Source organism: Angustibacter speluncae (genome assembly GCF_054777815.1).
Map to the genome: position 1 here is coordinate 1 of NZ_BAAHAF010000018.1, position 55,017 is coordinate 55,017.

General features: G+C 74.0%; 58 protein-coding genes (1 of these 58 only partly in view). 26 read left to right on the top strand and 32 right to left on the bottom strand.

Features of this window, described 5'->3' with window-relative positions; genetic code table 11:
* Nucleotides 1–60: 60 nt before the first annotated feature.
* Genes ACYVKY_RS01830 through ACYVKY_RS01840 form a run of 3 tightly spaced genes read left to right on the top strand, consistent with a single transcriptional unit; the run spans nucleotide 61 to nucleotide 2,667 of the window.
* Nucleotides 61–936, top strand: a complete 876-nt coding sequence (locus tag ACYVKY_RS01830; RefSeq protein WP_460433349.1) for a phosphatidate cytidylyltransferase — start codon at nucleotides 61–63, stop codon at nucleotides 934–936.
* Entirely contained in the window at nucleotides 933–2,087 is a 1,155-nt protein-coding gene (gene rlmN, locus ACYVKY_RS01835) for a 23S rRNA (adenine(2503)-C(2))-methyltransferase RlmN (protein ID WP_460433284.1), read from the top strand. Before ACYVKY_RS01830 ends, rlmN begins: the two co-directional genes overlap by 4 nt.
* Nucleotides 2,088–2,091: 4 nt before the next feature.
* Complete coding sequence (locus tag ACYVKY_RS01840; RefSeq protein WP_460433285.1) at nucleotides 2,092–2,667, top strand: DivIVA domain-containing protein; 576 nt, start codon at nucleotides 2,092–2,094, stop codon at nucleotides 2,665–2,667.
* 4 nt (nucleotides 2,668–2,671) lie between these two features.
* Here ACYVKY_RS01840 and ACYVKY_RS01845 read toward each other — a convergent pair whose 3' ends face one another.
* From ACYVKY_RS01845 to ACYVKY_RS01855, 3 genes are read right to left on the bottom strand one after another with little or no spacing between them, the layout of a single operon-like run.
* On the bottom strand, nucleotides 2,672–3,766 hold the full coding sequence (locus ACYVKY_RS01845; RefSeq protein WP_460433286.1) for an LOG family protein: 1,095 nt from the start codon (nucleotides 3,764–3,766) through the stop codon (nucleotides 2,672–2,674).
* Between the two features lie 22 nt (nucleotides 3,767–3,788).
* Nucleotides 3,789–4,628, bottom strand: a complete 840-nt coding sequence (locus tag ACYVKY_RS01850) for an exonuclease/endonuclease/phosphatase family protein (protein WP_460433287.1) — start codon at nucleotides 4,626–4,628, stop codon at nucleotides 3,789–3,791.
* The gene (locus ACYVKY_RS01855) at nucleotides 4,625–5,008 is read right to left on the bottom strand and encodes a TIGR03618 family F420-dependent PPOX class oxidoreductase (protein ID WP_460433350.1); all 384 of its coding nucleotides are present in this window, start codon (nucleotides 5,006–5,008) and stop codon (nucleotides 4,625–4,627) included. The genes ACYVKY_RS01850 and ACYVKY_RS01855 overlap by 4 nt, the downstream gene beginning before the upstream one ends.
* Before the next feature lie 104 nt (nucleotides 5,009–5,112).
* Between ACYVKY_RS01855 and ACYVKY_RS01860 the strand changes: the two genes are divergently transcribed.
* Genes ACYVKY_RS01860 through ACYVKY_RS01870 form a run of 3 tightly spaced genes read left to right on the top strand, consistent with a single transcriptional unit; the run spans nucleotide 5,113 to nucleotide 7,847 of the window.
* Nucleotides 5,113–5,262, top strand: a complete 150-nt coding sequence (locus ACYVKY_RS01860) for a hypothetical protein (protein WP_460433288.1) — start codon at nucleotides 5,113–5,115, stop codon at nucleotides 5,260–5,262.
* A gap of 31 nt (nucleotides 5,263–5,293) precedes the next feature.
* Nucleotides 5,294–7,210: an acetate--CoA ligase gene (locus tag ACYVKY_RS01865; RefSeq protein WP_460433289.1), complete on the top strand. Its 1,917-nt coding sequence runs from the start codon at nucleotides 5,294–5,296 to the stop codon at nucleotides 7,208–7,210.
* A 1-nt stretch (nucleotide 7,211) separates the two neighbouring features.
* Nucleotides 7,212–7,847, top strand: a complete 636-nt coding sequence (locus tag ACYVKY_RS01870) for a peptidoglycan DD-metalloendopeptidase family protein (protein ID WP_460433290.1) — start codon at nucleotides 7,212–7,214, stop codon at nucleotides 7,845–7,847.
* Between the two features lie 5 nt (nucleotides 7,848–7,852).
* Here the strand turns inward: ACYVKY_RS01870 and arfA are convergent, their stop codons facing one another.
* From arfA to ACYVKY_RS01905, 7 genes are all read right to left on the bottom strand, one after another.
* Complete coding sequence (gene arfA / locus ACYVKY_RS01875) at nucleotides 7,853–9,373, bottom strand: alpha-N-arabinofuranosidase (RefSeq protein WP_460433291.1); 1,521 nt, start codon at nucleotides 9,371–9,373, stop codon at nucleotides 7,853–7,855.
* A complete protein-coding gene (locus ACYVKY_RS01880; RefSeq protein WP_460433292.1) occupies nucleotides 9,370–10,254 on the bottom strand; it encodes a carbohydrate ABC transporter permease in 885 nt (294 codons plus the stop codon). The genes arfA and ACYVKY_RS01880 overlap by 4 nt, the downstream gene beginning before the upstream one ends.
* Nucleotides 10,251–11,180, bottom strand: a complete 930-nt coding sequence (locus ACYVKY_RS01885) for a carbohydrate ABC transporter permease (protein WP_460433293.1) — start codon at nucleotides 11,178–11,180, stop codon at nucleotides 10,251–10,253. Before ACYVKY_RS01885 ends, ACYVKY_RS01880 begins: the two co-directional genes overlap by 4 nt.
* Nucleotides 11,181–11,190: 10 nt before the next feature.
* On the bottom strand, nucleotides 11,191–12,507 hold the full coding sequence (locus ACYVKY_RS01890) for a type 2 periplasmic-binding domain-containing protein (RefSeq protein ID WP_460433294.1): 1,317 nt from the start codon (nucleotides 12,505–12,507) through the stop codon (nucleotides 11,191–11,193).
* A 271-nt stretch (nucleotides 12,508–12,778) separates the two neighbouring features.
* Entirely contained in the window at nucleotides 12,779–13,054 is a 276-nt protein-coding gene (locus ACYVKY_RS01895) for an HNH endonuclease (RefSeq protein WP_460433351.1), read from the bottom strand.
* A 24-nt stretch (nucleotides 13,055–13,078) separates the two neighbouring features.
* Entirely contained in the window at nucleotides 13,079–14,128 is a 1,050-nt protein-coding gene (locus tag ACYVKY_RS01900; RefSeq protein WP_460433295.1) for a DUF222 domain-containing protein, read from the bottom strand.
* A 97-nt stretch (nucleotides 14,129–14,225) separates the two neighbouring features.
* The gene (locus ACYVKY_RS01905) at nucleotides 14,226–14,783 is read right to left on the bottom strand and encodes a dihydrofolate reductase family protein (protein ID WP_460433296.1); all 558 of its coding nucleotides are present in this window, start codon (nucleotides 14,781–14,783) and stop codon (nucleotides 14,226–14,228) included.
* Between the two features lie 86 nt (nucleotides 14,784–14,869).
* Here ACYVKY_RS01905 and ACYVKY_RS01910 point away from each other — a divergent pair, with 86 nt between their 5' ends.
* Nucleotides 14,870–15,361, top strand: coding sequence for an SRPBCC family protein (locus ACYVKY_RS01910; protein WP_460433297.1), 492 nt, complete (start codon nucleotides 14,870–14,872; stop codon nucleotides 15,359–15,361).
* Nucleotides 15,358–16,083, top strand: coding sequence for a hemerythrin domain-containing protein (locus tag ACYVKY_RS01915; RefSeq protein WP_460433298.1), 726 nt, complete (start codon nucleotides 15,358–15,360; stop codon nucleotides 16,081–16,083). Before ACYVKY_RS01910 ends, ACYVKY_RS01915 begins: the two co-directional genes overlap by 4 nt.
* 17 nt (nucleotides 16,084–16,100) lie before the next feature.
* Here ACYVKY_RS01915 and ACYVKY_RS01920 read toward each other — a convergent pair whose 3' ends face one another.
* From ACYVKY_RS01920 to ACYVKY_RS01940, 5 genes are all read right to left on the bottom strand, one after another.
* Nucleotides 16,101–19,388, bottom strand: coding sequence for a BTAD domain-containing putative transcriptional regulator (locus ACYVKY_RS01920; protein ID WP_460433299.1), 3,288 nt, complete (start codon nucleotides 19,386–19,388; stop codon nucleotides 16,101–16,103).
* Nucleotides 19,389–19,409: 21 nt separating this feature from the next.
* Complete coding sequence (locus ACYVKY_RS01925; protein ID WP_460433300.1) at nucleotides 19,410–20,207, bottom strand: phosphotransferase; 798 nt, start codon at nucleotides 20,205–20,207, stop codon at nucleotides 19,410–19,412.
* Between the two features lie 5 nt (nucleotides 20,208–20,212).
* Entirely contained in the window at nucleotides 20,213–21,241 is a 1,029-nt protein-coding gene (gene rsgA / locus ACYVKY_RS01930) for a ribosome small subunit-dependent GTPase A (RefSeq protein WP_460433301.1), read from the bottom strand.
* Nucleotides 21,241–22,527 (bottom strand): 3-phosphoshikimate 1-carboxyvinyltransferase, encoded by a 1,287-nt coding sequence (aroA, locus tag ACYVKY_RS01935; protein WP_460433302.1) that lies wholly within the window; start codon nucleotides 22,525–22,527, stop codon nucleotides 21,241–21,243. Before aroA ends, rsgA begins: the two co-directional genes overlap by 1 nt.
* A gap of 84 nt (nucleotides 22,528–22,611) precedes the next feature.
* Nucleotides 22,612–23,187, bottom strand: coding sequence for a DoxX family membrane protein (locus tag ACYVKY_RS01940; protein WP_460433303.1), 576 nt, complete (start codon nucleotides 23,185–23,187; stop codon nucleotides 22,612–22,614).
* 99 nt (nucleotides 23,188–23,286) lie between these two features.
* Here ACYVKY_RS01940 and ACYVKY_RS01945 point away from each other — a divergent pair, with 99 nt between their 5' ends.
* On the top strand, nucleotides 23,287–24,114 hold the full coding sequence (locus ACYVKY_RS01945; protein WP_460433304.1) for an SOS response-associated peptidase: 828 nt from the start codon (nucleotides 23,287–23,289) through the stop codon (nucleotides 24,112–24,114).
* A gap of 12 nt (nucleotides 24,115–24,126) precedes the next feature.
* On the opposite strand, the gene ACYVKY_RS01950 is transcribed toward ACYVKY_RS01945, so the two are convergent.
* A complete protein-coding gene (locus ACYVKY_RS01950) occupies nucleotides 24,127–24,675 on the bottom strand; it encodes a ferritin (RefSeq protein ID WP_460433305.1) in 549 nt (182 codons plus the stop codon).
* Nucleotides 24,676–24,743: 68 nt separating this feature from the next.
* On the opposite strand from ACYVKY_RS01950, the gene ACYVKY_RS01955 reads away from it, so the two are divergent.
* Both ACYVKY_RS01955 and rsrA read left to right on the top strand, forming a co-directional pair.
* Entirely contained in the window at nucleotides 24,744–25,511 is a 768-nt protein-coding gene (locus tag ACYVKY_RS01955; RefSeq protein ID WP_460433306.1) for a sigma-70 family RNA polymerase sigma factor, read from the top strand.
* Nucleotides 25,508–25,771, top strand: a complete 264-nt coding sequence (rsrA, locus tag ACYVKY_RS01960) for an anti-sigma factor RshA (RefSeq protein WP_460433307.1) — start codon at nucleotides 25,508–25,510, stop codon at nucleotides 25,769–25,771. The genes ACYVKY_RS01955 and rsrA overlap by 4 nt, the downstream gene beginning before the upstream one ends.
* A gap of 78 nt (nucleotides 25,772–25,849) precedes the next feature.
* Here rsrA and ACYVKY_RS01965 read toward each other — a convergent pair whose 3' ends face one another.
* Together ACYVKY_RS01965 and ACYVKY_RS01970 are read right to left on the bottom strand one after the other, a co-directional pair.
* Nucleotides 25,850–25,924, bottom strand: a complete 75-nt coding sequence (locus ACYVKY_RS01965; protein WP_460433352.1) for a 50S ribosomal protein bL37 — start codon at nucleotides 25,922–25,924, stop codon at nucleotides 25,850–25,852.
* 89 nt (nucleotides 25,925–26,013) lie between these two features.
* Nucleotides 26,014–26,187: a hypothetical protein gene (locus tag ACYVKY_RS01970; protein WP_460433308.1), complete on the bottom strand. Its 174-nt coding sequence runs from the start codon at nucleotides 26,185–26,187 to the stop codon at nucleotides 26,014–26,016.
* 94 nt (nucleotides 26,188–26,281) lie between these two features.
* Here ACYVKY_RS01970 and ACYVKY_RS01975 point away from each other — a divergent pair, with 94 nt between their 5' ends.
* The 3 genes from ACYVKY_RS01975 (at nucleotide 26,282) to ACYVKY_RS01985 (ending at nucleotide 28,799) form a co-directional block, all read left to right on the top strand.
* A complete protein-coding gene (locus tag ACYVKY_RS01975; protein WP_460433309.1) occupies nucleotides 26,282–27,298 on the top strand; it encodes a GlxA family transcriptional regulator in 1,017 nt (338 codons plus the stop codon).
* 65 nt (nucleotides 27,299–27,363) lie between these two features.
* On the top strand, nucleotides 27,364–28,437 hold the full coding sequence (locus ACYVKY_RS01980; RefSeq protein ID WP_460433353.1) for a type IV pilus twitching motility protein PilT: 1,074 nt from the start codon (nucleotides 27,364–27,366) through the stop codon (nucleotides 28,435–28,437).
* 5 nt (nucleotides 28,438–28,442) lie between these two features.
* Nucleotides 28,443–28,799: a thioesterase family protein gene (locus tag ACYVKY_RS01985; protein WP_460433354.1), complete on the top strand. Its 357-nt coding sequence runs from the start codon at nucleotides 28,443–28,445 to the stop codon at nucleotides 28,797–28,799.
* A gap of 83 nt (nucleotides 28,800–28,882) precedes the next feature.
* On the opposite strand, the gene ACYVKY_RS01990 is transcribed toward ACYVKY_RS01985, so the two are convergent.
* The 6 genes from ACYVKY_RS01990 to sodN all read right to left on the bottom strand — a co-directional run bounded on the left by ACYVKY_RS01990 (nucleotide 28,883) and on the right by sodN (nucleotide 34,487).
* Nucleotides 28,883–29,389, bottom strand: coding sequence for a GNAT family N-acetyltransferase (locus ACYVKY_RS01990; RefSeq protein WP_460433310.1), 507 nt, complete (start codon nucleotides 29,387–29,389; stop codon nucleotides 28,883–28,885).
* A gap of 10 nt (nucleotides 29,390–29,399) precedes the next feature.
* Nucleotides 29,400–31,091 (bottom strand): acetolactate synthase, encoded by a 1,692-nt coding sequence (locus ACYVKY_RS01995; RefSeq protein ID WP_460433311.1) that lies wholly within the window; start codon nucleotides 31,089–31,091, stop codon nucleotides 29,400–29,402.
* Nucleotides 31,092–31,100: 9 nt separating this feature from the next.
* The gene (locus ACYVKY_RS02000) at nucleotides 31,101–31,871 is read right to left on the bottom strand and encodes a YqjF family protein (RefSeq protein ID WP_460433312.1); all 771 of its coding nucleotides are present in this window, start codon (nucleotides 31,869–31,871) and stop codon (nucleotides 31,101–31,103) included.
* 94 nt (nucleotides 31,872–31,965) lie between these two features.
* A complete protein-coding gene (mctP, locus tag ACYVKY_RS02005) occupies nucleotides 31,966–33,651 on the bottom strand; it encodes a sodium:solute symporter family protein (protein WP_460433313.1) in 1,686 nt (561 codons plus the stop codon).
* Complete coding sequence (locus tag ACYVKY_RS02010) at nucleotides 33,651–33,926, bottom strand: DUF3311 domain-containing protein (RefSeq protein ID WP_460433314.1); 276 nt, start codon at nucleotides 33,924–33,926, stop codon at nucleotides 33,651–33,653. The genes mctP and ACYVKY_RS02010 overlap by 1 nt, the downstream gene beginning before the upstream one ends.
* A 162-nt stretch (nucleotides 33,927–34,088) precedes the next feature.
* On the bottom strand, nucleotides 34,089–34,487 hold the full coding sequence (gene sodN / locus ACYVKY_RS02015) for a superoxide dismutase, Ni (RefSeq protein ID WP_460433315.1): 399 nt from the start codon (nucleotides 34,485–34,487) through the stop codon (nucleotides 34,089–34,091).
* Between the two features lie 72 nt (nucleotides 34,488–34,559).
* Between sodN and ACYVKY_RS02020 the strand changes: the two genes are divergently transcribed.
* Together ACYVKY_RS02020 and ACYVKY_RS02025 are read left to right on the top strand one after the other, a co-directional pair.
* Nucleotides 34,560–34,961: a S24 family peptidase gene (locus tag ACYVKY_RS02020; protein ID WP_460433316.1), complete on the top strand. Its 402-nt coding sequence runs from the start codon at nucleotides 34,560–34,562 to the stop codon at nucleotides 34,959–34,961.
* Nucleotides 34,962–35,158: 197 nt separating this feature from the next.
* Entirely contained in the window at nucleotides 35,159–36,397 is a 1,239-nt protein-coding gene (locus tag ACYVKY_RS02025; RefSeq protein ID WP_460433317.1) for an NAD(P)-dependent malic enzyme, read from the top strand.
* On the opposite strand, the gene ACYVKY_RS02030 is transcribed toward ACYVKY_RS02025, so the two are convergent.
* Nucleotides 36,381–38,099, bottom strand: a complete 1,719-nt coding sequence (locus ACYVKY_RS02030) for a metallophosphoesterase family protein (protein ID WP_460433318.1) — start codon at nucleotides 38,097–38,099, stop codon at nucleotides 36,381–36,383. The two genes, ACYVKY_RS02025 and ACYVKY_RS02030, sit on opposite strands and share 17 nt — an antisense overlap.
* A gap of 86 nt (nucleotides 38,100–38,185) precedes the next feature.
* Between ACYVKY_RS02030 and ACYVKY_RS02035 the strand changes: the two genes are divergently transcribed.
* Nucleotides 38,186–39,154, top strand: coding sequence for an MDR/zinc-dependent alcohol dehydrogenase-like family protein (locus tag ACYVKY_RS02035; protein WP_460433319.1), 969 nt, complete (start codon nucleotides 38,186–38,188; stop codon nucleotides 39,152–39,154).
* A gap of 13 nt (nucleotides 39,155–39,167) precedes the next feature.
* Nucleotides 39,168–39,659 carry an SRPBCC family protein gene (locus tag ACYVKY_RS02040; protein WP_460433320.1) on the top strand — a complete coding sequence of 164 codons (492 nt, stop codon included), beginning with the start codon at nucleotides 39,168–39,170 and terminating at the stop codon, nucleotides 39,657–39,659.
* A gap of 7 nt (nucleotides 39,660–39,666) precedes the next feature.
* Here the strand turns inward: ACYVKY_RS02040 and ACYVKY_RS02045 are convergent, their stop codons facing one another.
* From ACYVKY_RS02045 to ACYVKY_RS02055, 3 genes are read right to left on the bottom strand one after another with little or no spacing between them, the layout of a single operon-like run.
* The gene (locus ACYVKY_RS02045) at nucleotides 39,667–39,849 is read right to left on the bottom strand and encodes a hypothetical protein (RefSeq protein ID WP_460433321.1); all 183 of its coding nucleotides are present in this window, start codon (nucleotides 39,847–39,849) and stop codon (nucleotides 39,667–39,669) included.
* Between the two features lie 59 nt (nucleotides 39,850–39,908).
* Nucleotides 39,909–40,556 (bottom strand): helix-turn-helix transcriptional regulator, encoded by a 648-nt coding sequence (locus ACYVKY_RS02050; RefSeq protein ID WP_460433322.1) that lies wholly within the window; start codon nucleotides 40,554–40,556, stop codon nucleotides 39,909–39,911.
* Nucleotides 40,553–41,479 carry a DUF4097 family beta strand repeat-containing protein gene (locus tag ACYVKY_RS02055; protein ID WP_460433323.1) on the bottom strand — a complete coding sequence of 309 codons (927 nt, stop codon included), beginning with the start codon at nucleotides 41,477–41,479 and terminating at the stop codon, nucleotides 40,553–40,555. The genes ACYVKY_RS02050 and ACYVKY_RS02055 overlap by 4 nt, the downstream gene beginning before the upstream one ends.
* Before the next feature lie 143 nt (nucleotides 41,480–41,622).
* Between ACYVKY_RS02055 and ACYVKY_RS02060 the strand changes: the two genes are divergently transcribed.
* Entirely contained in the window at nucleotides 41,623–42,063 is a 441-nt protein-coding gene (locus ACYVKY_RS02060; protein ID WP_460433324.1) for a hypothetical protein, read from the top strand.
* 15 nt (nucleotides 42,064–42,078) lie between these two features.
* Here ACYVKY_RS02060 and ACYVKY_RS02065 read toward each other — a convergent pair whose 3' ends face one another.
* The 4 genes from ACYVKY_RS02065 to ACYVKY_RS02080 form a co-directional block, all read right to left on the bottom strand.
* On the bottom strand, nucleotides 42,079–42,693 hold the full coding sequence (locus ACYVKY_RS02065) for an SGNH/GDSL hydrolase family protein (protein WP_460433325.1): 615 nt from the start codon (nucleotides 42,691–42,693) through the stop codon (nucleotides 42,079–42,081).
* Between the two features lie 10 nt (nucleotides 42,694–42,703).
* Entirely contained in the window at nucleotides 42,704–42,889 is a 186-nt protein-coding gene (locus ACYVKY_RS02070; protein WP_460433326.1) for a DUF6104 family protein, read from the bottom strand.
* Nucleotides 42,890–42,915: 26 nt separating this feature from the next.
* The gene (locus tag ACYVKY_RS02075) at nucleotides 42,916–46,908 is read right to left on the bottom strand and encodes a multifunctional oxoglutarate decarboxylase/oxoglutarate dehydrogenase thiamine pyrophosphate-binding subunit/dihydrolipoyllysine-residue succinyltransferase subunit (RefSeq protein WP_460433327.1); all 3,993 of its coding nucleotides are present in this window, start codon (nucleotides 46,906–46,908) and stop codon (nucleotides 42,916–42,918) included.
* Nucleotides 46,909–47,046: 138 nt separating this feature from the next.
* A complete protein-coding gene (locus ACYVKY_RS02080; RefSeq protein WP_460433328.1) occupies nucleotides 47,047–48,297 on the bottom strand; it encodes an ROK family protein in 1,251 nt (416 codons plus the stop codon).
* 175 nt (nucleotides 48,298–48,472) lie between these two features.
* Between ACYVKY_RS02080 and ACYVKY_RS02085 the strand changes: the two genes are divergently transcribed.
* The 7 genes from ACYVKY_RS02085 to ACYVKY_RS02115 all read left to right on the top strand — a co-directional run.
* Nucleotides 48,473–49,693, top strand: a complete 1,221-nt coding sequence (locus tag ACYVKY_RS02085; protein ID WP_460433329.1) for a sugar ABC transporter substrate-binding protein — start codon at nucleotides 48,473–48,475, stop codon at nucleotides 49,691–49,693.
* 164 nt (nucleotides 49,694–49,857) lie between these two features.
* Entirely contained in the window at nucleotides 49,858–50,631 is a 774-nt protein-coding gene (locus ACYVKY_RS02090; RefSeq protein WP_460433330.1) for a carbohydrate ABC transporter permease, read from the top strand.
* Complete coding sequence (locus ACYVKY_RS02095; protein WP_460433331.1) at nucleotides 50,628–51,461, top strand: carbohydrate ABC transporter permease; 834 nt, start codon at nucleotides 50,628–50,630, stop codon at nucleotides 51,459–51,461. Before ACYVKY_RS02090 ends, ACYVKY_RS02095 begins: the two co-directional genes overlap by 4 nt.
* Nucleotides 51,462–51,495: 34 nt before the next feature.
* Nucleotides 51,496–51,804: an EthD family reductase gene (locus tag ACYVKY_RS02100; protein ID WP_460433355.1), complete on the top strand. Its 309-nt coding sequence runs from the start codon at nucleotides 51,496–51,498 to the stop codon at nucleotides 51,802–51,804.
* A complete protein-coding gene (locus tag ACYVKY_RS02105; RefSeq protein WP_460433332.1) occupies nucleotides 51,801–52,955 on the top strand; it encodes a Gfo/Idh/MocA family protein in 1,155 nt (384 codons plus the stop codon). Before ACYVKY_RS02100 ends, ACYVKY_RS02105 begins: the two co-directional genes overlap by 4 nt.
* 27 nt (nucleotides 52,956–52,982) lie before the next feature.
* Nucleotides 52,983–53,843 (top strand): phosphoenolpyruvate hydrolase family protein, encoded by an 861-nt coding sequence (locus tag ACYVKY_RS02110; RefSeq protein WP_460433333.1) that lies wholly within the window; start codon nucleotides 52,983–52,985, stop codon nucleotides 53,841–53,843.
* Nucleotides 53,840–55,017 carry the 5' portion of a Tm-1-like ATP-binding domain-containing protein gene (locus ACYVKY_RS02115; RefSeq protein ID WP_460433334.1) on the top strand. 70 nt of this gene lie beyond the right edge of the window, so 1,178 of the gene's 1,248 nt are visible here — the first part of the coding sequence; the start codon lies at nucleotides 53,840–53,842; its stop codon lies off the right edge, out of view. The genes ACYVKY_RS02110 and ACYVKY_RS02115 overlap by 4 nt, the downstream gene beginning before the upstream one ends.

A 55,017-nucleotide genomic window follows, 5' to 3' on the forward strand; every position in this document is an offset into this window, starting at 1 on the left:
CGAGCGCTGGCCGCCGCGATGCCCGACGCCGACGTCGAGGTGGTGCCGCCGGCGCCCGCGATGCCGGTGCCGTCCGGCGCCGACGCCGCCTACCGCCGGCGGCGCGAGCAGTCCGCCCCCTCGCGGGCGGGGCGCAACCTGCCGGCCGCGATCGGCGTGGGCGTCGGGCTCGGCGCCGTGGTCGTCGCCTCCCTGGCGTTCCGCAAGGAGGCGTTCGTCGCCGTCGTCGTGGTCGCCATCGCGATCGGGGTCTGGGAGCTCACCGGCGCGTTCGCCGCCCGGCGCATCGCGGTCCCCCTGGTGCCCGTGCTCGTCGGGACGGCCGGCATGGCGGTGTCGGCCTACGTCGGCGGCTCGGAGGCGCTGCTGGTCGCGTTCGTGCTCACCACGCTCGCCGTGCTGGTCTGGCGGCTGCTCGACCAGCCGGACGGGGCGGTGCGCGACGTCGCGGCCGGCGTCTTCACGGCGGGGTACGCGCCGTTCCTCGCCGGCTTCGCGGTCCTCATGCTCGCCGAGCCCGACGGCGTGTGGCGCATCGTGACGTTCATCCTGGTCGCGATCTGCAGCGACATCGGCGGGTACGTGTTCGGCGTCCTGTGGGGGAAGCACCCGATGGCGCCGTCGGTCAGCCCGAAGAAGTCGTGGGAGGGCCTGGCCGGCTCGTTCGTCTTCAGCACCGTCGCGGGCGTCGCCGCGGTGCTGCTCTTCCTCGACGGCCCCTGGTACGCCGGGGTGGCCATCGGGCTCGCGGCCGTCGTCACCGCGACGGTCGGGGACCTGTCGGAGTCGCTGCTGAAGCGCGACCTCGGCATCAAGGACATGGGCAGCCTGCTGCCCGGCCACGGAGGCCTGATGGACCGGCTCGACTCCCTGCTCCCCACCGCGCCGGTCATGTACCTGCTGCTGGCGCTGCTCGTCCCGGTGGCTGCGTCGTGAGCGGCGTCCCGACCGCCTCGCGGCCCGAGCCCGAGAGCACCCGGCCCGAGCCGGGCCGCCTGCTGCTGGCCGCGCCGCGGCGCGGCAAGCCGCCGCAGCACCTGGCCGACCTCACCCTCGACGAGCGCGTCGCCGCCGTCGAGGCGCTGGGGGAGCGCGGCTTCCGGGCCAAGCAGGTCTCCACGCACTACTTCGACCACCTGGTCACCGACCCGGCGCAGATGACCGACCTGCCCAAGGCCTCGCGCGACGCGCTGGCCTCCGGGCTGCTGCCGCCGCTGCTCACTCCCGTCACCACCCGGGAGGCCGACCGCGGGGCGACGGTGAAGACGCTGTGGCGGCTGCACGACGGCGCGCTGGTCGAGAGCGTCCTGATGCACTACCGGAACCGGTCGACCGTCTGCATCTCCAGCCAGGCCGGCTGCGGGATGAACTGCCCGTTCTGCGCGACCGGCCAGGCGGGTCTGACGCGCAACATGTCGACCGCCGAGATCGTCGACCAGGTCGTGCGCGGGATGCGCCAGGTCACCGAGCGGCACGACGGCGACCGGCGCGCGCTCAACGTGGTCTTCATGGGCATGGGCGAGGCCCTGGCCAACTACAAGGCGGCCGTGGCGGCGATCCGGCGGATGACCGACGTGGCCCCCGAGGGGCTCGGCATGTCCGCGCGCGGCATCACGATGTCGACCGTCGGGCTGGTGCCCGCGATCGACAAGCTGGCGGCCGAGGGCATCCCGGTCACGCTGGCGCTGAGCCTGCACGCGCCCGACGACGAGCTGCGCGACGAGCTGGTCCCGGTGAACACCCGCTGGAAGGTCGGCGAGGCGCTCGACGCGGCGCGACGGTACTTCGACGCCACCGGGCGCCGGGTCAGCATCGAGTACGCGCTGATCCGCGACGTCAACGACCACGCCTGGCGGGCCGACCTGCTCGGCACGGAGCTGAACCGGCGCGGCCGCGGCTGGGTGCACGTCAACCCGATCCCGCTCAACCCGACCCCGGGTTCGCGCTGGACGGCGTCCGACCCGCAGGTCGAGCGCACCTTCGTCGAGCGGCTGCGGGCCCACGGCATCCCGACGACGGTGCGCGACACGCGGGGGCGCGACATCGACGGGGCGTGCGGCCAGCTCGCCGCCGCAGGGCAGGATTGACCCCGTGGCCCGGTCGCAGGACAAGTTCGCGCGCGTCTCGCGCGCCGCACGCGGCTACCGCGTCGACGAGGTCGACGCCTTCTTCGCCCGCGCCCGGGTCGCGTACGAGCGCGGCACGCGGGTCGGTGCGCTCGCGGCGCTGACGGCCGAGGACGTGCGCACGGTCGCCTTCCGGCTGCGCTGGGGCGGCTACGACGTGCAGGCCGTCGACAGCGCGCTCGACCGGCTGGAGGACGCCGTCGCCGCCCGCGAGCGGGGCCGGCTGGTGCGGGTCGGCGGCGAGGACGCCCTGTTCGACGACCTCGCCCGCCGGGCGTCGTCGCTGCAGGGTCGGCTCGACCGACCCGCGGGCGACCGGTTCGCGGCGCCGCGTCGGCGGTTCGAGCGGGGCTACCGTCCCGACGACGTCGACGCCCTGTGCGACCGCCTCGACTCGTACTTCAACGACGGCGAGGAGATGTCGGCCGACGAGGTGCGTCGGGCGGTGTTCCGTCCGGCCCGCGGTCGCCGGGCGTACCGCGAGCCCGAGGTCGACGCCTTCCTCGACAAGGCGGTCGACATCATGGTCACCGTCGACTGACGCCTCAGGCCGCCAGGTCGCGCAGGGCGCCGAGCACGGGCGCGGGGTCCGCGGCGTCCTCGAGCAGCATCAGCCGCTGTGCCAGGGGCAGGTCGCCGGCGAGCGTGGTGAGCGCGTCCCAGACCGGCACGGTGCGCGACCAGTGCGCGCGGCCGACCAGGACGAGCGGGACGCCGCCGTCCGCTCCGTAGTAGCCGGGGGTCACGGCCTGGAAGAGCTCCTGGACGGTGCCCGCCGCCCCCGGCAGGTACACGAGCCCGTGGGTCGCGCGGGAGAGCAGCGCGTCCTCGCGGACCGCGTTGGAGAAGTACTTGGCCTGCAGGCACGCGAACGCGTTCGGGGGCTCGTGGCCGTAGAACCAGGTCGGGATCCCGATGCTGGCGGGTCGCGCGGGCGCCGGGTGCTCGGCGCGCACCCGCAGCGCGACGTCGGCCCAGGCGGCGACGTCCGGTGCGAACGACGGGACGGCGGCCAGGCGCGCGAGCGCGTCGTCGAGCGCGTCGTCGTCAGCCTGCGCCAGCCGTGCGCCGAGGTTGGCCGCCTCCATCGCGCCGGGGCCGCCGCCGGTGAGCACCAGCAGGTCCTCGCGGGCGAGCGCGCGGCCGAGCACGGCGGCCTCGCGGTACCCCTCGGTGCCGCGCTTCAGGGCGTGTCCGCCCATGACGCCGACGCACCGCCGTCCGGCGACGGCCTCGTCGAGAGCGTCGGTGACGGCGTCGTCGTGCATCGCGCGCAGCAGCGTGGTGAGGGCGTCGTGGCGCAGCGAGCCCTCGCGGCTCCACCGGTAGGCGAGCGCGTCGGGCGTGCACGGGTAGCCCTGGTCGAGCCCGCGGTACAGCTCCTCCGGCGGGTACAGGTGCGGTCGGTAGACGTCGACCGGGCAGCCGGGCACCACCGGGAAGAGCACCGCCCCGCCCTCGCGCAGGTGCTGCTCGAGCCGCGGCGTCAGCGTCCCGCCGAGCACGACCGCGCCGCGCGGGTCGACGCCGAGCAGCGCGGGCTCGCGGCTCGCCAGGTCGAGGCCCTGCAGGCGCGCACCGGCCAGGCCCTTGCCGAGGCCGAGCAGCGCGTCGAGCTGGTCGAGGGTCTCGATCTCCACGGCGGCAACCTACCGAGGCGGGCTACCGACGGGGTGCGGGGTCGAGGTCGACCAGCACACCGGCGTGGTCGGACGGCCACACGCCGTCCGGACCCGCTGCGGCACCGACGAGCCCGAGGTGCTCGACGGCCGTCCCGAGCCCGAGGAGCACGTGGTCGATGCGGGCGTCCGGGTTGCCCGGGCCGAGGTAGGGGTTCTCGCGGCGCCAGGTGTACCCGGCGTCGACCGGGCGTCCGAGCCGCCAGGCGTCCACCAGCACGAGGTCGGGCACGGCCGGTGCGGTGAGATGACCTCCGAGCAGCCGCATCTCGTCGGACTCGGGCTCGGCGTTGAAGTCGCCGGTGACCACCGGGGGCAGCGAGGCGTCGACCTGCTGCCGCAGCCGGTGCACGAGCTGCGCCACGGCACGCACCTGCTCGACCCGCACGGCCGACCCGGCCGGCGACGACGACAGGTGGGTGGTGACGAGGGGGAGCGGTCCGTCCGGGTGGTCGACGACGACGCCGAGCGCGGTGCGTCCCTCGGCCTCGGCGCCGGCGTCGGGCAGGTCGACCTCGGTCACCTCGCCCAGCGGCCACCGGCTCAGCACGGCCACCCCGCCCTCCGCGTGCGCGTCGGCGTCGTGGCCGCGCCGGTGCCAGCGTCCCGGCAGGCGGTTCGGGGACCACGCGAGGTGCGGCAGCCCGAGCGCGCCGGCGAGCGTGGCGAGCTGGTCGGCGTCCTCGCCGCGGTGCACCTCCTGCAGCGTCACCAGGTCGGGGGCCGCGGCGCGCAGCGCGTCCTCGATCGCGGGACCGCGCTCCCGCCACGGGCCGAAGCGCCACCACAGGTTCCAGGTGACCAGCCGCGTGCGGTGGGTCACGCCGGCGACCCGGGCTCGTCGTCGACGCCCGGCCACGACGCGCCCAGCACCCGGTCGACGTCGATGACGACGACCACGCGCAGCGGGTTCTCGCGCGGCTGCCGGTAGCGCTCGGCGTACCGGCGCTCGGCGTCGCGGACGGCCGCCTCGTCGTCGACGACGCGCACCGGACCCTCGAGGGTCAGCCAGCGCCGGCCGTCGACCTGGCTCACGGCGGCACGACCGCCGCGGCGGGCGTTGCGCGCCTTGACCGAGGGCCCGCTGGTGATGACGCGGACGACGCCGGCCTCGGCGTCCCAGGTGAACCCGACCGGCACCAGGTGCGGGCTGCCGTCGCCGCGCTGGGTGGCGAGCACCGACAGGTGGCGCTCGCGCACCATCGCCAGGGCTCCGGGGGGCAGGACGACGGACGGGGTGCTCACCGCTCTAGCCTGGCAGACGCCGTCGAGGTGCCCCTCGGCCGTGGCCGGGTCACGATGTCGCCATGGCGGACAAGCAGGGCAAGGGCAGCGAGACGGCGCAGAAGGCGAACGCGAAGGCCGCGAAGGAGGGGAAGAAGAACCCGCGCGAGTCCTCGGCGGCGCAGTCCGAGCTGGGCAAGAAGGGGGCGAAGGCCAAGAAGGGCGAGGGCTGACACGCGCGCGCCCGGGCGGCAGGATGGCCGGGTGAGCGACGACGTCAGCACCGGTGCCTGGGCCGCGGCCCACCGCGCGTCCCTCGAGGACCCCGACGCGTTCTGGGGCGAGGCGGCGCGCGCCGTCGACTGGATCACCCGGCCGACCCGGGTGCTCGACGACGACCGGCCGCCGTTCTACCGCTGGTACACCGGCGCGACGCTGAACACCTGCTACAACGCGCTCGACCGGCACGTGATCAAGGGGCGTGCCGACCAGACCGCGCTGGTGTGGGACTCGCCGGTGACGGGCTCGACCCGGTCGTGGACGTACGCCGAGCTGCTCGACGAGGTGGCGCGGTTCGGCGGCGTGCTGCGCGCGCTGGGGGTGCAGCAGGGCGACCGCGTCGTGGTCTACATGCCGATGGTGCCGCAGGCGGTGGTCGCCATGCTGGCGTGCGCGCGGATCGGGGCGGTCCACTCCGTGGTGTTCGGCGGGTTCGCGCCGACCGAGCTGGCTGCTCGCCTCGACGACGCGCAGCCGGTGGTGGTCGTGACCGCGTCGTGCGGGATCGAGCCGACGCGGGTCGTGGAGTACAAGCCGCTGCTCGACGCGGCGATCGAGAAGGCCACGCACGCACCGGCTCACGTCGTCGTGCTGCAGCGTCCGCAGGCCGAGGCGTCGATGGTCGACGGCCGCGACCTCGACTGGGACGTGCTGATGCGTCCCGGCACGGTCGAGCCGGCCGAGTGCGTCGCGGTGGGCGCGACCGACCCGCTGTACGTCCTCTACACGTCCGGGACGACGGGGAAGCCCAAGGGCATCGTGCGCGACAACGGCGGCCACGCGGTCGCGCTCGCGTGGTCGGTGCCGAACGTCTTCGGGCTGCAGCCCGGCGAGACCATGTTCACCGCGAGCGACGTGGGGTGGGTCGTCGGCCACTCCTACATCGTCTACGGGCCGCTGATCAACGGCTCGACGACCGTGCTGTACGAGGGCAAACCGATCGGGACGCCGGACGCCGGCGCGTTCTGGCGCGTCGTCGCCGACCACGACGTCTCGGTGCTGTTCACCGCCCCCACCGCGATCCGGGCCATCAAGAAGACCGACCCGGACGGCGAGCTCGCCCGCGACCACGACCTGTCGTCGCTGCGGACGCTGTTCCTCGCGGGCGAGCGGCTCGACCCCGACACCTGGCAGTGGGCGGGCGACCTGCTGCGGCGCTCGACGGGTCGGGAGGTCCCGGTGGTCGACAACTGGTGGCAGACCGAGACCGGCTGGCCGATCGCCGCGAACCCGGTGGGCCTGCAACGGCTCCCGATCAAGCCGGGGTCGCCGTCGGTGCCGGTGCCGGGGTACGACGTCCGGGTCCTCGACCCGTCCGGTGCCGAGGTGCCGCCGGGGACCGAGGGCGCGGTGTGCCTGCGGCTGCCGATGCCGCCGGGCACGCTGCCGACGCTGTGGGGCGACGACGACCGCTACGTCGCCGGGTACCTGTCGGCGTTCGACGGCTACTACCTCACCGGTGACGGCGGCTACGTCGACGACGACGGCTACCTGTTCGTGATGGGCCGCACCGACGACGTCATCAACGTCGCGGGCCACCGGTTGTCGACGGGGTCGATCGAGGCCGCTCTCGCGGGCCACCCGGCGGTCGCCGAGTGCGCGGTGATCGGCGTCGAGGACGCGCTGAAGGGGCAGGTGCCGCGGGCGCTGGTGGTGCTGAAGGGCGGTCAGGACGACTCCGAGGCGCTGCGGGCCGAGCTGGCCGCCCGGGTGCGGTCCGAGGTCGGCGCGATCGCCTCGCTGCAGCGGGTCGACGTGGTGGCGGCGCTGCCGAAGACCCGGTCGGGGAAGATCCTGCGCAAGACGATGCGCGAGCTGGCGGACGGCCGGACGCCGACGGTGCCCTCGACGATCGAGGACGCCTCGGTGCTCGACGCACTGGGCCCCGTGCTGCGCGGCTGAGGTGGTCGACGCCCCGGTCGTGCTGCTGCCGCCGGTGCGCGGCCGGTGGACGGTGCGCAACAGCCCGGCCGACCGGGTCCCGAGCCACGGCACGCACGCCCTCGGGACGACGTACGCGATCGACCTGGTGCCGGTGGACGCGTCCGGGCGCTCCGCGCCGCGCGGGTGGCGGTCGTGGCTCGGAACCGAGCCGCCGGAGGCGTTCGTGGGCTTCGGTCTCGACGTGGTCGCGCCCGCCGACGGGACGGTGGTGTCCGTCCTCGACGGCGTGCCGGACGGCGTCGCGCGCCGGTCGCCCGTCGCGGGGGCGGGGTACGCGCTGACGCAGGCGCGCCGGGTGCGGTCCGGGGTCGCGGCCGTCGCGGGCAACCACGTCGTGCTCGGGCTCGCGGGCGGCGGGCCGTACGTGCTCCTGGCGCACCTGCAGCGGGGATCGGTCGGGATCGTCCCCGGGCAGGCGGTCGCGGCGGGCGAACCGGTCGGCCGGCTGGGCAGCTCGGGCAACAGCACCGAGCCGCACGTGCACGTGCAGGTGACCGACTCGACCGACTGGGACACGGCTCGCGGTGTGCCGCTGGCCTTCTCGGTCGGCGGGCGGACGTGGGTGCCGCGCAGCGGCGAGGTCGTCGAGGGCTGACGCCCTCAGCGCGGACCGGGGTCGTCCTGCAGCCGCAGCACCGTGAACGAGATCGCCGGCAGGGACAGCCGCACCGTGCCACCGTCCACCGTGGTGTCGAGCGGTCGGGGCCGCACCCGGTGCGGGTCGTCGACGGTGTTGACGGCGAACCGGTCCTCGTCGTGGACCGTGGTGCACCACTCGACCCGCTGGGCTCCCAGCGCACGCGTGTCGACCTCGACCTCCGCGCCGTCCTGCGGCGAGCGGTTGACCACCAGCAGGGTGGTGCCGCGGTCGTCGCGCGTGGCGACGGCGTCGAGCGCGACGACCTCGCCGAACCGCGTGGTCGTGACGGTCGGTGCCGTGACGCCCAGCCGCAGGACGTCGCCCGCGCAGTGCGTCGCGGCCTGCGCGAACGGGTGGAAGATGGTCTGGCGCCACGCCGGCCCGCCGGGCTCGGTCATGATCGGGGCGATCACGTTCACCAGCTGCGCGAGGCACGCCACCTGCACGCGGTCGCTGTGACGCAGCAGCGAGACCAGCAGGCCGCCGACGACGACCGCATCGGTGGCGTTGTAGCGGTCCTCGATCAGCCTCGGAGCCTTCGGCCAACCCGGAGGAGGCCCCTCCTCCTCGAAACGGCTCTGGTACCAGACGTTCCACTCGTCGAACGAGATGCCGATGCGCTTGCGGCTGCCGAGCCGGGCGCCGACGTGGTCGGCGGTCGCGACGACGGAGTCGATGAAGTGGTCCATGTCGGCGCCCGAGGCCAGGAAGCTCGCGACGTCACCGTCGACCTCCTGGTAGTACGCGTGCGCCGAGACCATGTCGACCAGGTCGTAGGACTCCTCGAGGACCGTCGCCTCCCAGGCGCCGAACGTCGGCATCTGCGAGCCGGAGCTGCCGCAGGCGACGAGCTGCAGCCGGTCGTCGGCCTGCCGCAGGGCACGGGCGGTCTCGGCGGCGAGCCGTCCGTACTCGCGCGCGGTCTTGTGACCGGTCTGCCAGGGCCCGTCCATCTCGTTGCCCAGGCACCACAGCCGCACGTCGTGCGGCTCGACGGTCCCGTTGGCGATCCGGCGCTCCGACAGCTCGGTCCCCGACGGGTGCGTCGCGTACTCGTGCAGGTCGAGCGCCTCCTGCACGCCGCGCGTGCCCAGGTTCACGGCCATCATGGGCTCGACGCCGGCGCGGCGCGTCCAGGCCATGAACTCGTCGAGGCCGAACTCGTTGGTCTCGGTGCTGCGCCAGGCCAGGTCGCGCCGGACGGGACGCTCCGCGCGCGGGCCGACGCCGTCCTCCCAGCGGTAGCCGGAGACGAAGTTGCCGCCGGGGTAGCGCACCACGCTGACCCCGAGCTCGCGCACCAGGTCGAGCACGTCGGAGCGGAACCCGTGCTCGTCCGCGCTCGGGTGGTCCGGCTCGTAGACGCCGGTGTAGACGCACCGGCCCATGTGCTCGACGAACGAGCCGAAGACCCGGCGGTCGAGCTCGGCCACCCGGCGGTCGGGGTCGACCACGATGCGTGCGGACCGGTCCACGGTCACTGCCCTCCCAGCCCGGTGGTGGCGAACCCGCGGACGATGTGCCGCTGGAACAGGATGAAGACGACCAGCAGGGGCAGCGCGGCCAGGACGGCGGCGGCGTTGTCCTGCGCGTACTGCACGCCGTAGGCGTTCTCGACCGTCGCCAGGCCGACGGGCATCGTCATCAACCCGGGGTCGTTGACGGCGATGAACGGCCACAGGAAGTTGTTCCAGGCGCCGATGAACACGAAGATCGCCACCGCCGACAGCACCGAGCGCGACAGCGGGAGCACCACCGAGACGAAGGTGCGCCAGCGGCTGGCGCCGTCGACCCGCGCGGCGTCCTCGAGCTCGATCGGGATGGCGTCGAAGAAGCGCTTCAGGACGAACACCATCACCGGCGCCACCACCTGCGGCAGGATGATCGCCCAGTAGGTGTCGATCATGTTCAGCAGCAGCATCTCCTGGAACAGCGGGACGATCAGGATCTGCCCGGGCACCATGATCGACGCCAGGGTGGCCGCCATCAGCAGTCGTCGTCCGCGGAACAGCCCGCGCGACAGCGCGTACGCCGCCATCGCCGAGATCACCAGCGTGACCGCGGTGATGACCGTGGCGGTGAACAGGCTGTTCGCCAGCCACCGCACGAGGTCGCCCTGCTCGAGCACCGACCGGTAGGCCGCCAGCGTCCAACCGCCCTCCGGCACGACGCGCACCGGCAGGGCCGCGGCGTCGGCCTCGGACTTGAACGAGGTGACGATGCCCCACAGGAACGGCGCGACCCAGATCAGGCCGACGACGGCCAGCAGCACGACACCGCCGCCCTGCTGGATGAGGCGCAGCCGCGACACGCTCGTGGTGCGCCGCGCCGGTGCGCCGCGACCGGCGTCGACGGCGGTCACGACCGGACCCCCCGTCGTGACAGGAACCAGGCCTGGGCCAGCGAGATCACCACGATCAGCGCGAAGAACACGTACGAGATCGCGGCCGCGTAGCCGAGCCGGTAGTTGGTGAAGCCGGTGTCGTAGACGTACTCGAGGATCGAGCGGGTCGAGTTGTTCGGTCCGCCCATCGTCATCAGGTAGATCTGGTCGAAGACCTTCAGCGAGGCGAGCAGCTGCAGGATCACCACCAGGCTGGTGGTGCGCGCGAGCATCGGCAGGGTCACCGACACCAGGCGGCGCCAGGTGCCGGCGCCGTCGATCGCCGCCGCCTCGTACAGGTGCTGCGGGATGTTCTGCAGCGCGGCGAGGTAGAGCAGGAAGTTGAACCCCAGCGTCCACCAGAGCGTGGTGAGCGCGATCGACCACAGCGCGACGTTCTCGTCGGTGAGCCAGCCGATGCCGTCCGAGCCCAGCGCACCGAGCGAGGCGTTGAACAGCCCGAGGTCGGGCTGGTACATCCAGGTCCACAGGATGGTCACGACCGTGACCGGCAGCAGGAAGGGCGCGAAGAAGGTCAGGCGCCACAGCCACTGGCCCGGGCGCACCGCGTGCACGAGCAGCGCGAGCCCCAGCGACACGAGCACGAGGGGCACCGAGCTGATCACGGTGAACACCACGGTGTTGCGCAGCGTGGCCCAGACCTGCGGGTCCTGCAGGGCCTCGCCGAAGTTGGCGAAGCCCACGAGCGAGCCGCCCGATCCGGTGAGGCTCTGGTCGGTGAAGGCCATCCAGAGCCCGTAGACGACCGGCCCGACGAGGAACAGCGCGAACGCCACGAGGTACGGGACGGTGAACCAGCCGCCACCCGAGGCGAGCGGGCGGCGCGGCGTCGGGGGAGCGGTTGCGGGCGGTACCGCCACCTGTCGCTGCACGGTCGTCGTCATCGTCGCTCCCTCACGCCGGGTTCGGCTGGTCCAGGAGGCGCTGCACCTCGGCCTCGACGTCGGCCAGCGCCTGCTGCACCGACGCGCCGCCGTTCAGCGTGGTCTGCATCGCCTGCCCCACGCGCGTCTGGAACTCCGAGCCCGAGCCGGTGAACCACGCCTCCGGGTCGAGCACCACCTGGTCGGCCGCCACGGCGTAGTGCGCCTGGGGCGTCAGCTCGGCGTACTCCGGGGAGTCGACGATCGGCTGGTAGGCGGGGATGTGGCCGGCCTCGGCCCAGCGCAGCGAGTCCTTGAGGATGGCGGCCACGGCCTCGTGCGTCGCCTGCCGGCGCGCCGGGTCGGGCGAGTCCTGGTGCGGCAGCACGTAGCTGTGCGAGTCGGCGTAGGTGGCCGGTGTGCCGAACAGCGTCGGGATGACCGTGCCGTCGACGGGCACCCCGGCGGCCTGCATGCCGCGCAGCTCCCAGACGCCGGAGCAGAAGAAGCCGCTGCGGCCGCCGGTGAACTCGGCCAGACCCGCGAGGTAGTCGGCGTCCGGGTTGGCCACCGTCCCGTCGAGCATCTGCTTCATCGCGTCGAGGCTGTCGCCCGCGACGTCGCGGTCGATGCCCGACGGTTCGCCGGGACGCAGGGTCATCTCCGCGCCGTGCTGGAAGTAGAAGGTGGCGAACAGGCGCCACATCTGCGCGCCGTCGTTGACGTACCCGTAGGAGATCCCGTGCCCGCCGGCCACCTTCTGCAGCTCGGTGCCGGCGGCGAGCCAGTCGTCGAACGAGGAGATCTCGGTGAGCGTGCCGTCGGACTCGAGGAGCCCGGCCTCCTCGCAGTGCTCGGTGTTGTAGAACAGCACGAACGGGTGGGTGTCGAGCGGGATCGCGAACCGCTCGCCGTCGATCTGCGCGCGCTCCCAGACCGCCGGCGGGAAGTCGTCCTCGGTGACGCCCAGGTCGGCGAGCGCGTCCATGTCCCACGGGTCGAGCAGCCCCCCGGGCGCGTACCCGGCGAGGCGCGACAGGTGCAGCACCGCGAGCTCGGGTGCCCGGCCGCCGGCCGAGGCCATCGCGAGCTTGGTGTAGTACGGCGCCCCCCAGGCGAGCACCACCGGTTCGAGGTCGATGCCCTGCGTCCTCACCTCGGCGATGATCTCGTCCATCAGGGCGCCGTCGCCGCCGGACAGCAGCGACCAGTACCGGACGGTGGCCGCGTCGGGTTCGCCGGTGCCGCACCCGGCGACGCCGGCGGCGCCCAGCCCCGCGGCGGCCGCGGCGGTGAGGAACGAGCGCCGTCCGAAGGCGGGCCCGGTCGAGCGAGCAGGTGGTCTCACGTCGGCTCCTCGGGGCGGCCGTGCCACGTCGTCGTGGCCCTACCGGGCGTGTGAACGATCACATGCCCGTGTTCCCACCTTTCGATATCGATTGCCATGGCGTCAAGACCCCGCGCTCAGGAACAGCCGCGGAGCCGGATCGACGGAGCTGCCGGAGACCCGCGGCCGAGCCGGCACCCGCGGTCGGACCGGGGCGGTGGGCGCAGGCCCCGGGCCGCCGACGGGCGCCGAGGGGCGAGGTGTCGACTGCGGCGGTCGTCGCCCCGGGTGGTCAGGGCGGGTCGGGGTCGGGCGCGCGCCAGTGTCGTCCGGTGGCGCGGGCCGCGCGGACGTCGTCGTGGAAGGTGTTGCGCAGCAGCGTGCCTGGTGGATGGCCGTGGTGCGCGGGTGGGCGGAACACCGGTCGACCGTCACGGACCAGCATCACCCAGCCGTGCTCGGGTTGGGCGTGGATCTTCGTGTGGTGCCGTGAGCACAGCAGCGCCAGGTTCTCGATCGTGGTGGGACCGCCGCGTGACCACCAGATCACGTGGTGGGCCTCGCACAGACTGGGTGGTGCGGTGCAGCCTGGTCACATGCACCCGCCGTCCCGTGCGGCCAGCGCCGCGCGCTGGGCTGGGGTGGCGAGCCGGCCGAGGGTGCTCATCGACACCACCCGGCCGCACGACAGCATCACCTTCTCCAGGATGGCGTCGCAGACCAGCCGCGCCAGCGTGCCGGGCGAGACCCGTTGACCGGTTGTGGTGGTGGCGGTCTGCTGGTCGGCGTCGACGTGCACCACCACCCGCGGCACCGCGGCTCTGATCTGGTCGGCTCCGGGCCCGGCCGTGACGGCGAGCTCGGCCATGGTGACCAGGGCGTCGGCGCGGCGCTGCCCACGCGTCCGGACATCCGGGTCGCCGTCCTCACGAAGGGCGTGCCGAGATCGCTCGGCGATCGCGTCCAGGGTGGCGGTGAACGTCAGCCCACCGGCCGCGTCGAGCTGCCCCGACACCAGCACCATCCCGGTGGTGTCCGTGGTGACCGCGACGTGGCGGCGTTCGTGGGCGAACTCGTCGAACCGGTCGGCACCGCCGGGCAGCAACGCGTCCAGCAGGTGCTGGGCGAGCTTGTCGGCCGTCTGCGGGTCCCACCCGAGCGCCCGCTCCGTCAGCTCGGCGTCGACCTCCTCGCGCCGCTCGCGCACGACCTGCCGGGGCACCCGGTCCAGGCACCGGCGGGCGACGTCGACGTGCTCACGACTCACCGCACCGGCTGCCCACGCCTCACCCAGCCCACGCAGGTCACCGGCCTCCGGGCACGTGACGGCAGCGTTCGCCAGGTCGGCCTGCGCCCGGCCGGCCCGTACCCGGCACCGGTCGGTCAGCACCGCACGCGTCACCGCGCCTCGCCGACCCCGCGCGTCCGGCACCTCCCGCGACACCGACTCCCGCAGCAGCCTCGCCTTCTCGGCGGCCAGCCGCGCCTCCAGCTCGTGCAGGACCACGATCGCCTCGCGCACCTCGGCGTCGGCCAGCCCCCACGCGGGCGCGGCTGCGAGGTCGTCGAGACCGGCGCGGACGGCCGCGACCGCGCCCGTCACACCACCCCGACCCGCCTCACCCGCAGCCCCCACCGACATGCCTCAACAGTAGAGGCGACCACTGACAGTCCCTCTGCCGCAACGTAGATCGACGCGGACGAGCCGACCGGGCGCCGCCGCGAGCGCGTCACCACCTTCACCGGACGGGCGCGTACCGCAGCAGTGCCACCCCGGCTGCGAAGGACCTGGCCTCGAGCAGCTCGAGCTGCGGCACCACGAACCCGTCCGGGAACAACCGTCGTCCGCGTCCCTGGACGGCGGGGTAGACGAACAACCGGTACTCGTCCACCAACCCCGCGGTGACCAGCGCGTGCGAGAGCGTGATGCTGCCGGTCACGACGATCTGGCGGCCCTCGGCCTGCTTGAGCGTGCGGACCTGGTCGACGGGGTCGCCGCGCAGCACGGTCGAGTTCTCCCACCCGGGATCGTCGAGCGTCGAGGAGACGACGTACTTGTGCACCTGGTTCAGGTACGCGGTGACCCCGGTGGTGTCGTCGGTCTGCAGCGGCCAGTAGCCGCGGAAGTCCTCGAAGGTCTGCCGGCCGAGCACGAGCGCGTCCGCCTGCGCGTCGTGCTGGTGCATGACCTCGACCAGGTCGGCGTCGTCCGACCCCTCCTGCGGGCTGAACCAGTCGTCCAGCATCTCGATCGAGCCGTCCAGGGTGCAGTTCTGCGTCATCACGAGCGTCCTCATGCAGGTCCGACCGCCGGCGCGGGACGGACTCATCGGCTCCACCCGCGTCCCAGTGGCGTCCCAGTGGCCACGGGCACGGTGTCGCCATGACCGAGAAGACCACCCGACGCGAGGTCCGGCTGCGGACCACCGTCCTGCTCGAGCACCCGGCCGCGGCCGTGGCGGACGTGCTGCTCGACTGGGACCACGACCACCTCTGGCGGCGGCACGTCCGCTCCTTCACCTGCGAGCCCGCGGGCCGCGCCGTCGCGGGCCAGGTGCTCACCGAGCGCCTCGCCCTCGCGGGCCTGACCTTCACCACGACCACCGAGGTCGTGCGCGCCGACGCGCTGTCGGCCGCGTACGCCGGCGCGTCGGCCTCGGTGCGGGTGCGTGGCTCCCGCACGATCACGCCGCTCGACGCGACGGCGTGCCGCTTCACCAGCGAGACCGTCGTCGAGGCGCTCGGGGCGCTGCGGCTGCTCGCGCCGGTGCTCACCGACACCTACCGCCGGGCGGACGAGGCCGACGTCCTCGGCCTCCCGGCCGTCCTGCCCTCGATCCTCACCACCACGACCCGCAAGGAGATCCGCGCATGACCACGACACCGCTGCTCCCCGGTCAGGCTTCCGCGCCGGAGGGGCCGGCCGACCTGTCGATGATGTACGTGCTCCACCACGGCTTCCGGCGCGACCTCGCCCGGTTCCTCGCCGCCGCCCGGCTCACGCCGGTGCGCGACCGCACGACCTGGCAGGCGCTGGGACGACGGTGGGAGCTGTTCGGGCTGCTGCTGCACGACCACCACCACAAGGAGGACGAGATCCTCTGGCCGCTGCTGCAGAGCCGGGTGTCGGCGGCGGACGACACCGCCGCGGCGGAGGTGCTGGCGGAGATGGAGGCCGAGCACGCCCTCATCGACCCGCTGCTCGAGGAGGTCGGCGCGGGGTTCGCCCGGCTCGCCCAGGTCGAGGACGCCGAGCGTGCAGCGGCGCTCGTCACCGCGCTCGAGCGGACGCGCCAGGTGCTGGGCGACCACCTCGCCCACGAGGAGTCCGACGCGATCGCCGTCATGCAGCGCTACGTCGGGGGTGAGGAGTGGGAGCACCTGGAGCGCACCAGGTTCCGTGGGGGACTCAGCCCGGCGGACGTGATGCGGATGGTGCCGTGGGCGGTGCAGGGCCTCCCGGCGCCGGTGGCCGCGCGGATGCTGCAGGAGGCGGGCGCCGGCTTCCGGCTGATGCTGCGGTTGGGACGGCGCCGCTACGAGCGGCTCGACCGCGCTGCGTTCACCCACGTCCCCGACCACGTCGGCGCCGCCTGAGACCCACTCCCGCGAGGTCAGTCGAGCAGCTCCGCCAGGTGGCGCTCGACGTGCGCGACCAGCCGCGGCAGGTCCCACGCCCGGGCGAGCCCCACCGCTGCCCGGGCGTGCTGGCGTGCCGCGGGCAGGTCGCCCAGGGCGCGGGCGCCCAGCGCGAGGAACAGGTCGACCGGTCCGCTCGGGCAGGCCGTGCCGGCCGAGCACATCCGCCCCGCCCACGGCAGCGCCAGCGGGTAGGCCCGGGCGGCGAGGTCGCGGTCGTCGAGCCCGTCGGCGACCGCGCACGACATGCAGGCGTAGAGCAGGCCCATGTAGTCGGTGCCGTCGAGCGGGACGGGGTGCGCCTCCTGCACCTCACGCGCCACGTCGACGAGCCCGAGCCGCAGCAGCACCGTCACCGCGACGGGCGCCGCGGGGATGCTCGTGCTCTCGACGAGCCCCTCGACCACCGCCGCGAGCGCCTGGGTGTCGTCGCGCAGCAGCGCCGCGCACACGGCGCTCGCCGGGACGGCGTCGACCACGTTCGGCACACGCAGCTCGTCGGCCAGGACGGCGAGGCGGGCGAGCGCCTCGGCGGCCTCCCGGTCCTCGCCCCACAGCGTCCGCCACGGCACCTCCAGCACGCGCAGCAGCGCCTCCGCCGTCCCGAGCCCACGGGCCCGGGCGGCAGCGGCCGTCGTGACCAGACCCGTTCGGAGCGAGGCGGAGTCGCCGAGCTCGCTGGCGACGCTGAGGGCGAGCGTGGCGGCCAGCACCTCGAGCCGCACGTCACCCGCAGCCCGCGCGGCAGCCCGGGCCTCGGCCGCGTACCCGACCCGGTCGACCGCGGCGTCGGGACGCGACCGGGCCGTGAAGGCCGCGACCAGCGCGACGGCCAGCGCGCGGGGCTCGGCCAGCCGGCGTGCGATCGCCAGCGCCTCGGCCACCAGGGCGTCCGTGCGCGCGGTGTCGCCGCCGTAGAAGAGCTCCATCGCCAGCGCGAGCATCGCCTTGCAGCGCAACGGTTCCTGGTCGGCCGGCAGCCGGTCGAGCACCCGCTCGAGCGCCTCGACGATAGGCCGGTGCACGACGCCGTACGGCCGCACCTGCCACAGGGCACCCTCCATCGTCGACACCGCGGCACGAGCCGCGAGGCCCACGTCGTCCGCCCGTTCCGCCACGGCGACGGCCTCGTCGACCGCCTCGGAGACGCCGGCCCAGTCACCGCCCCAGCGGCACGCGTCGGCGAGCAGCATCAGCAGCTCGAACCGCTCCACCTCACCGACGTCCGGGTCGTCGGCCGTCCAGAGCAGGGCCCGGCGCAGGTGACGCGCCTCCTCGGCGTACGCGGACGAGGCACGGGCGGCCTCGGCCGCCGCGAGCACCGACCGCCACGCCTCGGCGCGGTGCGCGGGGCCGGCCTGCTCCCAGTGGTGGGCCAGGGCCGCCCGCACCCGCGGATCGGTGAGCCGCGAGGTCCGCTCGTGCGCTGCCGCGACCGCCGCGTGGGCCCGCGCGCGGATGGCCGGGGACAGCTGCGCGCGCACCGTCTCCCGCACGACCGCGTGCACGAAGTCGTAGGCGCCGGAGTCGTCGTCGACGACCAGCCCCGCCTCGACCGCCGGTCCGAGGACGTCGCCCGTCCTGGCCACGTCACCACCGGTCGCCGCGGCGAGCAGCCGCAGAGGCGCCGGTGCGTCCAGCACGGCGGCCGTGCGCAGCAGCGCCGCCGTCGCCGTGGGCAGCCGGTCGAGCCGGGCGCGCACGACGTCGGCCACCGAGCCGTCGACCCGGCCGCCATCGAGCGCGAGCTGGGTGAGGAAGAACGGGTTGCCCGCCGTGCGCCGCCACAGGTCGTCGGCGAGATCAGCTGCCGCGCCGTCCACCTCGTGCAGCCCGGCGAGCAGCTCGCGCGCCCCGGCGAGGTCGAGGCCGGTGAGCTCCGTCCGGGTCGCACCGGCACGCGCGAGCCGCGAGAGCGTCCCGCGGAGCGCGGCTCCCGACGCCTCGCCCGTCCGCAGCGTCAGCAGGACCGCGAGCCGGCCGTCGAGGTGCTCGACCAGGTGCGCGAGCAGGCCGAGGGAGTCGTCGTCGGCCCAGTGCACGTCCTCGAGCACGAGCAGCAGGGGACGCGTGGCCGCAGCGGCGGCGAGCCGGTCGGTGACGGCGTCCCAGGTGCGCAGGTCGTCCGGTTCGCCGTCACCCACCAGGGCCCCGGCGCCGCCCACGGCGTGCGCGAGGTCGGTCCCGACCCCGAGCCACGGCCACAGCGGCGGCGGCCGGTCGGGGGAGCACCGGCCGGTCGCGACGAGCCACCCCGCGGCAACCGCGTGCGCCGCGACCTCCTCGACCAGCCGGGTCTTCCCGATCCCCGCCTCACCGAGCACCACCGCCGGCGCGGCGCCGTCGGCCTCGAGGAGCAGCGCGGTGAGCCGGCGCAGCTCGTCGGAGCGACCTGCGAGCGGCCGCCGCACCCGGTGCGGGCCGGGTGGAACCGGTGCCGGCGCGGTCGGCAGCGGCGCCTGCCAGGCCAGCGCGGCGTCCTGCCGCAGCACGGCGGTCTGCACCCGCCGCAGGTCCGGCCCGGGGTCGACCCCCAGCTCGTCCGCGAGCGTCGACCGCAACCGGTGCAGCGTGGCGAGCGCCTCGGCCTGCTGGCCGCCGCGCACCAGCCCGACCGCCCGCAGCGCCCAGGCCCGTTCGTGCAGCGGCTCGAGGCCCAGCAGCTCGTCGGCGCGGGCGACCGCCTCGGCGTGCTGGCCCGCCGCGAGCAGCGCGACGGCGGACAGCTCGAGCGCCGTGCCGCGCAAGGACACCAGGCGCGCCCGCTCGGCGACCGCCGCCGGGTCGTCGGCCAGGTCGGTGTAGGGCGCCCCGCGCCAGGTGCCGAGCCCGCGCTCGAGGGCGGCCAGGGCGGCGCGCACGGTGTCGACCGACTCCGGTGCGGCCTGGGGCAGCAGGTGGTCGGGCACCGCCTGCAGCAGCCGACGGGCCTCGGTCACCGCGTCCGCGAGCGCGGTCGCGTCGGCGACCGGCAGGTGCAGGGCGTACCCGTCGTGGACCCGGACCAGCACCTCGCTCGCCGCCCGGGCGGCGCGGTCCGGCTCGAGCGCGCGACGGACCCCCGCGACGTAGCCCTGCAGGGTCGTCACCGCACTCGGCGGAGGGGCGTCGCCCCAGAGCCGCTCGAGCAGCACGTCGGTGCCCACGTGGCGTCCGCCCGCGAGGGCGAGCGCGGCGACCAGGGCGTGCTGGCGGCGGGTGCCGAGGTCGACGACGCGGCCCCCCTCGCGCACCCGGACCGGTCCGAGCACCTCCACCTGCACAGCCCGCAGCCTAGGTCGGGCTCACCACGTCGCGAGCCAGGACGGGAGCGCGTCGACCAGGTGATCCTGCACCGGTGCCAGGGCCGCCGTCGGCGGTCGAGCCAGCAGCTCGACCGCGGTCCAGGCCTTGACGGCGACGAGCGCCTCGACCGGCACGTTCGTCCCAGCGGCGCGCTCGTAGCCCGTCGACACCGCGGCGAAGTCGTCCGGTGCGCCGAGGCCCGGCACCGTCGCCGCGAGATCGACCGCAGGAGAGGCGAACCCGACCCGCTCCCAGTCCAGCAGCACGACGGTCCCGTCCGGTCGCAGGGCCCAGTTCCGCGGGTTGGTGTCGCCCGACACCAGCGAAGGCCCGGCCCACGTCGCGAGCGCGACCTCGCGGGCGTGGTCGAGCGCCGGTCGCGCCGACGCCGGCAGCCGCGCGAGCGCGGGTGCGGTCAGGTCGTCCGGCCACGCGGGGACGAACGGGTCGCCGAGCGCGGGCGGCTCGGCCCGGTGCAGGGCGGCCAGCAGCGCGAGCACGTCGGGATCGGCCGTCCACCGCCCGCGGGGCAGGGGCGCCGGGACGTGCTCGAGCACCAGCCAGCCGTCCCGGGCCCACCACGCGGACGGCACGCGCACCGCGGCAGGGAGGGACGGCGCGACGTCGGCGTAGAACGCCACCTCGCGGGCGACGGCGCGCTTCACCACGACGGCACCCCGGGGTCCGTCGACCCGCTCGACCGCGCTGCCGCTCAGGCCCCCCAGCGCGGTACGCGACCCCGGTCGACCGACCACCTCGGCGACGGCGTCCGAGACGGCGTCCGGCCAGCTCGGCACGCGCGTCAGTCCTCGCCGCCCACCAGCGCCCGCAGCAGCCGGCGGAAGGAGTCGAGCCGTGCGGCGCCGTGGTCGCCGGCCGCGCCGGACGCGACGTACTCGTCGAGGGCGCACTCCTCCTCGTCGTGCGTGCACCCCCGCGGGCACTGCGCCTCACCGGGTTCCAGATCGGGGAAGGCGTCCAGCAGTCCGGCCGGCTGCACGTGCGCCAGACCGAACGAGCGGACGCCGGGGGTGTCGGTGACCCAGCCGACGGTGTCGCCGTCGTCGTCGTGCAGCGGGAAGGCGACGGCCGAAGACGAGGTGTGCCGCCCGCGTCCGGTGACCGCGTTCACGACCCCGGTCGCCCGGTCGGCCGCCGGCACCAGCGCGTTCACCAACGTGGACTTGCCGACCCCGGAGTGCCCGATCAGGACGCTGTCGCGGCCGAGCAGCCGCTCGCGGACGGCCTCGACCCCGTGGAGGTCGCGCGCCTCGTCGCGCCGCGTCACCACCACCGGCACGTCGAGCGCCTCGTACAGCGCGAGGAACGGTGCGGCGTCGACGAGGTCGGCCTTGGTGAGGCACAGCAGCGGCTCGAGGCCGGCGTCGTAGGCGGCGACCAGGCAGCGGTCGACCATCCGGGGGCGCGGCTCGGGGTCGGCCAGCGCGGTCACGATGACGAGCTGGTCGACGCCGGTGACGATCACCCGCTCGACCGGGTCGGTGTCGTCGGCGGTGCGGCGCAGCGTCCCCGTCCGCTCCTCGACGCGCACGACCCGTGCGAGCGACCCCTCGGCCCCCGACACGTCGCCGACCAGGCCGACGCGGTCGCCGACGACGACCCCGGTGCGGCCGAGCTCGCGCGCCTTCATCGCGGTGACGGTGCGCTCGTCGTCGCCGTCGCCCACCAGCACCCCGTACCGGCCGCGGTCGACGGTCAGCACCCGGCCGGGGACGGCGTCGGCGTGCCGTGGACGGTCCTTGGTGCGGGGCCGGGACCCCTTGGGGTTCGGGCGGACCCGGACGTCGTCCTCGCTCCAGCGGCGGGCCATCAGGTCGCAGGCGTCCCGAGCACCTGGTGCCACAGACCCGGGAAGTCGGGCATCGTCTTGGCGGTCGTGGCGACGTCCTCGACGAGCACACCGGGCACGCGCAGACCGACGACCGCGCCGGCGTGCGCCATCCGGTGGTCGTGGTACGTGCGGAACCGCCCGCCCTGCAACGGCTTCGGCACGATACGGAGGCCGTCCTCGGTCTCGGTCACGTCGGCACCGAGCGCCGACAGCTCGGTCGCGAGCGCGGCCAGACGGTCGGTCTCGTGCCCGCGCAGGTGGGCGACGCCGCGCAGCGTCGAGGGCGAGTCGGCCAGCGCGCAGAGGGCGGCGACGACGGGCGTCAGCTCGCCGACGTCGTGCAGGTCGGCGTCGATGCCGTACAGCTCGCCGGTGCCCTCGACGGTGAGACCGTCCTGGTGCAGGGCGACCTCGGCGCCCATCTGGTCGAGCAGGTCGCGCCAGCCGTCGCCGGCCTGGGTCGTGCGCTGCGGCCAGTCGGCCACCGTGACCCTGCCCCCGCACACCAGCGCCGCGGCCAGGAACGGCCCGGCGTTCGACAGGTCGGGCTCGACCTGCACGTCGAGCGCCCCGATCGGGCCCGGCTCGACCCGCCACCGGTTCGGCGTGCTGTCGTCGACCACGACGCCGCAGTCGCGCAGGGTCTCGACGGTCATCTGCAGGTGCGGCTCGCTCGGCACCGCCTTCCCGTCGTTCACCACGGTGACGCCCTCGACGTAGCGCGCGCCCGACAGCAGCAGCCCCGAGACGAACTGGCTCGACGCCGACGCGTCGATGACCGCGCGACCGCCGGGCACACCGGCACCCTGACCGTGCACCGTGAAGGGCAGCGTGCCGCGGCCGCCGTCGTCGACCTCGACGCCGAGCGACCGCAGCGCCGTCAGCACCGGACCCATCGGACGCACCCGCGCCTGCTCGTCGCCGTCGAAGCGCACCGGGCCGTCGGCGAGCGCCGCCACCGGCGGCAGGAACCGCATCACCGTGCCGGCCAGGCCGGTGCGCACCTCGACGTCGCCGGTGAGGTCGCCCGGCACGACGTGCCAGTCGTCGCCCGCGTAGTCGTCCTCGACGGCGACGCCCAGGGTGCGCAGCGCCTCGGCCATCAGCAGCGTGTCGCGCGAGCGCAGCGGCGCTCGCAGCACCGACGGGGCGTCGGCGAGCGCCGCCAGCACCAGGTAGCGGTTGGTGAGCGACTTCGACCCCGGCAGGCGCACGACGGCGTCGAGCGGCGCGGACGGCGTGGGTGCGGGCCAGAGGTCGGTCACGCCCGGCAGCCTAGGACGCGTCCCGCCGCGCCCGCGGGGCCGTCCGGACGACGGGCGGAGTCGAGGGCGCGGCCGGGGGCACGGTCAGGAGACCGCCGCCTCCACCTTCGTGCGGGCCAGCTTCGCCTCGCGGCGCGCGCCCTTGGCCAGCGTGCGCGTCTCGTGCCGGGCCAGGCGGCCGGCGCGCCTGGCATCGCGCTTGGCGAGACCGGCGGCGCGCTTGGCGTCCTTGGCGGCCCGCTCGCTGCGCCAGGCCAGGCCCGGGCGCCCGTCGGTGTCGACGGCCGCGAGCAGCGCGCCGCCGAGCAGACCGAGCGAGGTGAGGAACCGGGTGCGCTGCTGCGCCTTGCGCTCCGGGTCCTTCTCGGACCAGAACTGGTTGTCGACGTAGGTGGCCGGCACGACCGTGGCCGCGAGCACCGCGGCGGCGAGCCGGGGGAGCCGGCCGGTCGCCAGCAGCGAACCGGCGAGCGCCATCGCCGCGCCGTTGGCGCGCACCAGCATCTCGGGGTCGTCGGGCAGCCGCAGCGGCTCGGCCAGGCGGCTCACCACCGGACGCGCGGTGTCGACGCGCGGCCCGGGGTGCCGCACGTGCTCGACGCCCTCCAGCACGAACGGGGCGGCCAGCAGGGGACGGGCGAGACGGCGCACGATGCTCATGGTCCTTTCGTACCGCACGCACGCCCCCCGGGCGACCCCTGGCGGGACCCCCGGCCCGCAGCCCACCGGCCGTCGGTGGCGGGTGCCAGAGTGGGGTCCATGTGCGGACGCTACGCAGCCAGCGCGAACGCCGACGAGCTCGCCGAGGAGTTCGAGGTCGTCGACGACCGCACCGGCGGGCTCGAGCCCGACTGGAACGTCGCCCCGACCAAGAGCGCGCCGGTGGTCCTCGAGCGGCCACGGCGCCCCACCGACGACGACCCCGAGCCCTCGCCCGAGCCGGTGCGCCAGCTGCGCACGCTGGTCTGGGGCCTGGTGCCGTCGTGGTCCAAGGACCGCAAGGGTGGCGCCCGCATGATCAACGCCCGCACCGACTCGCTGTTCACCAAGCCCGCCTTCAAGCGCGCCGCCACGGTCCGCCGGGCGCTCGTGCCGGCCGACGGCTGGTACGAGTGGCAGAAGAGCCCGAGCGCCCTCGACGCCAGGGGACGTCCGCGCAAGCAGCCGTTCCACATGCGCCGGCGCGACGGCGGCCGGGTCGCGCTGGCCGGGCTGTACGAGTTCTGGAAGGACCCGGCGGCCGCGCCCGACGACCCGGACGCCTGGCTCACCACCTTCACCGTGCTCACCACCGACGCCGAGCCGGGGCTCGACCGCATCCACGACCGGATGCCGGTGGTGCTCGACCGCGACCGCTGGGACGACTGGCTCGACCCGTCCGTCACCGACCGCGAGCAGGTGGAGCGGCTGCTCGAGCCCCCGCCCGCCGGCCGGTTCGTGGCCGTACCGGTGTCGCTGCTGGTCAGCAACGCGGCCAACAACGGCCCCGAGCTGGTCGAGCCGGTGCCGGTCGACGAGCTGGTCGGCGTGGTCGACCCGGTCACCGGCGAGCTGCTCGGCGAGCAGCAGGAGGCGCTCGACGTCTGAGGGGCGCCGGCCCTACAGCGCGCCGCCCGCGGCCGCCGGGGCCGAGGCGTCCTGCTGCCCGGCGTCGCCGACCTGCTCGCGGGCCAGGTAGTCCTCGAGGTGGAACAGGTTGTCGCCCGCGCGCTCGGCCACCGCCAGCAGGGTGGTCATCGAGGCGACCTCCTCGACCTGCTCCTTGAGGAACCACAGCATGAACTGCTCGCCGAGGGCGTCGTCCTCCTTGCGCGCGGCGCGGAACAGGCCCTCGATCTGCCGGGTCACCTCCTGCTCCTGCTCCAGCGCGAGCGCGATCGGCTCGGTGACGGAGGCGAAGTCGTTGCGCACCGGGTCGACGCCGGAGATGACCGGCTTCACGTCGCGGTCGAGCAGGTACTGCACGAGCATCATCGCGTGGTTCCGCTCCTCCACCGACTGGCGGTAGAAGTGGGCGGCGAGCTGCGGCAGGTCGTGGTCGTCGAACCACACCGCGAGCGCGACGTACTGCTGGCTCGCGGAGAACTCGTTGCGGACCTGGTCCTGCAGCAGGGACATGAAGCTCGGGGACGACAGACGCGGCGACATGGTCGCCAACCTAGTGGTCGGCCCGGCACCCCGGAATGCGTCCCCGCGACCTGCTGTTGGAGGCGGGTATGCAGGCCACGACGACGACCGGGCGCACGCTCGCGCGCAGCGCGGGCCCGTCCCGCCGGGTGCGCGGCGGCTGCGGGGCGGGACTACCCTCGACGGTGATGAGCGAGAGCACCGACGGCACGTCCGTCCCCGAGGTCGACCTGGGCGAACCGGGCGACACCCGCGCGCCCGAGGACGAGAGCGCCGAGCAGCGGCTCGTCCGGTTCGAGGGCGACGCGCTGCAGTACCTCGACCAGCTGTACTCGGCGGCCCTGCGGATGACCCGCAACCCGGCCGACGCCGAGGACCTGGTGCAGGAGACCTTCACGAAGGCGTTCGCGTCCTTCCACCAGTACCGCCCGGGCACGAACCTCAAGGCCTGGCTGTACCGCATCCTCACCAACACCTACATCAACTCGTATCGCAAGAAGCAGCGCCAGCCGCAGCAGTCCGCGGCCGAGGAGATCGAGGACTGGCAGCTGGCGCGGGCGGAGTCGCACAGCTCGACGGGGCTGCGCTCGGCCGAGCACGAGGCGCTCGACCGGCTGCCCGACTCCGACGTCAAGGACGCCCTCCAGTCGCTCCCCGAGGACTTCCGGATGGCCGTCTACTACGCCGACGTCGAGGGGTTCGCCTACAAGGAGATCGCCGAGATCATGGGCACCCCGATCGGCACCGTCATGTCGCGTCTGCACCGTGGCCGTCGCCAGCTGCGGGCGCTGCTCGAGGACTACGCCCGCGAGCGGGGTCTGGTGCCCGCCGCGGGTGCGCAGGAGGTCAGGTCATGAGCTGCGGCGACCCCCACGACGAGGACTGCCGGGAGGTCCTTGACGAGGTCTGGACCTACCTCGACAAGGAGGTGACCCGGATGGACGTGGAGCGGATCAAGCACCACCTCGCCGAGTGCGCCCCCTGCCTGCAGCAGTACGACCTCGAGGAGGCGCTCAAGGCGCTGGTCCGGCGGTCGTGCCACGAGCCGGCGCCGGAGAACCTCCGGCTCCGGATCATGACCCAGATCACCCAGATCCGCGTTCGGTACGAGGCGTAGCGCAGGGCGCGCACCGCGGACGACGAAGGCCCCGACCGGGATCCGGTCGGGGCCTTCGCACGGGTCCGTGCGGACGGCTCAGGCGTTGGGACGCTTGCCGTGGTTGGCGCCGTTGCCCTTGCGGGAACGGCGCTTGCGCGCGCGCTTGCTCATCTAGTCGCTCCTCGGTCGGGGACTGCCTGCGCCCATCGTCCCACACCGAGAGCGGCCGGACCGGACGGGCCCGGGGGCCGGCCGCGCGGTCAGGCGACGCGGGGGAGGTCGCGGTAGGGGCGCTCGGGGGCCTGGTCCGCCGTCGTCCACTCGTGGACGCGGGCGGAGGGGGACGGGTACCCGCCGGACCGGACGACCTTGACGAGGGCGACCAGCAGGACGGCGGTGGCGAGGACGGCTGCGACGATTACGAGTGCGGTCATGGCAGAAAGTCTGCTCCCGCGGCGATTCTGCCACCAGTGGCAGACGCGACAGCGTTCGTCGAATTCCTGCCAGCACCTGTGGCACACTCGTCGGGTGCTGCGTTCCGCCGTCGCCGTCGCCCTCCCGGGTGTCACGCCGTTCGAGCTCGGGGTGCTCTGCGAGGTGTTCGGCATCGACCGCACCGAGCAGGGCGTGCCGCTGGTCGACTTCGCCGTCGTCACCCCCGACCCCGGCCGGGTGCCCACGTCGGCGGGCTTCGACCTGCACGTCGAGCACGACCTGGAGCGCGCCGAGACCGCCGACCTGGTGGCCGTGCCCGCCCACGGCTACCCGTACCAGGGGCAGGCCGACCGCCGGCACGTCCCGGGGACGGGCGTCGACCCGCGGGTCCGCGACCTGCTGCGCCGGGCGGTCGACCGCGGCGCCTGGGTCCTCAGCGTCTGCTCCGGCGCCTTCACCCTGGCCGAGGCGGGGGTGCTCGACGGCCGGCGCGCCACCACCCACTGGCGCTACACCGACGACCTGGTGCGCCGCTTCCCGGCCGTCCGGGTCGATCCGGACGTGCTCTACGTCCAGGACGGCACCGTCGTCACCAGCGCGGGCACGGCCGCGGGCATCGACGCGTGCCTGCACGTCGTCCGGGAGGAGCAGGGCGCCGCGGTCGCCGGCACCATCGCCCGCCGGATGGTGGTGCCGCCGCACCGCGACGGCGGCCAGGCGCAGTACATCCACCAGCCGGTGCCGGTGTGCGACGACGAGGGCTTCGCACCCGTCGTCGCGTGGGCGCTCGAGCACCTGGAGGAGGACCTGCCGGTCGCCCGGCTGGCGCGGCGCGCGCAGATGTCCGAGCGCACCTTCGCCCGCCGGTTCCGGGCTGCCACCGGGGTCAGCCCGGCGGCCTGGGTCAACGCCCAGCGGCTCGACCGGGCCCGCGAGCTGCTCGAGGGGTCCGACCTGCCGGTCGAGCAGGTCGCCCGCCGCAGCGGGTTCGGCTCCTCCGCGGTGCTGCGGGAGCACTTCGCCCGCATCGGGACGTCGCCGACGGCCTACCGGCGCACCTTCGCCGGGGGCTCAAGGACGGCCGTCGCGGTGCCGACACAGACCGGGTGACCACCGTGAGCGAGCACGTGAGCAGCCAGCCCTCCGCGCCGGCGGCCGAGACCGTGGAGCAGCCGCTGTCCGTCGCGCCGTTCCTGCGCGCGCTGTCCGAGCTCACCGGCTCGGACCTGCACTGCAAGGTGGGCTCCGCCCCCCGCATCCGCATCGACGGCCGGCTGCGCAAGCTCCGCTCGCGCGACCTGACGCCCGCCGACACCCAGGCGATGCTCGACGAGATCATCCGGCCGGACCTCAAGGAGGTCTTCGCCAAGACCAACGAGGCCGACTTCGGCTACTCGATCCCGGGCGTGGGCCGGTTCCGCGTCAACGCCTTCCGCTCCCGCGGCTCCGTCGGCCTGGTCTTCCGCCGGGTCGCCATCGGCGCGCTCTCGCTCGGCGAGCTCGGCATGCCGCCGGCGCTCGCGGCCCTGGCCCTCGAGCCCCGCGGCCTGGTGCTCGTCACCGGCCCCACCGGCTCGGGCAAGACCACCACGCTCGCGGCGATGGTCGACCACATCAACACCAACCGCGAGGTCCACATCGTCACCATCGAGGACCCCATCGAGGTCCTCCACCAGGACAAGACGGCGATGATCAACCAGCGCGAGGTGCGCATCGACACCGAGAACTTCGCGGTGGCGCTGCGGGCCGCGATGCGCCAGGACCCCGATGTCGTCCTGGTCGGCGAGATGCGCGACTCCGAGACCGTCGGCGCGGCGCTGTCCGCGTCCGAGACCGGCCACTTCGTGATGTCGACGCTGCACACCACGGACGCCGCCGAGACGATCACCCGCGTCATCGACTTCTTCCCGCCGCACGAGCAGAAGCAGGTGCGGCTCTCGCTGGCCGCCTCGCTGCGCGGCATCATCTGCCAGCGCCTCGTGCCCCGCGCCGACGGCCAGGGCCGCACGGTCGTGATGGAGATCTGCATCAACACCGGCCGCATCGCCGACGCGATCGCCGACCCGGAGAAGACCTCCTCGATCACCGAGCTGATCTCCGAGGGCGGCTTCTACGGGATGCAGACCTTCGACCAGCACCTGGTGGGCCTGTACCGCGACGGCGTCGTCTCGCTCGAGGACGCCATGGGCGCCTCCTCGAACCCGCACGACCTCACGGTCGAGCTGCGCCGGCTGGGGCTGCTCAGCTGACCACCCTGTCGTTCGCCGTCACCGCCGAGGACACCGCGTCCGCCCTCGGCAGCGGCGACCTGCCCGTCCTCGCCACCCCGCGGCTGCTCGCTTGGTGCGAGGCGGCCACCTGCGCGGTCGAGGTGTCCGGCGCCGACGGCCGCACGTCGGTCGGCACCCGGGTGCGGCTCGAGCACCTCGCCGCCTCGGCCGTCGGCTCAGGCGTGCGCGTGACCGCCGAGCTGGAGCGCCAGGACGGCCGGCTGCTGCACTTCGCCGTCCGCGCCGAGGACGCCGCCGACGACCGCCTGCTCGCGACCGGCGAGGTCACCCGCGTCCTGGTCGACCCCGAGCGCTTCCTGGCCCGCGTCCCGACCCCCTGACCCCTGGTCCGTTTCCTCAGTTCAGTGTCGGACGTGACACCGAAGTGGCCGAACGACACGCGTGACACGCCAGCGAGCCTCGTTCAGTGCTCCGGGGCGGGCGGGGCGGCGTCGAAGCGCAGGCGGTAGGCCAGCAGCTGCACACCCGGCACCGGCTGCCAGTCGCGGTCCGGGTCGCGGACGAACCCCTGCCGCTCGTACAGCCGCTGCGCCGACCGCATCCACTCCTGGGTGCAGAGCACCACGCCCGCCTTGCCCGCGGCTCGCGACCGGTCGAGGCAGGCGCGCACGAGCGCGGCACCCACCCCGCGTCCCTGGGCGGACGCGGTGACGCCGAGCATCCGGAACTCGCCCTCGTCGTCGCGGCCGAGCTCGGCCAGCGGCGACGGCGGCAGCGCGAACGTGACGCTGCCGAGCAGCGTCCCGTCGTCGTCGACGGCCACGAGCACCTCGCCGTCGCGGCTGCGCGCCCGGGCGTCCGCGACCACCTCGAGGTAGGGGTCCGGCGTACCCGTCGGGTCGCCGTCGCGGTAGGCCTGCGCGACCAGGCGCCCGGCCTGGTCGAGCTCGTCGTCGCGGGCGGGCCTCACCAGCACGCCGTCACACCCCCAGCGTCTGGCGCGGGTACGCCGCGGCCGGGTCGGTCGCGACGTTCACCAGGTACGGGACGCCGGACGCGAACGCGCGGTCGAGCGCGGGCCCGATCTGCTCGGGCGAGGTGACGAGCTCGCCGCCGCCGCCGAGCGCGGTGACGACCTGGTCGTACCGCGTCTGCGGGGTGAGGTCGGCGACCACGTCGTAGCCGTAGAGCATGTTCATCGGGCCCTTCTCGAGCCCCCACACGCCGTTGTTGCCCATCACCATGACGACCGGCAGCCCGTGCCGGACGAGGGTGTCGACGTCCATCAGCGAGAAGCCGGACGCGCCGTCGCCGAGCAGCAGCACCACCTGGCTCGTCGGGTGCGAGAGCCGCGCGGCCACCGCGTAGCCGAGACCGGTGCCGAGGCAGCCGAACGGTCCGGGGTCCATCCAGCGTCCCGGCATCCTCGGCTCGACGAAACGGCCTGCGAACGAGACGAAGTCGCCGCCGTCGCCGATCACGACGGCGTCGGGGTCGAGCCGGCGGTTCAGCTCGCCGTAGATGCGGGCCGGGTGCACCGGGTCGGACGCGGACGCGAGCAGGTCGGCGTCCTTCGCGACGGCGGCCGCCGCCGCGTCGGCCAGACCCGTTGCCCAGCGGTCGACCTCGGCGCGGTCGACCTGCTGCGTGCGCTCGGCGAGCAGGTCGAGCACCAGCGCGAGGTCGCCGGCGAGGCCGGCGGCGAGGTCGACGTGCCCGGCCAGCTGGTCCGGGGCGTCGACGACGTGCACGACCGGGGCGTGTGCGGCGCCGTCCCCGCCTCCGAACTGCCCGTACCCGAGCCGGAAGTCGAGTGGCGTGCCGACCACCACGACGAGGTCGGCGCCGCCGAACGCCGCGCCGCGGGCGCGGGTGGCGAGCAGCGGGTGGCTGGCGGGCACGACACCGCGACCCATCCCGTTCGAGACGACGGGCACGCCGAGCCGCTCGGCCAGCCGGCGGGCCGCGTCCTCGGCACCGCACGTCCACACGTCCGACCCGAGCACCAGCACCGGGTGCCGCGCCCCGCCGAGCGCCCGCACCGCCGCGTCGAGCGCCGCGTCGTCCGGCTCGAGCGGGGCCGGCGCGACGACCTCGGGGACGTCGGGCAGCGCGCACCGCGAGAACAGCACGTCCATCGGGACGTCGAGGAACGCCGGTCCGCGGTGCGGCGACACCGCGGCCGAGAACGCGGCCGCCGTCCCCGCGGTGATGTCGTCGACCCGGTCGACGGTGGCCGCGTGCTTGGTGACCGGCGCCAGCAGCGGGACGTGGTCCATCTCCTGCAGGCTCCCGGTGCCCCACCGCCACGCCGGGGCGCGGCCGCCGAGCACGACCACGGGCGAGCCGTTGAAGTGCGCGGTGGTGACCGCCGAGACGGTGTTCGTCACCCCGGGTCCTGCCGTCGCGACGGCGAAGCCGGGACGCCGGGTCAGCTTCGCGACCCCCTCGGCGGCGAACACGGCGGTCTGCTCGTGCCGCACGTCGAGCAGCCGCAGGCCGGGCTCGTGCTTCACCGCGGCGTCGTAGACGGGGAAGACGTGCGCGCCGGACAGCGTGAAGACGGTGTCGACGCCGTGCGCGGCCGCGACCCGGGTGACCTGCTGGCCCCCGTGCCCCTCGGTGCCGGTGGTCGTCGCGGTCTCGTCCGTCCGGGGGGCGTCGTCGCTCATGCCCGGAGACTAGCCACCGGTGCGCGCCGGTCGGTCGACGCGCACCGGCGGGCCGAACCGCGTCGTCACGCCGGGGCTGAACAGCACGTGGTCCGGCGCGCGTCCCGAGGTGCCGACGATGCCGGCGTGCGGCACCAGGTCGTCGGCGACCTCGACCTCGGCGCGGTGGAGCGGCCACGGTTCGTGCTCGTTCGGCAGGAACCAGGTGCGGCCCAGGTGCTGGGCGTGCAGTCCCCAGCGGGCCGTGAGGAACAGCTCGAGCGGGCCCGGCTCCATCGGCTCGAGCACCCGCGTCCGCACCACGCTGCGCACGTGCCGGTACAGCCCGCGCAGGTGTGTGACGTAGCGGTGCTCGTCGGCGCCGTCGCGACCGATCGAGTGCTCGTGCCGCATCGTCGCCCACCGGTAGGGCAGGCCGGTCGTCGCGCGGGTGGCGGTGACGAACGCGAGCCGCTCTGCGTCGAGGCTGACGAAGACCACGCCCCGCCGGCCGCTCGCGTCGACCGAGTAGAGCCGGACGTTGGTCTCGAGGAACGTGCCGATGCCGCCCGGCAGGGCCGGGCCGGCGACCGCGACGTCGACCATCCGGAACGGCACCAGACCGACGAAGGTGCGGCCCTGCCAGACGTCCGGCTCGACCCCGGGCGGCATGAACCGCCGCACCGCGGACGGGTCGACCGCCCAGTGCACCATCGTGAGGTCGCGCCAGGACTGGTGCGTGAACGGCTGGCCGGTCAGGGGTCGGGCGACGGCGGTCAGCGGCTCGGGCTCGGTGGGCACGTCCCGATGCTGCCAGCCCGGGACACGGGAACGGGGAAGGTCCGGCACCGTGGCGGTGCCGGACCTTCCCCGGTCGGTCGTGCGGACGGACGGGTCAGGCGTCGGGCGGGGAGCCCGGACCGCCGGCGTGCTCGAGGTCGAGGTCCTTGACCCGCGGGTCGCCGGCGTCGGCGGTGTAGTCGTTCGTGCGGGTGCGGTCGGTGCCCTCGGCCACCTTCATCGCCCGCAGCACCAGCGTGGCGACCGCTGCCACCAGCAGGTTGAGCGCCACGGCGATGAACCCGGCGTAGACGATCAGGTCGGTGTCGAGCCCGAGGTTCTTCAGCGGGAACGCCGAGCCGCCGAAGTGCGGGCGGATGACCGCACCCCACTCACCGGTCGCCGGGTCGACCCCGACCTGCTTGATCGTGTACAGCATCCAGAACCCGGAGACCATGCCGGCGACCCAGCCGGCGATCAGGCCGCCGCGGTGGAACCAGCTGGTGTACAGGCCGAGTGCCAGCGCGGGCAGCGTCTGCAGGATGATGACGCCGCCGATGAGCTGCAGGTCGATGGAGAACTGCGGGTCGAGCATCACGATGACCAGCAGCGCGCCGACCTTGACCACCAGCGAGGTGAGCTTGGAGACCTTGGCCTCCTGCGCCGGGGTGGCGTCCTTCTTCAGGTACTCCTTGTAGATGTTGCGGGTGAACAGGTTCGCCGCGGCGATGGACATGATCGCGGCCGGCACCAGGGCGCCGATGGCGACGGCGGCGAACGCGACGCCGGCGAACCAGTCCGGGAACATCTTGTCGAACAGGAGCGGGACGACGGTGTTGGCGTCGACCTTGCCGGTCTCCTCGTTGACGATCGGCGTGATCTCGGCGGCGATGGCCATGAAGCCGAGCAGCGCGAGCAGGCCGAGGACGAACGAGTAGGCCGGCAGCGCGGCCATGTTGCGCCGGATCGTGTGCCGGTCCTTGGCCGCGAGCACGCTGGTGAGCGAGTGCGGGTAGAGGAACAGCGCCATCGCCGAGCCGAGCGCGAGGGTCGCGTACTGCAGCTGCGCCGGGCCGGACGCGAGCAGGACCCCGTCGCCGGGGTTGGGCGAGGCCTGGAACTTGGCGTCGGCGGCGCTGAAGATGCCGTCCCAGCCGCCGAGCTGGCTTGGGATGTAGATCACCGCGACGATGATGACGAGGTAGATCAGCGCGTCCTTGACGAACGCGATCAGCGCCGGCGCCCGCAGGCCGCTGCTGTAGGTGTAGGCGGCGAGGATCGCGAACGCGATCAGGATCGGCAGGTGCGAGACGAAGCCGGTGCCGGTCAGGCCCATCGCCTTGAGCACCGCCTCGATGCCCACGAGCTGCAGCGCGATGTAGGGCATGGTCGCGACGATGCCGGTGATCGCCACGAGCAGCGCCATCGTGGGGGAGTCGAACCGGGCGCGGACGAAGTCGGCCGGGGTGACGAAGCCGTGCACGTGGCTGACCGACCACAGCCGGACGAGGAACAGCAGCACGAGGGGGTACACGATGATCGTGTACGGCACCGCGAAGAAGCCGGCGGCGCCCGCACCGAACATCAGCGCCGGGACCGCGACGAAGGTGTACGCGGTGTACAGGTCGCCGCCGAGCAGGAACCAGGTGATCCAGCCGCCGAAGCTGCGCCCGCCGAGCCCCCACTCGTCGAGGTGCTCCATCGACTCGGCCTTGCGCCAGTTCGCCGCGTAGAAGCCCATCACGGTGACGAGCAGGAACAGGAACACGAAGACGGCCATCTCGACCGCGTTGATCTCCATCACCGACCACGCTTCCCGCGCACGTGCGCCCGGTAGACCGCGATCGTGCAGAGCACGCCGATGGGGATGATCGCGAGCTGGAACCAGTAGAAGAACGGCATGCCGAACAGGCTCGGCTCGCTGCGGTTGTACAGGCCGACGGCCAGGCACAGGACGATCGGCACCAGCAGCAGCCAGTTCAGCGGCGTGCGGTCGGCGTCGGGGCGGGACGTGCCGCGCGGGTCGGGTGGACCCGGTGGCGACTGGTCGTGGTGGGACGTGCTGCGATCGGACATCGTCGGCCTCTCTGCGTCCGTCCCGGGGTGGGGGTTCGCCCCGGGGGCGACGCAGAACCTACTCCCGATCGGGACGGATCGGACGCAAGGGAGGGCCGGGACGCCTGACGCGTCCCGGCCCTCGGGGTCGTGCGGTGCCGGGCGTCGTGCCCGGCGGACGGCTCAGGCCGCCTTGGTCTCCTTGTAGATCGCGTCGATCTCGGCGATCTTCGCCAGCAGCTGGTCGGCCACGTCGGCGTCGAGGCTGCCCTTGGCGCCGGAGGCGCCGGCGAGCTTGGTGGCCTCGTTGAACAGCGTGTGCAGGTTCGGGTACTTCTCGAAGTGCGGGGCCTTGAAGTAGTCGGTCCACAGCACCCACAGGTGGTGCTTGACCAGCTCCGCGCGCTGCTCCTTGATGATGATCGCGCGGGTGCGGAAGTCGGGGTCGTCGTTGTCGGCGACCTTGCCGATGATGGCCTTGATCGACTCGGCCTCGATGCGGGCCTGGGCGGGGTCGTAGACGCCGCACGGCAGGTCGCAGTGGGCGCTGACGTCGGTGACGAGTCGTCGGAACAGGCGCATGTCCGTCCTCTCCACGGACCCCGGGACGGGGCCACGAAACTGGTTGCGGGGGTGCTTGCGACACTACTCGCCGTGACGCACGAGCCGCACGCCGAGGGTCCTGCTGCGAGCGGGTCGCAGCAGGGGTTCCGGCGGCGGGTCCGCAGGTGGGGGCCGCGCCTGCTCCGGGTGCAGGGTCGCTCGATGCTGCCGACGCTCACCGACGGCGACCTGCTGCTCGCGCGGGCGGCGGCCGCCGCCCGCCCCGGCCAGGTCGTCGTCGTCGACTGGCGCGACGGCGTCCACCCGGTCGCGGTGAAGCGGTTGCTGCGCCGCGACGACGACGGCTGGTGGGTCGAGCGCGACAACCCCCGCGAGGGCACCGACTCGTGGTCGGCGGGCCCGGTGCCCGTCGACGGCCTGCTCGCCGTCGCACTGGTGCGGCTCTGGCCGCGGCCCGGGCGCCTCGCCCCGCCGCCGACGCCGCTCGGCTGACGTCGCCCACGTCACATCCCGCTCGCGATCCGTGCCATCCGGGCGCGCCTCTGGCAGGGTGGTCGACGAGGCGGGTGACCCCCGTCGCACGACGACGACCCGCGGCCCCGACCCCGGCCGCAGGAGCGCAGTGGCAGTCTCCGCCCGCGCCCGCCGTGCACCGCCCGAGATCCGTTCGTCCACCTGGGGTTCCTGCCATGTCCGCACAGCCCGTGTCCGCACAGCCCGTGTCCGCACAGCCCGTGTCCGCACAGCCCGTGCGCCCGTCCGCCCGCGCCCACCCCGATCTCGACGACCCCGTGCTGGCCGCGCACGTCGGCGGCAAGCTCGAGGTGGTGCCGACGCGCCCGCTGCGCGACCGGCGCGACCTGTCGATCGCGTACACGCCCGGCGTCGCCGACGTCTCGCGGGCGATCGCCGCCGACCGCTCGCTCGTCGACACCTACACCGGTCGCGCGCACACCGTCGCCGTCGTCTCCGACGGCACCGCCGTCCTCGGTCTCGGCGACGTCGGGCCCGAGGCCGCGATGCCGGTGATGGAGGGCAAGGCGTTGCTGTTCAAGCACTTCGCCAACATCGACGCCGTCCCGCTCTGCCTGGCCACCACCGACGTCGACCAGCTGGTCGAGATCGTGGCAGCCATGGCACCGACGTTCGGCGGCATCAACCTCGAGGACATCAGCGCGCCGCGCTGCTTCGAGGTCGAGCGCCGTCTGCAGGAGCGGCTCGACCTGCCGGTCTTCCACGACGACCAGCACGGGACGGCGGTCGTCACGCTCGCGGCCCTGCTGAACGGGTGCCGCGTGGTGGGCAAGCCGCTGGCCGGCGTCCGCGTGGTCGTCAGCGGCGCGGGTGCCGCGGGCGTCGCCATCGCGGCGATCCTGCGGCGGTCCGGTGTCCGCGACGTCGTGGTGTGCGACTCGCGCGGGATCGTGGAGCCGTCGCGCGACCTGCCCGACCACAAGCGGCGTCTCGCGGCGACGACCAACCCGCGCGGGCTGCGCGGCACCCTCGCGGACGCGATGGCCGGCGCCGACGTGTTCGTCGGCGTCTCCGGCGGGCACGTGCCGGAGGAGGTCGTCGCGTCGATGGCCGACGACGCGATGGTGTTCGCGATGGCCAACCCCGACCCCGAGGTGCACCCGGACGTCGCCGCCCGGCACGCCGCCGTGGTCGCTACCGGCCGCAGCGACTTCCCGAACCAGATCAACAACGTGCTGGCGTTCCCGGGCATCTTCCGCGGCGCGCTCGACGTGCGCGCGTCCCGCGTCACCGAGGGCATGAAGATCACTGCGGCGCAGGCGATCGCAGCGTGCGTCACCGACCCGACGGCGGACGAGGTGGTGCCGTCGGTGTTCGACCCGGCCGTCGTCCCCGCGGTCGCCGCAGCGGTCGCGCGCGCGGCCGACGAGGACGGGGTCAGCCGCCGGGCGTGAGCACCTGGCTGTGGGTGCGCTGCAGCACCTGCTCGCCGCCGCGCACGTGGGCGTGGTCGACCTCGACGGCTGCGCGGCCGCCGTGGAAGACCACGGTCATGACGCCGTTGTCGAACCACATGCCGTGGTCGACCTCCCAGTCGACCGCGGCGTCCTCGACGCCGGCGCGGCGGGCGAGCCAGTGCAGCAGGGTGCGCACCGGCAGCATGTTCAGCAGGTGGTTCGCGATCCGGATCGGCGGCTCGAGCGGGTTGCGGAACGGCGACATCACCAGCTGGTGGAAGCCCGTGCGCGCCGGGTCGACCCCGTCGAGCCGGGCGTTCGCCGTGTAGGAGCAGTGCACGTCGCCGCTGAGCAGGATGACGCTGCGCGGCGGGGTGTCCTGCCGGCCGACGCGGGCGATCAGGTCCATCAGCCGGTGGAAGCTGGTGCGGAACGCCGACCAGTGCTCGAGGTCGACGGTCTGGCGCAGCCACTCGGCGAACCGCTGCCCCAGCCGGCCCCAGCGGCCGCGCGCGAGCGCCTCGTCCCAGCCCTCGAGGTGGTGGATGCCCGGCAGCAGCAGCACCGGCAGCGTCGAGCCGATCATCAGGTGGTCGAGCCTGGTGCCGTCGTCGGGCAGCACCTGCTTGCTGAACCAGTCCCACTCGACGTCGTCGACCATCGCGCGTCGCTCGGGGTCGAGCACCCGCGAGCAGCGCGAGTCGATGACCACGAGGCGGATCTGGTGCTCGCCGCTGGCGAAGTCGCGGGTGAAGCTCCACCGGGCGCTGTCGGGGTTCGCGTCGGCGTCCCAGGCGAACTCGTCGAGCAGGCGGGTGCGCTCGTCGTCGTCGGTCGTCTCGCGCACCATCGCGTAGAGCCGGTCCTGCGCGAGCTCGTCGGGCGAGAGGTTGCCGAGGTGCTGGTAGACCCAGTACGACCCGAAGGCGCCGACGACGCGCTCGCGCCACCACGGCGTGCGGGTCACCCGGTCGCGCCACTCCTGCGAGGTGTTCCAGTCGTCGCGCAGGTCGTGGTCGTCGAGGATCATCGCGGTCGGGACGGTCGACAGCAACCAGCGGACCGTCGGCTCCATCCACGAGTCGTGGTAGAGCCAGGTGTACTCCTCGAAGTTCTGGATCTCGGCCGCGACCTCGGTCATCGGGTCCTCCGGGTCGAGGTCGTCCTCGTCGTCGACCCCGTGCTGCGACAGCAGCCGCTGCCGCTGCTGGGGCGACGGGATGTCGGCGTAGACCTGGTCACCCGCGAGGTACAGCGCGTCCGGCCACCGCTCGTGCGCGCTGGCCATCATCCGGTTCGCCAGCGCCACCAGCGCGTCGGCGCCGACCTCCTTCAGGTGCTCGGGGTCCATCGGCGCCGATCGGCGGCACGACCCGAACGACAGCCGGAACGACTCGTCGTGCCGGAAGGTGCGGATGACGCTCGGCGGGAAGGTGCCGCCCGGCTCCGGCCACACCGCGGCGTCGTCGAGGAGCACCTCGTACTCGTGCTCCGACCCCTCCGACAGGTCGTCGAGGCACACCAGGGCGAAGTGGTGGCCGTGCACCGTCCAGGTGCGCTCGGTGCGGTCCTCGACACCCGGCACGCGGACGCGCACCTCGCACGGCCGGTCGGTCTCGACCCAGATGGTCGCGCGGTGGGTGTCGACGTAACGCAGCAGCGGGCCGAGGAGCAGCGCGGGGGCGGCCGGGTCGGTCATGTCCGCAGGCTAACCGCCGCGGGCGGCGCCCGGTGGCCGGACGTCCTGGGAGGACGCCGGCAGGCGCGCGCACCTAGGGTGGGACGGTGCTCGCCGTCCACGCCGCCCGCCAGTCCGCCGACGACCCGCTGAGCGGTCTGGAGGTGGGGGAGCGTCCCGAGCCCGAGGTGCCCGACGGCTGGGCGCGGGTGCACGTGCGGGCCGCGAGCCTGAACCACCACGACCTGTGGAGCCTGCGCGGCGTGGGCCTGCCGGCCGACCGGTTGCCGATGATCCTCGGCTGCGACGCAGCGGGCGTCGACGACGACGGCAACGAGGTGGTCGTGCACGCGGTGGTCTCCTCGCCCGACTGGGTCGGCGACGAGACCGAGGACCCGAAGCGGTCGCTGCTGTCGGAGGTGCACCAGGGCACGTTCGCCGAGCAGGTGGTCGTGCCGCGGCGCAACCTGGTGCCCAAGCCGGCCGAGCTCACCTTCGAGGAGGCCGCGTGCCTGCCGACGGCGTGGCTGACGGCCTACCGGATGCTGTTCACCAAGGCCGCCGTGTCGCCCGGTGACACGGTGCTGGTGCAGGGCGCGGGCGGTGGCGTCGCCACCGCGGCGATCGCGCTCGGACGCGCTGCGGGACTGCGGGTCTGGGCCACCAGTCGCGACGAGGCCAAGCGCGCCAAGGCGGTCGAGCTCGGCGCAGACCAGGCGTTCGAGTCCGGCGCCCGCCTGCCCGAGCGGGTCGACGCCGTGCTCGAGACCGTGGGAAAGGCCACCTGGTCGCACAGCCTGAAGTCCTTGCGTCCCGGCGGCACCGTGGTGGTGTCAGGGGCCACGTCCGGCCCCGACCCGTCGGCCGACCTGAGCCGGGTGTTCTTCCTGCAGCTCAACGTGGTCGGCTCGACCATGGGCACCCGCGCCGAGCTCGACCGGTTGGTGCGGCTGTGCCGCAGCACCGGCGTGCGACCGGTGATCGAGCGGACCATCCCGCTCGAGGACGCCCGCGAGGGCTTCGCGGCGATGGCGGCGGGCGACCTGTTCGGCAAGGTCGTCCTCACCCGCGGGTGAGCGGGGACGACGCGTGAGGTACACGACCACGATCGAGGTCGACCGGCCGCTGGGCGAGGTCGCGCGGCTGCTCGCCGACCCCGCCACCCGCGCCTCCTGGCTGCGCGGCCTGGTGCGGCACGAGCCGGTCAGCGGCGAGGACGGCCACGTCGGCACCGTCTCCCGCGTCGCGCTGCGGTCCGGCAAGCAGACGATGGAGGCCACCGAGACCATCACCCGTCGCGAGCCCACCGACCTCGACACGGTGACGGCCGGCACGGTGGTGCGGTTCGAGCGCGAGATCGTCGCCGACGGGATGTGGAACGCCGCCCGGGAGCGCCTCACCGAGGCCCGGCCCGGCACCACGCTGTGGGTGAGCGAGAACGAGTTCCGGTTCGACCACCTGGTCATGCGGGTGCTGGCACCGCTGATGCGCGGGACCTTCCGGAAGCAGTCGCTGGCGCACCTGCGCGACTTCAAGACGTTCGCGGAGGACGGCACCGACGTCCGCGATGCCGCGATCTGACGGCCGGTCAGCGGGCGACGATCGCGCGCTGCAGGTGGTCCCCCGCAAGCGGGAGGTGCCCCCGGTCGGCGGCGAGGTGCCGGCGCCGGGCTCGCGCCGACCCGCGCAGGGCGCGGACCAGGCGGGTCGAGGCGGCGGTGGTGAGGTCGTCGCGGTGCTGGTGGGCCATCATGCGGTCGTCGAGGAACATCGTCGTTCTCCTTCGGGTGTCGTGGCGGGTGCCGTTGCGGATGTCGTGACGGGAGTCGTTCAGGACGAGGGCTTGTCGCGGTTGGCGAGCACCTCGCGGATGGTGCGGACGGCGTCGGTGAGGGCGGCCTCGACCTCGTCGGCCTGCGTGTCGGTGACGCCGTGCCGGCGGGCCAGGGAGCGCACCTCCGACCGCAGCTGCTGGACGGCCGACTCGGCACGGCCGAGCCCCTCGGACGCCTTGCGGCCGGCGCCGGACCACTGCGCGGTCCAGTCGTCGGACCCCGAGCCCGAGCCCGACCCGACGGGACGGCTGCTCGAGCGGGCCTGCTTGGCCGCCGAGCGCAGCTCGTCGCGCAGCGACCTGCTGGAGGCCCGGACGTCCTCGCGCACCTCGGCGGCCATCCGCCGCACCGACGCCGTGATCTCGGCGTCGAGGTCGTCGAGGTCGGTCGTGCGCGAACGCACCTCGGCGCGCCCCGCGTCGGTGATGCGGTACACGGCCTTGCGGCCCTCGTCCTCGCGCTCGACCAGGCCCTCCTCCTCGAGCCGGGCGAGCCGCGGGTACACGGTGCCGGCGCTGGGGGAGTACATGCCGTCGAAGCGCTCCTCGAGGGCGCGGATGACCTCGTAGCCGTGGCGAGGCGCCTCGTCGAGCAGACCGAGCAGGTAGAGCCGCAGCTGACCGTGCCCGAAGACCGGGCTCACAGGTGCTTCCCGAGGTCCGAGCCGCCGAGCGGCTGGGTGCTGTCGGTCGACGGGACCGGCTGGGTCGCCTCCTCGCGCGGCTGCGCGGGGTGGGCGTGCAGGACGGTGACGTCGCCGGACACGGTGGTGGCGGTGATCTCGACCCGGCCCTCGCCGGTGCCCCGCAGGACGCCCTCGACCTTGCCGGGACGCCGGGCGACCTCCTCGTGGCCGGCCGTGACGCGCCCGGACACCGACTTGGCGCTCAGCTCGTAGCCGGACCCGTGCGGGATGCGGACGACGACGTCGCCCGACACCGACTTGGCGAACAGGGTCGCCGGGGCCCGCTCCAGGTCGACGCTGAGCGAGCCGGACACGCTGGTCGCCCGCAGGTCGCCGAGCTCGGCGGCGTGCACGGTGAGCGAGCCGGAGACGCTCTGCCCGGTGAGCGGGCCGCGCTGGTTGCGCACGTCGATCTCGCCCGAGACGGTGCGGGCGTCGAGGTGCCCCGTGACGCCGTCGACGACCACGGTGCCCGACACGGTCTTCACCCGCGCCGGGGCGTGCGTGCCGCTCACCAGGCCGTCGGCGGAGACGGTGCCGAGGGTCACGGTGACCGAGCGGGGGACGGCGATGCTGATCTCGACCGAGTCCATCGAGCGACCGAGGTCCTTCAGGCCCTTGAGGCCGCCGGAGAACAGGCCGTCGAGCCAGGACTCCCACTGCATCTTCGGGTGCTCGAGCCGCAGGGTCGCGCCGTCCCAGTCGACGTCGATCGGCCGGCCGCGCACCGACGACACCTCGACGGTGATCGAGTCGAGGTCGTCGTGGGCGACCACGTCGACCCGGCCCGCCAGCGTGCGGACGACCAGCTCGCGCGGCGGCTCGTCCGGCCCGCCCACCTCGACGACCTTGGGACCGTCGATGCTCCAGTGCTCTGCCATGGCTCCTCCTTCTCGCGATGTATCGCGTCTGTGGCGATCACGTTATATCGCGAGTTGCCGACGGTCAAGATATATCGCGAGTGCGTTCCGGCGGCTGGGGACGGCGGCGCCCACCGGATCGGCGCAGGGCCCAGGATGGGGTCATGCAGCAGCCGCTCGCGCCGCCACCCGGACCACCGCCCGGACCGGTCGGCCGGCCCGCCCGTCCGCCCGGGCTGGGCGCCGGTGCACGTGTGGCTGCGGCGGCGATCGTCCTCGGCGGCGTCGGACTGGGCTCGGTGCTGGTGTTCTACGGGATCGGCGCGCTGCTCGACGCCCTGCTGGACGGCGGTGCGGTCACGTGCGGGGAGCAGGTCGGCTGCGGCATCGGCACCGGCTTCTGGATGGTGGGCGTCGCGGCGGTCGGCTGGGTCGTGGGATTCGTCGCCGCCCTCGTGGTCGCGTTCGCGCTCCCGGCGCGGCTCACGACGGGGCGCGCGCTCGCGGTCGCCGGGTGGGTCGCGGGAGGGGTCGTGCTGCTGACCGCGCTGGCGATGGCGGGGGTCGTCGTCGCCGACGCGGGGAACGTCCGGCCGCCCGGCTGACGGGGCTGCGCCCGGTCAGGCCTCGGGCAGGCCCAGCCAGGCCTTCCAGCCGCCGTGCAGCACCAGCCAGGCGACGAGCCCGTGACCCGCCTGGTTCGGGTGCACGCCGTCGCCGGCGGCGAGGTCGGCGAACCAGTCGTTCTGGGTGCTGAGCGGTCCGTAGCAGTCGACGTAGGTCACGCCGCGCCGGTCGCACACGTCGCCGAACGCGGCGGACAGGTCGGCGACGCGGTCGTTGCGCGCCGCGTCCAGACCCGGCACCGGGCCGACGACGAAGGTGGCGATCGAGCGCGACATCGCGTCGTCGAGGACGTTCGCCAGGTTGAGCCGGCTGCGGGCCGTGCTGGTGCCGAGGTCGAGGTCGGCCGACCCCAGGCCGACGACGAGCCGGTTGTCGCACGAGTCGTCGAAGCGGCGCGAGGTCTCGGTCAGCCAGCGGTCGAGCAGGCCGGCCGTGCCCTCCCCGGGCACGCCGAGCGGGAAGACGGTGAGACCGCCCGGGGGGACGGGGGTGCTGCGCGCCGCGACGCGGCCGGTCCAGCCGAGCGCCTTGGCGTCGCCCACGCCGGCCACGAGGTCGTCGCCGACCACGCAGACCCGCAGGCCGCCGGGGGTGGTCTCGTCGGTCATACCCAGTTGTCTACCAGTCGTTCTCGTCGTCGTCGTCGAGGCGCGCGAGCCAGGTGGCCAGCCGCTCGACCGGCGTCTCGAACTCGGGGTGGACGTCGACGAAGGCGCGCAGCTGCTCGGCCACCCACGACAGGCTCACCTGCTCGTCGCCGCGCCGGTGCTCGAGCTCCTCGATGCCGCGGTCGGTGAAGTACACGCCAGTGCTCCGGAGGATCGCGTCCGTCAGCGGGCGAACGCCTGCTCGACCAGCGCCTGCTGCTCGACGGCGTGCTTCTTCGACGACCCGGTCGCGGGCGACGCGGACGCCTTGCGCGACACGTGCCGCACCGGACGGCCGAGCAGCTCGGGCAGCGCCAGCGCCATGAACGGCCAGCCGCCCTGGTTCGCCGGCTCCTCCTGCACCCACACCAGCTCGGCGTCGCCGAACGGCGCGAGCGCCTCGCCCCACGCGTCGGCGTCGAGCGGGTACATCTGCTCGGCGCGCACGATCGCGGTGCGGGTGTCGCCGGACTTCACCCGGTGGGCGACGAGGTCCCAGTAGACCTTGCCCGAGCAGGCGAGCACGCGGTCGACGCCCCTGGCCTGCTCGGCGTCGGCGAACTGCTCGCCGACGACCGGGCGGAACCCGCCGGTGGTGAAGTCCTCGACGTCCGACGTGGCGGCCTTCAGCCGCAGCATCGACTTCGGCGTGAACACCACGAGCGGGCGGCGCGGCCGGCCGTACGCCTGGCGCCGCAGCAGGTGGAAGTACGACGCGGGCGTCGACGGCATCGCGACGGTCATGTTGTCCTCGGCGCACATCGCCAGGTACCGCTCGATGCGGGCGGACGAGTGGTCGGGCCCCTGGCCCTCGTAGCCGTGGGGGAGCAGCAGCGTCACCGACGAGTTCTGGCCCCACTTCTGCTCGGAGGAGGAGATGAACTCGTCGACGATGGTCTGCGCGCCGTTGGCGAAGTCGCCGAACTGCGCCTCCCACAGCACGAGCGCGTCGGGACGCTCGACGGAGTAGCCGTACTCGAAGCCCATCGCCGCGAACTCCGACAGCAGCGAGTCGTAGACCCAGAACCGCGCCTGGTCGTTCGACAGGTACAGCAGCGGCGTCCACTCCTCGCCGCTCGACCGGTCGGTGAGCACGGCGTGGCGCTGCACGAACGTGCCGCGCCGCGAGTCCTGCCCGGCGAGCCGGACGGGGGTGCCCTCGAGCAGCAGCGAGCCGTAGGCGAGCAGCTCGCCGAAGCCCCAGTCGACGCCGCCCTCGCGCGACATCTGCGAGCGCTTCTCGAGCAGCTGGCGCAGCTTGGGGTGCACCGTGAACGAGGACGGCGGCGAGACGTACGCGTCGCCGATGCGCTTCAGCACCTCGGGCGAGACGGCGGTCTCGCGCTGCGGCTTGGCGGTGGCGTCGTCCTCCTGCTGGGCCGTCGGCTGCTCCAGGCCGCCGGGCGCGTCGGACCCGTCCGCCTGGCGCGGGTCGGGGGCGGACGCCGTCTCGCGGGTCTCGGCGAACACCCGCTCGAGCTGCTGCTGGTAGTCCTTGAGCGCCGCCTCGGCCTCCTCGACGGTGATGTCGCCGCGGCCGATGAGCGACTCGGTGTAGATCTTGCGCACCGACCGCTTGCCCTCGATGAGGGAGTACATGAGCGGCTGGGTCATCGACGGGTCGTCGCCCTCGTTGTGACCGCGACGGCGGTAGCAGACCATGTCGATGACGACGTCCTTGTCGAACTCCTGCCGGAACTCGAACGCCAGCTTGGCGACCCGGGCGCAGGCCTCGGGGTCGTCGCCGTTCACGTGGAAGATCGGCGCCTGGATCATCTTGCCGACGTCGGTGCAGTAGAACGACGAGCGGCTCGAGGTGGGCGAGGTCGTGAAGCCGACCTGGTTGTTCACCACCACGTGCACGGTGCCGCCGGTGCGGTACCCGCGCAGCTGCGACAGGTTGAGGGTCTCGGCGACCACGCCCTGGCCGGCGAACGCGGCGTCGCCGTGCATGAGCACCGGCAGCACCGGGAACGACTCGCCGGCCTTGTTCAGCCGGTCCTGCTTGGCGCGCACGACGCCCTCGAGCACCGGGTTGACCGCCTCGAGGTGCGACGGGTTGGCCGCGAGGTAGACCTTGGTCGACGCGCCCGACTCGGCGGTGAACTGGCCCTCGGTGCCCAGGTGGTACTTCACGTCGCCGGAGCCCTGCACCGACCGGGGGTCCTGGGTGCCCTCGAACTCGCGGAAGATCTGGCCGTACGACTTGCCGGCGATGTTCGCCAGCACGTTGAGCCGGCCGCGGTGCGGCATGCCGATGCAGACCTCGTCGAGGTCGGCCTCGGCGGCGGCCGACAGCAGCGCGTCGAGCAGCGGGATGACCGACTCGCCGCCCTCGAGGCTGAACCGCTTCTGACCCACGTACTTGGTCTGCAGGAAGGTCTCGAAGGCCTCGGCCGCGTTCAGCCGGCCGAGGATGCGCAGCTGCTCGTCGCGCGAGGGCTTGGCGTACTTGCGCTCCACCCGGTCCTGGATCCAGCGGCGCTGGTCGGGGTCCTGGATGTGCATGTACTCGATGCCGGTGGTGCGGCAGTAGGAGTCGCGCAGCACCCCGAGGATGTGCCGCAGCTTCATCACGGGCTTGCCGCCGAAGCCGCCGGTGGGGAACTCGCGGTCGAGGTCCCACAGCGACAGGCCGTGGGTCTGCACGTCGAGGTCGGGGTGGCGGCGCTGGCGGTACTCGAGCGGGTCGGTGTCGGCCATCAGGTGGCCGCGCACGCGGTAGGCGTGGATCAGCTCGATGACGCGGGCGGTCTTGTTGACCTCGTCCTCGTCGGAGAAGGACTTGTCGACCACCCAGCGGACCGGCTCGTACGGGATGCGCAGCGAGCGGAAGATGCGGTCGTAGAAGCCGTCCTCGCCGAGCAGCTTCGCGTGCACCACGCGCAGGAAGTCGCCGGACTGGGCGCCCTGGATGATGCGGTGGTCGTAGGTCGAGGTCAGCGTCATGACCTTGCTGACCGCGATGCGGGCCAGCGTCTCCTCGGACGCGCCCGCGTACTCGGCGGGGTACTCCATCGCGCCGACGCCGATGATCGTGCCCTGGCCGGCCATCAGGCGCGGCACCGAGTGGACGGTGCCGATCGTGCCCGGGTTGGTCAGCGAGATCGTGGTGCCCTGGAAGTCCTCGACGGTGAGCTTGCCGCCGCGCGCCCGGCGCACGACGTCCTCGTAGGCGGCCCAGAACTGGGCGAAGTCCATCGCCTGCGCGCCCTTGATCGACGGCACCAGCAGCTGGCGGGTGCCGTCGTCCTTGGCGAGGTCGATGGCGATGCCCAGGTTGACCTCGGTCGACCTCAGCACGGCCGGCTTGCCGTCGACCTCGGCGTAGCCGTAGTTCATCTCGGGCATGTGCGCGAGCGCCTCGACGATCGCGAAACCGATGAGGTGGGTGAACGACACCTTGCCGCCGCGGGCGCGCGCGAGGTTGGAGTTGATGACGATGCGGTTGTCGACCAGCAGCTTGGCCGGGACGGCGCGCACCGACGTGGCGGTGGGCACCGCCAGGCTCGCCTCCATGTTCGTGACCACGCGGGCTGCCGGGCCCTTGAGGCGCACCGGCTCGGCCTTGGCCGGCGCGGAGTCGTCGCGGGCGGGCGCCTTCACCGGCGGGATGTCGCGGGCGCGGGGGGCGCCGGCCCCGGCGGGCTTGTCGAAGGCGGTGACGGACTGCGCGGCGTCGGGGCCGGCGGCGGGGACGGCCGTGGAGCGGCTCGCGGCACCGGCCTCGGGGGTCGGCGCACCCGCGGGCGCGGGCCGCGAGGGGGAGGGCGCGGACGCCGCGGCGTCGGAGGACGGCACCTCGTCGGGCACCTGCGCGGCGGGGGTGGCGCCCTCGGCCTTGGCAGCGGAGGAGTCGGGCGTCGGCTGGGCCGGGGCCTTCGCGGCGGGGGGCTCCGTGTCGCCGGACGCCTTCGCGGCTGCGGCGCCGTCGGCGCCCTTCGCGTCACCGGCCGTCGCGTCAGAGGTCCCGTTGCCGGCGGCCTGGCCGTCCTCGGCGGGCGTGTAGTCGGCGAAGAACTCCCACCAGGCGCGGTCGACCGACTCCTTGTCGGTCAGGTACTGCTGGTACATCTCCTCGACCAGCCACTCGTTCGGGCCGAAGGCCGAGGCCCCCGGTCCGGCTGCGCCCGGGGATCCGTGCGAGGCGTGCTGGGGGGACTGGGAGGTGGACACGGCGCTGATCGCCCTCTTCCGCTTCGAGTTGGGCCGCAGGTGGTGCTCCAACCCTAGTCCCCTCGTGCGCGCCGGAGCAGGCGGGACGGGCCGGTCCCCAGGTGGTGCGCCGGTGACCCGGGTCACCCCGGGCGGGTGTCAGCGTGAGGCCAGGTCGCGCAGGACGCGGGCGTCGACGCGGTGGGGGAGCAGCACCTCCTCGACCGCAGTCGTCACCGCCCCGCGGATGCCGGCGTCGTCGCCCAGGGTGGCCGGCTCGACCCGCACGTGCTGGGTGGCGGCCGGGACGCCGAGCCGGTAGAGGCTCTCGCGCAGACCGGCGAACAGCTGGTCGCCCGCGTCGGCGAGGTAGCCCCACACGACGACGACGTCGGGGTTGAGCAGGTTCACCGCGCCCGCCACGACCTCGCCGACGAGCCGGCCCGACTCGCGCACGGCCTGGGCCGCCGGCACCACGCCGCGCAACGCCAGGGCGGCGACGTCGCGGGCGGAGGAGACCTCGAGCCCCTGCGCCTGGAGCGCGCTCACCAGGGCGGCGCCGCCGGCCACCGCGTTCAGGCACCCCTGGTTGCCGCACACGCAGCGCACGTCGTGGCCGGCCACGGCGGTGTGCCCGATCTCGCCCGCGAGGCCGGAGCCCCCGCCGACCACCCTGCCGCCGACGACGACGCCGCACTCGACGACGGTGCCGACCTTCACGCCGAGCACGACCGCGGCGTCGGGGTACACCGCGCGGTGCTCGGCGATCGTGAGCAGCGCGACGCCGCGGTCGAGCACGACCGGGACGCCGAACGCCCCTGCGAGCCGGTCCTCGAGCGGGTAGTCGAGCCACGGGCGCGAGGTGCCGGTGCCGACGTCGGACGCGGTCTCGAGCTCGATGCGCCCCGGCACGCCGACCCCGACGCCCATCACGTCGGCGCGGGTGCGCCCCACCTCGGCCATCGCCAGGTCGAGCTCGCGCTCCAGCAGCCGCAGCACCGTCTCGGGCCCGCGCCCGATCGCGACGTCGACCGAGCGGGTGGCGAGGATGTCGCCGGCGAGGTCACCGACCGCCACGCGCATGCCGCTCATGCCGATCTGCGCCCCGAGCACGACCCCGGCCGACGGGTCGAACCCGTAGGTCGTGGCCGGCCGACCGCGACCGCCGGCCAGGTCGTCGCTCTCGCGCAGCATCCCGAGCGACACCAGCGCCTCGACGCGCTCGGTGACGGTCGAGCGGGCCATGCCCATCGCGCTCGACAGCCCGGAGATCGTGGTGGCCTGGCCGCGACGGACCAGATCGAGCACCTCGCCGGCGCGCACCACCCGGGCAGGCGCAGGGCGTCCGCGTCCGGGCCGTCCCGCCGGTGCCGCGACGGGCGCGGCGGTGGACGTCGCGGTGGTCGCCACGCTCGCCTCCTCGACACGCCTCACACGCTGTTATCTCGGCCGCAGACGATAGCAGCGGACCTTGACATCGGTCATCAACGACTTTACGTTGATCATCGACTTAATGGCAGCGTGGCCAGGAGGAGCACAGATGTCCCGTTCCAGTCGCAGGTCGGCCGTCGTCGGCGCTGCAGTCGTGGGGAGCCTGCTCCTCGCCTCGTGCGGTGGCGGCGAGGACGCCGGTACCGACGCCGCCGAGGGCGGCGACCGCACCCTCACGGTGTGGACGTACTACGTGGCGGGCGGTCAGAACGACGCCCTCGAGGCCCAGAACGCCCTGTTCGAGGAGGCCAACCCCGGGGTGACGATCGAGACGGTGCAGATCCCGTTCGACCAGCTCCCCTCGCGGCTGCTGGCCACCGCCACCACCCAGGACGGGCCCGACATCGTCCTCGACAACGTCGTGGTCGACTTCCCGACGCTCGCGGCGGCCGGCGTCTTCGCCGACATCACCGAGTACTGGGACGGCTACGCCGACAAGGACCTGTTCTCCGAGGGGTCGGTGCGCCGGTACGACGACAAGGTCTACAACGTCATGTCGTACACGAACCTGCTCGGCCTCTACTACAACCAGGACGCCCTCGACGCCGTCGGCATCCAGCCGCCCGAGACGATGGAGGAGTTCGAGGCCGCGCTGGCGGCCGTCGCCGCGGACGGCACCTACACCCCGCTCGCGCAGTCGGGTGCCCCCACGGTCGAGGGCGCGTGGATGTTCATGCCGCAGCTGCTGGGCGAGGGCGTCGACTACTGCAACCTCGACGAGGACGCCCTGCTGACCGGCATGGAGCGGATCCAGGGCTGGGCGGAGGGCGGCATCACCCCGCGCGAGACGGCGACGTGGGACCAGGCCGACGCGTGGTCGGCCTTCACCACCGGCGACTACGCCTTCGGCATCAACGGCAACTGGAACCTCGGCGACGCCGCCTCGGCCGGGTTCACCGTCGGCACCACCCAGTTCCCGGCCGGCTCCGAGGGCAGCCACGTCTTCCCCGGCGGCGAGGGCATCGGGGTGGGCGCGTTCGCCGAGGACCCCGACCTGGCCTGGAAGTACGTCGAGGAGGCCTGGATGTCCAGCGAGGCCAGCCTGATCAACTTCGAGAACTCCGGCCAGATCCCGACCCGTTCGGACCTGTCCGACAACGAGGCGCTGACCTCCGACGAGCTGGTGCAGCCCTTCGTCGCGGCCGCCGCCGACACCGCCGACTGGCCGGCGAACGAGCAGACCGCGGCGATGCAGACCGCGATGGGCCAGGCCAGCAGCGCCGTGCTCTCCGGCGAGAAGGACGCCGCCACGGCGACGTCCGAGGCGCTCGAGAACGTGGAGGCCGCCAAGGAGGAAGGCGGGGGATCCTGCTGACCGCCCCCACCTCGGACCGGACCCCGCGGACGGCGACAGCCCCGCCGTCCGCGGGCCCGGCCCGCCCGGGCCGCGTCGCCCGCCCCCGCGTCGCGCCGTACCTGCTGCCGGCACTGCTGGTCAGCGCGCTGCTGTGCGTCTACCCGCTCGTGCAGATGGTGCGGATGGCGCTCAGCGACGTGGGCCCGGCCACCCTGATCGGCGACTGGGAGCTCGTCGGGCTCGAGAACGTCCGCGAGGTGCTCGCCGACCCCGGGTTCTGGCAGGCCGTGCGGGCCACCGCCGTCTTCACCCTGGTGGTGCTCGTGGTCGACCTGCTGGTCGGGTACGTGGCCGCGATGGCGCTCTCGCGCAAGGGCCGGCTGGCCTCCGCGGTGCTGTCGCTGATGGTGCTGGTGTGGGCGCTGCCGCCGCTGGTGAGCGGAAGCGTGTGGAAGTTCATCCTGGCCGGGGACGGCGCCGTGAACTCGCTGCTCGGTCTGGTCGGTCTCGGCCCGGTCGACTGGCTGAGCGACCCCGACCTCGCCCTGTGGTCGGTGAGCTCGGTGGCCGCGTGGGCGAGCCTGCCGTTCGCGATCCTCGTGCTGCGGGGCGGGCTGATGTCCATCCCCATCGAGGTCTTCGAGGCAGCCGCGCTCGACGGCGCCGGGCCGGTGCGGCTCGCGTTCCGCATCGTCCTCCCGCTGCTGCGGCCCACGCTGATGGTGCTGGTGATCCTGGTGGTCCTCTACGCCTTCCGCAGCTTCGACTTCGTCTACGTGATGACGAGCGGCGGGCCGGGCACCGTGACCACGACGCTGCCCTACCTGGCCTACCAGGAGGCGTTCAAGACGTACTCGTTCGGCATCGGCGGCGCGATCGCGATGCTGTCGATGGCCGCCGTGGCCCTGCTGGCGATCCCGTACGTGCGCGGCGTCCGCAAGGAGGAGGGGTCGTGAACGCACCCGGTGGCCAGATGCGCTGGGGCTCGCGGGTCTTCGTCAGTGTCCTCGGTCTCATCTACCTGCTCCCGCTGGTGTGGATCGCGCTCACCGCCTTCAAGTCCGACCGCGACGTGCTCTCGCGTCCCAACGCGCTGGTGTTCATGCCCACCCTCGACGCCTTCTCCGACGTCATCGACGTCGCGAGCACGTCGGTGCTGACGTCGCTGAAGATCGCGCTGCTCACCACCGTGCTGGTGCTGGTGGTCGCCGTGCCGGCGGCGTACGCGCTGGCGCGCCGCGTCACGAGCCGGTGGGCCACCACCAGCGCCGTGCTGCTCGGGTTCTTCCTGGTGCTGCAGATGGTGCCGCAGCCGATGGCGGTGATCCCGCTGTACGGGATCCTCGCCGACTGGCGGCTCGTCGGCAGCCTGACGGGCCTGGTCCTCGCCGACGTCGCACTGCTGGTGCCGTTCGGGCTGCTGCTGCTGCGGCCGTTCGTGCTCGCCATCCCCGACGAGGTCTTCGAGGCGGCCCAGATCGACGGCGCCTCGGGGCTGCGCACGTTCGTCGGCATCGTGGTGCCCCTGATGGTGAACGGCATCGCCACGGTGGGCGCCATCGTCTTCATCATCGCCTGGGGCGAGTTCATCTACGCCACCACGCTGCTCACCGACCCCCGGGAGCTACCCGTCAGCGGCCTGCTCGCCCAGCAGACCTCGCTGTACTCGGTCAGCTGGAACCGGCTGATGACGCTCGCCCTGCTCACCTCGCTACCGCTCCTGCTCGTCTTCCTGCTGGCCAAGCGCCGGCTCGTCGAGGGCCTGTCGGTCGGAGCGGTGAAATGACGTCCACGACCCCGAGGAGACCGACGTGCACCGCATGACGATCCTGTACGGCCGCCCCGCCGACCCCGAGGCGTTCGACGCCTACTACCGCGACGTGCACCTGCCCATCGCGCGCCGGATGGAGGGCCTGACCGGGTGGACCCTGACCTGGGTCGACAGCCAGTCCGGCGACGTCGCGCCGCCGCTGCACCTGGTGGTCGAGCTGTATGCCGAGTCGGCCGAGGCGATGGACGCCGTGCTCGCGTCCGAAGCGGGGCAGGCGGCCTCGGCCGACGTGCCGAACTTCGCCAGCGGCGGCGTCACCTTCCTGCGCGGGACGCAGGAGCAGGTGGAGGTCCGGTGAGCGGCCCGCAGGAGAAGGTCGACGTCGCTGTCGTCGGTCTCGGGTTCGGCGAGGACTTCCTGCCGGTCTACCGGGCGCACCCGCTGGTGGGCGAGATCGCCGTCGTCGAGACCTCGCGCGAGCGGCTCGACGCCGTGGCCGAGCGGCACTCGATCGCGCACCGCTACACCGACTTCCACGAGATGCTCGCGGACGAGCGGTGGCGGGCCGTGCACGTGCTCGCGCCCGTGCGGTTCCACGCCGACTACGCGGTCGCCGCCCTCGAGGCCGGCCGGCACGTCGCGTGCGCGGTGCCGATGGCCACCGAGCTGGCCGACGTGGAGCGGGTCGTGCGCGCCCAGGAGGCCGCCGGCACCGTCTACACGATGATGGAGACCGCGGTGTACGGCCGCGAGTACCGCCTGGTGCAGCGGCTGCACGACCAGGGACGTCTCGGCGACCTCACGATGTTCCGCGGCTTCCACCTGCAGAACCTCGACGGCTACCCGGGCTACTGGCAGGGCTACCCGCCGATGAAGTACGCCACGCACGCCCTCGCGCCGCTGCTCGCGCTCACCGGGTCGCAGGTCGAGACCGTCACGGCGCTCGGCACCGGTCGTCTGACCCCCGAGCGCCTGGGGGAGTACGACAACCCGTTCCCCGCCGAGGTCGGCGTCTTCCGGCTCGGGGGCAGCGACGTCGCCGGGGTCGTCCAGCTGTCGTTCTTCCAGACCGCGCGCACCTACGTCGAGGGCTTCGACGTCTACGGCCAGCACGGCGGGGTGGAGTGGCCGCTGGAGGACGGCGACCCGCTGCGGGTCTACGACCTGCAGCCGCTCGCACCCGACATGCCGAGCACCGGCCTGCGCGGCCGCCGGTCGACCGTGGAGCTCGTCGAGCCCGACGACCACCCGGGCGACCTCACCCCCGAGCTCGTCCCGTTCCTGCGCGACGTGGCGATGCCGCCCGCTGCGGACGGGAGCGAGGAGGTGCGTCGCGCCGAGCACGGCGGGGCCCACCCCTACCTGGTCGACGCGTTCGTGCGCGCGGCCGCCACGGGCCGCCAGCCCTGGGTCGACGCGCGGCGCTCCGCCGCCTGGACGGCCCCGGGCATCTGCGCCCACGAGTCCGCACTGGCCGGGGGCGCCCCGGTGCAGGTCCCGCAGTACTGAGCCGCACGGGTGCAGGAGGAGCGAACCATGTCGCAGGGGAGTGCAGTGTTCACCAGGGAAGCGGTGCTGGAGCGGCTGCGGGCGGAGGTCGCCGCGGGGCGCCCGGTGCTGGGAGCCGGTGCCGGGACCGGGATCTCGGCCAAGTTCGCCGAGCGCGGCGGCGCCGACCTCATCCTGATCTACAACTCGGGCCGCTACCGCATGGGCGGTCACGGATCCAACGCCGGGCTGCTCGCGATCGGCGACGCCAACGCCATCGTGCTGGAGATGGGCGAGCGCGAGGTGCTGCCGGTGGTGCAGGACACGCCCGTCGTCGCCGGCGTCAACGGCACCGACCCGACCCGCGTGATGGCGCGGCTGCTCGAGACGCTGCAGCGGGCCGGCTTCGCCGGCGTCATCAACTTCCCGAGCCACGGCATCATCGACGGCCGCTGGCGGGAGAGCCTGGAGGCGACCGGCTTCGGCTACGACCGCGAGGTCGAGATGATCCGCGAGGCCGCGAGCCAGGGCATGTTCACGATGGCGTACGTCTTCACGCCCGAGGAGGCCACCTGGATGGCCGAGGCGGGCGCCGACGTCGTGGTCGCGCACATGGGCCTCACGCTGGGTGGCTCGATCGGCGCCGGCACGTCCTACACCAAGACCCTCGACGACTGCGTCGTCCTCATCGAGGAGATCGCGCAGGCCGCGCGGAAGGTGCGCGAGGACGTGCTGGTGGTCAGCCACGGCGGACCCATCGCCACGCCGGACGACGCCGCCTACGTGCTCGCCCGCACGACCACCGTCGGCTTCGTCGGCGCCTCGAGCATCGAGCGGCTGCCCGTCGAGGAGCCCATCCGCGAGGTGGTCGCGCAGTTCAAGGCGCAGGACCTCGGCCCGGTCGGATGACGACGTCGGCGGGCCCCGGGACGGCCGGACCACGCGTCGTGCTGGTCGGCGCGCACGACACCAAGGCCGAGCCCCTCGCGCTGCTGCGCGCCGAGCTGGTGCGGCACGGGTGCGCCGTGCACCGGGTCGACTTCGCGACCACCGCGCACGACGTCGGCTGCGAGACCTCCGCCGAGGACGTGGCGGCAGCGGCGGGCACCACGGTGGCCGCGGCGCACGCGTCCGGGCGCGGCGAGGCGGTCGCGACGATGGCCGAGGGCGTGCGCCGGGTGCTGCTCGCGCTGCAGGACGACGGGCCCGTCGACGCCGTCGTGCTGTGCGGCGGGTCGGGTGCCGGCACCGTGTTCGCCGCAGCCGCCCCGGCGCTGCCGTTCGGGGCGACGAAGGTGCTGGTCTCCACCGTCGTCGCGGGCGACACCCGTCCGTACCTGCAGGGCCTCGACGCGCTGCTGTTCCACCCCGTCGTCGACGTGGAGGGCGCCAACGGGCTGCTCGCCGACGTGCTGCGCCGTGCGGCGGCGGCCACGGCGGGCGCCGCACGCGAGAGCGCGACGGCGCGCGCCACCCCTGCCGACGACGCCACGCACCTGGTGGCCGTCACCATGTTCGGCATCACCACGCCGTGCGTGTCGGCGGTGCGGCACCTGCTGGCTGCGCGCGGGTCGCAGGCGGTCGCCTTCCACGCCAACGGCACCGGTGGCGCGACGATGGAGCGGCTGGTCGAGCAGGGCCGGTTCGGCGCCGTGCTCGACGTGACCACCACCGAGCTGGCCGACCTGGTCGCCGGCGGGACCCTGTCGGCCGGTGAGAGCCGCCTCACCGCGGCCGCCCGGGCGGGGTTGCCGCAGGTCGTGGTGCCGGGCGCCCTCGACACCGCCAACTTCGGCCCTCCGGACACAGTGCCGGAGCGGCTGCGGGACAGACGGTTCCACGCCCACAACCCCCACGTCACGCTTATGCGCACCGACGTCGACGAGAACCGCGAGCTGGGACGCCTCGTCGCCGATCGGGCGTCCACCGCGCCCGCCACCACGACCGTGGTGCTGCCGATGGGCGGGTTCTCCGAGCTCGACCGCCCCGACGGCCCGTTCTGGTGGCCCGAGGCCGACGAGGCGTTCCGTACCGCCCTCGTCGAGGGACTGCACCCCGGCGTGCGGCTGGTCGAGTCCGACCT

Bases quoted from the DNA above. Each gene is read 5' to 3' on its own strand.
- ACYVKY_RS01940 (WP_460433303.1), bottom strand. From the start codon at position 23,187: ATGAGCATCGTGCGCCGTCTCGCCCGTCCCCTGCTGGCCGCCCCGTTC.
- ACYVKY_RS01970 (WP_460433308.1), bottom strand. From the start codon at position 26,187: ATGACCGCACTCGTAATCGTCGCAGCCGTCCTCGCCACCGCCGTCCTG.
- ACYVKY_RS01945 (WP_460433304.1), top strand. From the start codon at position 23,287: ATGTGCGGACGCTACGCAGCCAGCGCGAACGCCGACGAGCTCGCCGAG.
- ACYVKY_RS02065 (WP_460433325.1), bottom strand. From the start codon at position 42,693: ATGACCGACGAGACCACCCCCGGCGGCCTGCGGGTCTGCGTGGTCGGC.
- ACYVKY_RS02010 (WP_460433314.1), bottom strand. From the start codon at position 33,926: ATGTCCGATCGCAGCACGTCCCACCACGACCAGTCGCCACCGGGTCCA.
- ACYVKY_RS01995 (WP_460433311.1), bottom strand. From the start codon at position 31,091: ATGAGCGACGACGCCCCCCGGACGGACGAGACCGCGACGACCACCGGC.
- ACYVKY_RS01900 (WP_460433295.1), bottom strand. From the start codon at position 14,128: ATGTCGGTGGGGGCTGCGGGTGAGGCGGGTCGGGGTGGTGTGACGGGC.
- ACYVKY_RS02110 (WP_460433333.1), top strand. From the start codon at position 52,983: ATGTCGCAGGGGAGTGCAGTGTTCACCAGGGAAGCGGTGCTGGAGCGG.
- ACYVKY_RS02055 (WP_460433323.1), bottom strand. From the start codon at position 41,479: ATGGCAGAGCACTGGAGCATCGACGGTCCCAAGGTCGTCGAGGTGGGC.
- rsgA (WP_460433301.1), bottom strand. From the start codon at position 21,241: ATGGCCCGCCGCTGGAGCGAGGACGACGTCCGGGTCCGCCCGAACCCC.
- ACYVKY_RS02030 (WP_460433318.1), bottom strand. From the start codon at position 38,099: ATGACCGACCCGGCCGCCCCCGCGCTGCTCCTCGGCCCGCTGCTGCGT.
- ACYVKY_RS01950 (WP_460433305.1), bottom strand. From the start codon at position 24,675: ATGTCGCCGCGTCTGTCGTCCCCGAGCTTCATGTCCCTGCTGCAGGAC.
- ACYVKY_RS02090 (WP_460433330.1), top strand. From the start codon at position 49,858: ATGGCGCTCAGCGACGTGGGCCCGGCCACCCTGATCGGCGACTGGGAG.
- rsrA (WP_460433307.1), top strand. From the start codon at position 25,508: ATGAGCTGCGGCGACCCCCACGACGAGGACTGCCGGGAGGTCCTTGAC.
- ACYVKY_RS01910 (WP_460433297.1), top strand. From the start codon at position 14,870: ATGACCGAGAAGACCACCCGACGCGAGGTCCGGCTGCGGACCACCGTC.
- ACYVKY_RS02100 (WP_460433355.1), top strand. From the start codon at position 51,496: ATGACGATCCTGTACGGCCGCCCCGCCGACCCCGAGGCGTTCGACGCC.
- ACYVKY_RS01905 (WP_460433296.1), bottom strand. From the start codon at position 14,783: ATGAGGACGCTCGTGATGACGCAGAACTGCACCCTGGACGGCTCGATC.
- mctP (WP_460433313.1), bottom strand. From the start codon at position 33,651: ATGGAGATCAACGCGGTCGAGATGGCCGTCTTCGTGTTCCTGTTCCTG.
- ACYVKY_RS01855 (WP_460433350.1), bottom strand. From the start codon at position 5,008: ATGGTGCGCGAGCGCCACCTGTCGGTGCTCGCCACCCAGCGCGGCGAC.
- ACYVKY_RS01955 (WP_460433306.1), top strand. From the start codon at position 24,744: ATGCAGGCCACGACGACGACCGGGCGCACGCTCGCGCGCAGCGCGGGC.
- sodN (WP_460433315.1), bottom strand. From the start codon at position 34,487: ATGCGCCTGTTCCGACGACTCGTCACCGACGTCAGCGCCCACTGCGAC.
- ACYVKY_RS01830 (WP_460433349.1), top strand. From the start codon at position 61: ATGCCGGTGCCGTCCGGCGCCGACGCCGCCTACCGCCGGCGGCGCGAG.
- ACYVKY_RS02045 (WP_460433321.1), bottom strand. From the start codon at position 39,849: ATGTTCCTCGACGACCGCATGATGGCCCACCAGCACCGCGACGACCTC.
- ACYVKY_RS02060 (WP_460433324.1), top strand. From the start codon at position 41,623: ATGCAGCAGCCGCTCGCGCCGCCACCCGGACCACCGCCCGGACCGGTC.
- ACYVKY_RS01915 (WP_460433298.1), top strand. From the start codon at position 15,358: ATGACCACGACACCGCTGCTCCCCGGTCAGGCTTCCGCGCCGGAGGGG.
- ACYVKY_RS01860 (WP_460433288.1), top strand. From the start codon at position 5,113: ATGGCGGACAAGCAGGGCAAGGGCAGCGAGACGGCGCAGAAGGCGAAC.
- ACYVKY_RS01885 (WP_460433293.1), bottom strand. From the start codon at position 11,180: ATGACGACGACCGTGCAGCGACAGGTGGCGGTACCGCCCGCAACCGCT.
- ACYVKY_RS02025 (WP_460433317.1), top strand. From the start codon at position 35,159: ATGTCCGCACAGCCCGTGTCCGCACAGCCCGTGTCCGCACAGCCCGTG.